General features: G+C 69.3%; 33 protein-coding genes (1 of these 33 cut by a window edge). 14 read left to right on the top strand and 19 right to left on the bottom strand.

The window, feature by feature from the left end; genetic code table 11:
* From GQ56_RS0121315 to GQ56_RS0121330, 4 genes are all read left to right on the top strand, one after another.
* Positions 1–770 carry the 3' portion of a DUF1365 domain-containing protein gene (locus tag GQ56_RS0121315; RefSeq protein WP_031400558.1) on the top strand. Its footprint begins 73 nt before the window's first position, so 770 of the gene's 843 nt are visible here — the last part of the coding sequence; its start codon lies beyond the left edge, outside the window; the stop codon is at positions 768–770.
* Positions 767–1,993: an SAM-dependent methyltransferase gene (locus tag GQ56_RS0121320; protein WP_031400559.1), complete on the top strand. Its 1,227-nt coding sequence runs from the start codon at positions 767–769 to the stop codon at positions 1,991–1,993. The genes GQ56_RS0121315 and GQ56_RS0121320 overlap by 4 nt, the downstream gene beginning before the upstream one ends.
* Before the next feature lie 295 nt (positions 1,994–2,288).
* The gene (locus GQ56_RS0121325) at positions 2,289–3,026 is read left to right on the top strand and encodes a sulfite exporter TauE/SafE family protein (protein ID WP_031400560.1); all 738 of its coding nucleotides are present in this window, start codon (positions 2,289–2,291) and stop codon (positions 3,024–3,026) included.
* Positions 3,027–3,312: 286 nt separating this feature from the next.
* Positions 3,313–4,692 carry an amino acid permease gene (locus GQ56_RS0121330; protein ID WP_031400561.1) on the top strand — a complete coding sequence of 460 codons (1,380 nt, stop codon included), beginning with the start codon at positions 3,313–3,315 and terminating at the stop codon, positions 4,690–4,692.
* A gap of 48 nt (positions 4,693–4,740) precedes the next feature.
* On the opposite strand, the gene GQ56_RS0121335 is transcribed toward GQ56_RS0121330, so the two are convergent.
* The 5 genes from GQ56_RS0121335 to GQ56_RS0121360 all read right to left on the bottom strand — a co-directional run bounded on the left by GQ56_RS0121335 (position 4,741) and on the right by GQ56_RS0121360 (position 10,421).
* Positions 4,741–5,319: an NnrU family protein gene (locus GQ56_RS0121335; protein ID WP_031400562.1), complete on the bottom strand. Its 579-nt coding sequence runs from the start codon at positions 5,317–5,319 to the stop codon at positions 4,741–4,743.
* A 337-nt stretch (positions 5,320–5,656) separates the two neighbouring features.
* Entirely contained in the window at positions 5,657–6,544 is an 888-nt protein-coding gene (locus tag GQ56_RS46570; RefSeq protein ID WP_235212726.1) for a TfoX/Sxy family protein, read from the bottom strand.
* 95 nt (positions 6,545–6,639) lie between these two features.
* Positions 6,640–7,749, bottom strand: coding sequence for a malate/lactate/ureidoglycolate dehydrogenase (locus GQ56_RS0121350; protein ID WP_031400563.1), 1,110 nt, complete (start codon positions 7,747–7,749; stop codon positions 6,640–6,642).
* Positions 7,750–7,814: 65 nt separating this feature from the next.
* Complete coding sequence (locus GQ56_RS0121355; RefSeq protein ID WP_031400564.1) at positions 7,815–9,269, bottom strand: M20 family metallopeptidase; 1,455 nt, start codon at positions 9,267–9,269, stop codon at positions 7,815–7,817.
* A gap of 81 nt (positions 9,270–9,350) precedes the next feature.
* The gene (locus GQ56_RS0121360; RefSeq protein ID WP_031400565.1) at positions 9,351–10,421 is read right to left on the bottom strand and encodes an NAD(P)H-dependent flavin oxidoreductase; all 1,071 of its coding nucleotides are present in this window, start codon (positions 10,419–10,421) and stop codon (positions 9,351–9,353) included.
* A gap of 438 nt (positions 10,422–10,859) precedes the next feature.
* Between GQ56_RS0121360 and adiC the strand changes: the two genes are divergently transcribed.
* Complete coding sequence (adiC, locus tag GQ56_RS39455; protein ID WP_034199250.1) at positions 10,860–12,389, top strand: arginine/agmatine antiporter; 1,530 nt, start codon at positions 10,860–10,862, stop codon at positions 12,387–12,389.
* Positions 12,390–12,392: 3 nt separating this feature from the next.
* On the top strand, positions 12,393–14,732 hold the full coding sequence (locus tag GQ56_RS0121370) for an Orn/Lys/Arg family decarboxylase (protein ID WP_031400567.1): 2,340 nt from the start codon (positions 12,393–12,395) through the stop codon (positions 14,730–14,732).
* Positions 14,733–14,937: 205 nt separating this feature from the next.
* On the opposite strand, the gene GQ56_RS0121375 is transcribed toward GQ56_RS0121370, so the two are convergent.
* The gene (locus GQ56_RS0121375; protein WP_081894938.1) at positions 14,938–17,361 is read right to left on the bottom strand and encodes a DKNYY domain-containing protein; all 2,424 of its coding nucleotides are present in this window, start codon (positions 17,359–17,361) and stop codon (positions 14,938–14,940) included.
* Between the two features lie 89 nt (positions 17,362–17,450).
* Positions 17,451–18,425 (bottom strand): transcriptional regulator FtrA, encoded by a 975-nt coding sequence (gene ftrA, locus GQ56_RS0121380; RefSeq protein ID WP_031400569.1) that lies wholly within the window; start codon positions 18,423–18,425, stop codon positions 17,451–17,453.
* Positions 18,426–18,537: 112 nt separating this feature from the next.
* Here ftrA and GQ56_RS0121385 point away from each other — a divergent pair, with 112 nt between their 5' ends.
* Together GQ56_RS0121385 and GQ56_RS0121390 are read left to right on the top strand one after the other, a co-directional pair.
* Positions 18,538–18,957 carry a rhodanese-like domain-containing protein gene (locus GQ56_RS0121385; RefSeq protein WP_031400570.1) on the top strand — a complete coding sequence of 140 codons (420 nt, stop codon included), beginning with the start codon at positions 18,538–18,540 and terminating at the stop codon, positions 18,955–18,957.
* A gap of 101 nt (positions 18,958–19,058) precedes the next feature.
* Positions 19,059–19,385, top strand: a complete 327-nt coding sequence (locus tag GQ56_RS0121390) for a superinfection immunity protein (protein WP_031400571.1) — start codon at positions 19,059–19,061, stop codon at positions 19,383–19,385.
* Positions 19,386–19,412: 27 nt separating this feature from the next.
* Here the strand turns inward: GQ56_RS0121390 and GQ56_RS0121395 are convergent, their stop codons facing one another.
* The 4 genes from GQ56_RS0121395 to GQ56_RS0121410 all read right to left on the bottom strand — a co-directional run bounded on the left by GQ56_RS0121395 (position 19,413) and on the right by GQ56_RS0121410 (position 23,545).
* The gene (locus tag GQ56_RS0121395) at positions 19,413–20,573 is read right to left on the bottom strand and encodes a cytochrome P450 (RefSeq protein WP_031400572.1); all 1,161 of its coding nucleotides are present in this window, start codon (positions 20,571–20,573) and stop codon (positions 19,413–19,415) included.
* A gap of 110 nt (positions 20,574–20,683) precedes the next feature.
* Complete coding sequence (locus GQ56_RS0121400; protein WP_031400573.1) at positions 20,684–20,950, bottom strand: YodC family protein; 267 nt, start codon at positions 20,948–20,950, stop codon at positions 20,684–20,686.
* A 328-nt stretch (positions 20,951–21,278) separates the two neighbouring features.
* Positions 21,279–22,139 (bottom strand): isocitrate lyase/PEP mutase family protein, encoded by an 861-nt coding sequence (locus GQ56_RS0121405; protein ID WP_031400574.1) that lies wholly within the window; start codon positions 22,137–22,139, stop codon positions 21,279–21,281.
* A 164-nt stretch (positions 22,140–22,303) separates the two neighbouring features.
* A complete protein-coding gene (locus GQ56_RS0121410) occupies positions 22,304–23,545 on the bottom strand; it encodes an MFS transporter (protein ID WP_043301537.1) in 1,242 nt (413 codons plus the stop codon).
* Between the two features lie 131 nt (positions 23,546–23,676).
* On the opposite strand from GQ56_RS0121410, the gene GQ56_RS0121415 reads away from it, so the two are divergent.
* Positions 23,677–24,348 (top strand): TetR/AcrR family transcriptional regulator, encoded by a 672-nt coding sequence (locus tag GQ56_RS0121415; protein WP_052007286.1) that lies wholly within the window; start codon positions 23,677–23,679, stop codon positions 24,346–24,348.
* 67 nt (positions 24,349–24,415) lie between these two features.
* Here the strand turns inward: GQ56_RS0121415 and GQ56_RS0121420 are convergent, their stop codons facing one another.
* From GQ56_RS0121420 to GQ56_RS0121430, 3 genes are all read right to left on the bottom strand, one after another.
* Complete coding sequence (locus GQ56_RS0121420) at positions 24,416–26,074, bottom strand: ankyrin repeat domain-containing protein (RefSeq protein ID WP_031400577.1); 1,659 nt, start codon at positions 26,072–26,074, stop codon at positions 24,416–24,418.
* Between the two features lie 180 nt (positions 26,075–26,254).
* Positions 26,255–26,680, bottom strand: coding sequence for a GNAT family N-acetyltransferase (locus GQ56_RS0121425; RefSeq protein ID WP_031400578.1), 426 nt, complete (start codon positions 26,678–26,680; stop codon positions 26,255–26,257).
* Positions 26,681–26,735: 55 nt separating this feature from the next.
* Complete coding sequence (locus GQ56_RS0121430) at positions 26,736–27,596, bottom strand: MurR/RpiR family transcriptional regulator (protein WP_031400579.1); 861 nt, start codon at positions 27,594–27,596, stop codon at positions 26,736–26,738.
* 1,545 nt (positions 27,597–29,141) lie between these two features.
* Here GQ56_RS0121430 and GQ56_RS0121435 point away from each other — a divergent pair.
* The 4 genes from GQ56_RS0121435 (at position 29,142) to GQ56_RS0121450 (ending at position 31,279) form a co-directional block, all read left to right on the top strand.
* Positions 29,142–29,426: a hypothetical protein gene (locus GQ56_RS0121435; protein ID WP_152601811.1), complete on the top strand. Its 285-nt coding sequence runs from the start codon at positions 29,142–29,144 to the stop codon at positions 29,424–29,426.
* Positions 29,427–29,683: 257 nt separating this feature from the next.
* Complete coding sequence (locus tag GQ56_RS0121440) at positions 29,684–30,130, top strand: MarR family winged helix-turn-helix transcriptional regulator (protein ID WP_031400581.1); 447 nt, start codon at positions 29,684–29,686, stop codon at positions 30,128–30,130.
* 40 nt (positions 30,131–30,170) lie between these two features.
* The gene (locus GQ56_RS0121445) at positions 30,171–30,539 is read left to right on the top strand and encodes an antibiotic biosynthesis monooxygenase family protein (protein ID WP_031400582.1); all 369 of its coding nucleotides are present in this window, start codon (positions 30,171–30,173) and stop codon (positions 30,537–30,539) included.
* Between the two features lie 539 nt (positions 30,540–31,078).
* Complete coding sequence (locus tag GQ56_RS0121450) at positions 31,079–31,279, top strand: DUF805 domain-containing protein (RefSeq protein WP_031400583.1); 201 nt, start codon at positions 31,079–31,081, stop codon at positions 31,277–31,279.
* Between the two features lie 485 nt (positions 31,280–31,764).
* Here GQ56_RS0121450 and blaPEN-bcc read toward each other — a convergent pair whose 3' ends face one another.
* Entirely contained in the window at positions 31,765–32,715 is a 951-nt protein-coding gene (blaPEN-bcc, locus tag GQ56_RS0121455) for a PEN family class A beta-lactamase, Bcc-type (protein ID WP_031400584.1), read from the bottom strand.
* Positions 32,716–32,843: 128 nt separating this feature from the next.
* Between blaPEN-bcc and penR the strand changes: the two genes are divergently transcribed.
* Complete coding sequence (gene penR, locus GQ56_RS0121460; protein ID WP_031400585.1) at positions 32,844–33,734, top strand: beta-lactamase transcriptional regulator PenR; 891 nt, start codon at positions 32,844–32,846, stop codon at positions 33,732–33,734.
* 496 nt (positions 33,735–34,230) lie between these two features.
* On the opposite strand, the gene GQ56_RS0121465 is transcribed toward penR, so the two are convergent.
* The 4 genes from GQ56_RS0121465 to GQ56_RS0121480 all read right to left on the bottom strand — a co-directional run.
* Entirely contained in the window at positions 34,231–34,482 is a 252-nt protein-coding gene (locus GQ56_RS0121465; protein WP_011354368.1) for a hypothetical protein, read from the bottom strand.
* A 96-nt stretch (positions 34,483–34,578) separates the two neighbouring features.
* Positions 34,579–36,798 (bottom strand): amylo-alpha-1,6-glucosidase, encoded by a 2,220-nt coding sequence (locus GQ56_RS0121470; RefSeq protein WP_031400586.1) that lies wholly within the window; start codon positions 36,796–36,798, stop codon positions 34,579–34,581.
* Between the two features lie 709 nt (positions 36,799–37,507).
* The gene (locus GQ56_RS39460) at positions 37,508–38,569 is read right to left on the bottom strand and encodes a GIY-YIG nuclease family protein (protein WP_034199258.1); all 1,062 of its coding nucleotides are present in this window, start codon (positions 38,567–38,569) and stop codon (positions 37,508–37,510) included.
* 150 nt (positions 38,570–38,719) lie between these two features.
* Positions 38,720–43,359, bottom strand: a 4,640-nt coding sequence (locus GQ56_RS0121480; RefSeq protein WP_031400587.1) for an autotransporter-associated beta strand repeat-containing protein, incomplete at its 5' end; no start/stop codon positions are given.

Below are 43,359 nucleotides of genomic sequence, written 5' to 3' on the forward strand. Positions count from 1 at the left end.
GGCCCGTGCGCCATGCGTTCACGTATCCGCTCTTCCAGGTCTGCTGCGACGTCGAGCGGCTCCGCGAGATCGACGGCAACGGGCTCGGGATCGACCGCTGGCGGCCGCTCGCGCTCGCGGTGCGCGACTACGGCCCGCGCGACGGCCAGCCGCTCGCGCCGTGGATGCGCGCCCGCCTGGCCGACGCCGGCATTCCGGCCGACGGCCCGATCTGGCTGCAGACGATCCCGCGCATCTTCGGCCACGCGTTCAATCCGGTGAGCTTCTGGTACTGCTACGACCGCGCGGGCCGGCTGCGCGCGCTGTATGCGGACGTGCGCAACACGTTCGGCGCGCGCCACGGCTACCTGCTGAGCGCGCCGCGCCATGCGCCGATCGGCGGCGACACCGTCCTCGTGTGCCGCAAGACGTTCCACGTCTCGCCGTTTTGCGACGTCGTCGGCGATTACGCGTTTCGCGTGCGGCAGCGCGGCGATCGTCTGACCGTCGCCATCGACTACCGCGATCGCGACGGCCTGCTGCTGCGCACGGCGCTCGACATGCGCGCCGAACCGCTGACCGCCGCGCGCGCGTGGCGCGCGCTCGCGCGGCAACCGCTCAACGCGCTCGGCGTCGTCGTGCGCATCCATTGGCAGGCGCTGCGGCTCTGGCTCAAGCGCGTGCCGTTTCACGGCCGGACGCCGCCGACCCTGCCGCCCCGCGCCGATGCGGGTTTGCCCCCCGCGCCGCCACGCCGTCCGGCGATCTCCGATCACGAGGCCCACCCATGACCCTGCTGCGCGGCTGCTCCTGCGCATCGCAACCGCCGATGCCGCTCTCGTCCCGGCTGTTCGTCGCGCTGCTGCGGCGGCTCCGGGACGGCCACCTGACGCTGGTCACGCCCGAGGGCCGGCAAACCGTGTTCGGCGACCCGCGCAGCCAGCCGGCCGCGACGCTGCAGATCCTCGACTGGCGAGCGTGCCGCGCGATCCTGCGCGCCGGCGACATCGGCTTCGCCGAAGCGTATCGCGCACGCTGGGTCGACACGCCCGACCTCGTCGCGCTGCTGCGCCTCGCGATCCGCAACGAGCCGGCGATCGCGCAGACCGTGACGGGCGGCCGCCTCGCCCGCCTCTGGTACGCGCTGCGCCACCGGATGCGCACGAATACGCGCACCGGCAGCCGCCGCAACATCCACGCGCACTACGACCTCGGCAACCGCTTCTACGGGCTGTGGCTCGACGATACCTGGACGTATTCGAGCGCCTGCTTCGACGGCGACGCGCAGCGCCCGCTCGCCGACGCGCAGGCCGCGAAATATCGGCGCATCGTCGATTCGCTCGGCCTGCGCGCCGGCATGCGCGTGCTCGAGATCGGCTGCGGCTGGGGCGGCTTCGCGATCCATGCGGCGCGCCTGGGCATCCGCGTGCATGCGCTGACGATCTCGCACGCACAGTACGCGGCGGCGGTCGAGCGCATCGCGCGCGAGGGACTGTCGGGCCTCGCGACCGTCGAGCTGCGCGACTACCGCGACATCGACGGGCAATACGATGCGATCGTGTCGATCGAAATGTTCGAGGCCGTGGGCGAAGCGTTCTGGCCGGTGTATTTCGACCTGCTCGGACGGCGCCTGAAGGCGGGTGCGCGGGCGCTGATCCAGTCGATCACGATCGACGACGCGCGGTTCGAGGCCTACCGTGCGTCGAGCGACTTCATCCGCGAGTTCATCTTTCCGGGCGGCATGCTGCCGAGCCCGGAGCGCTTCGTCGACGCCGCGCGCCGCGCCGGCCTCGCGGCCGAACCCGTGTTCGCGTTCGGGCTCGACTACGCGCGCACCCTGCACGCGTGGCGGGCCGCGTTCGAGGCCAGCGTCGACGCCGTGCGCGCGCAAGGGTTCGACGATACGTTCATTCGCACCTGGCGCCTGTACCTCACCTATTGCGAAGCCGCGTTCGCCGAGCGGCGCACGGACGTGATGCACTTCGTCGTGTCGTCGGAAGGGCGGCCCGCATGAAACGAAGGCCGGCGATCCTCGCCGCCGCGGCGGCGGCGTTCGGCGCGGTGCGCGTCGCGAGCCCGGCCGCGTAGCGGCGGCTCGGGTGCGGCCAGGCCGGGCCGCCGTCGTCAGCCCCCAGCCGTCCGTCCGTGCCGCTGCCCGGATGGCGTGCGTAGCGCAGCCCGGCGAAGCACGCACGAGCCGGCGTCGCACCGCCGGCTTCGGGCCCGCGCGATCTGCATTATCATCGGGCATCCCCCGCGCCTGCCCGCCTCCGGCGAACCGGCCCCGCCACCTTTCCCGTCTCGCACCGATGCTCGCTCTCGTCATCCTCGCCGGCCTCTGGGCCGGCCTGCAGAACGCCCTTGCCGGCGGCGGCTCGTTCGTCACGCTGCCCGCGCTGATCGTGTCGGGCCTGTCGCCGCTGTCGGCGAACATCACGTCGACGGTCGCGCTGTTTCCCGCGCAGGTCGCGACGGGCTGGACGAGCCGCAACATGGTGCGCGGCGTGGGCAAGCTGTCGTTTCGCGCGATGTTCGCGATCAGCGTCGTCGGCGGCGCGCTCGGCGGGCTGCTGCTGCTGAAGACCCCTTCGTCGATCTTCTCGCGCCTCGTGCCGTGGCTCGTGCTGTTCGCGACGATCGTGTTCGCGTGGGGCAGCTTCTTGCGCAAGCCGCGCGAGGGCGCGACGCATCTCGGCGCCGTCCCCGCCGCGCTCTCGCAGTTCATGATCGCGATCTACGGCGGCTATTTCGGCGGCGGCCTCGGCTTCCTGATGATGGCGGTGCTGACGATGGCCGGCCTGACGCCGCGTCACGCGATGTCGACCAAGAACGCGCTCGCCGGCGTGATGAACGCGTCGGCCGTCGTGCTGTTCCTGACATCGCCGCAACTGCGCTGGGGTTCCGCGCTCGCGCTCGGCGGCGGCGCGATCGTCGGCGGGCTGTTCGGCTCGTGGGCGCTGCATCGCGTCAACGAACGCATCCTGCGGATCGGGATCGTCTGCATCGGCGCGGTGCTGACCGTCGGGTTGTTCGTCAAGCCCATCTGACGCACGCACGCGCCTGCCGCCGCGGCGGCAATTGATGAGCAAACCGCAAGACGTCTTTCGCATATGTCGTTTGCCGTCGCGGCGGCATCCGCCCACAATCCGGGTTGCCGTCGGCGCCCTCTCGCGGGCGCCGATCGGCACCTCGCGGCCGCCATTGCGTCTGTCCGCCGGCGGCCCGGCACATCGCGTCACACACGCTCCCCCGACATCGGCGCCCGTGCGGCGGCGGCTCGCTGCCGCCACGCGGCCCGATGCGTTCCCGGCCAACAATAACTAGAGGTAGGAGATGCAGGACAACTCGTTGAGGCAAAGCCTCAAGCAACGGCACATCACGATGATCGCGCTTGGCGGCGTGATCGGCGCGGGCCTGTTCGTCGGCTCCGGCGCCATCATCGCGACCGCCGGCCCCGCGGCCATCCTGTCGTACCTGATCGGCGGCGTGATCGTCACGCTGGTCATGTTCATGCTCGGCGAAATGGCGTCGCGCAACCCCGACAGCGGATCGTTCTCCACCTACGCCAGCAACTATCTCGGCGAATGGGCCGGCTTCGCGGTCGGCTGGCTGTACTGGTTCAAGTCGATGATGACGATCACCGTCGAGGCGATCCTGCTCGGCGCGATCCTCCACGATTTCCTGCCGTGGCTGCCCGTCTGGGGCGGCGCGCTGTTCATGCTCGTCACGCTGATCGCGAGCAACGCCTACTCGGTGCGCTCGTTCGGCGAGGCCGAATACTGGCTGTCGTTCGCGAAGGTCGCGACGATCATCGTGTTCATGGCGCTCGGCGCATCGATCCTGCTCGGCTTCCAGCCGCGCATTCCCGCGCCCGGGCTCGTGAACCTGACGGAGCACGGCGGCTTCATGCCGAACGGCATTTCGCCCGTGCTCGCCGGCGTGATGGTCGTGATCTTCTCGCTCGGCGGCAGCGAAATCGCGGCCGTCGCGGCGGGCGAATCCGAGAACCCGGGCAAGAACGTGATCCGCGCGATCAAGAGCGTGATCGTGCGCGTGATGGTGTTCTACGTCGGCTCGGTGTCGATCCTGATCCTGTGCATGCCGTGGACCGACAAGGCCAACCTGAAATCGCCGTACGTGTCGCTGTTCGGCATGGCGGGCTTCGCGGGCGCGGCCGTCGCGATGAAGCTCGTGCTGTTCGTGTCGTTCATGTCGGTGATGAACTCGTTCCTGTTCTCGAACTCGCGCATGCTGTTCTCGCTGAGCCAGCGCGGCCACGCGCCCAGGATGTTCGGCCGCACCAACGCGAAGGGCGTGCCGATGAACGCGCTCGTGCTGTGCCTGGCGATCTGCGTATCGATCCTCGGCATTCACTTCCTGAGCGGCGGCGACCTGTTCCTGATGCTCGCGAAGAGCAGCGGCGCGTTCGTGATGATCGTGTGGATCTTCATCATCCTCGCGCACTTCGCGATGCGCCGGCAGACCCGGCACGAGCAGCACGACCCGTCGGCGTTCCGCGCGTGGTTCTATCCGGTGTCGAACTGGGTCGCGCTGCTGGCGCTGGTCGCCGTGCTCGGTTCGCAGGCGTTCAACCCGGATTCGCGCTTCCAGTTCTGGTTCACCGTCACGACGGCGCTCGCGATCGTCGCGTCGTATTTCCTGCGCCGCAAACCGGCGCAACTGGCGGAGACGGCCGGCGCGAAGCTGCGCTGACCCGTTGCCCCGAACCGGCGGGCGGTGCGCCGGCGTGCCGCCCGCCGCTCAGCCGAACGGCCGCACGCCGATCAGCCAGCCGTGCAGGAACCGCGCGAAGACCGCCCACGCGACGAGCCCGGCCACGATCGCCACCGCGTCGCCCGACAGCCTGCCGGCCGGATAACGGACGCCTTCGCGCCGGTCGCGCGCGCGCCACACGACGAAATCGACGAGCGACCACACGAAGAATGCGCCGAACAGCACGACCGCGTGCAGCGTGGCGTTGGCGAGCAGGTGCGCGATCGCCCAGACCATCACGCCGGCCACCATCGGATGGCCGACCAGCATCCTGATGCGGTTGCCGGGCACGTAGGACGCGGCGATCAGCACGAATGCGATCGCGGTCAGCATGCCGGTGAGGTGGCGCACGCCGACGGGCGACACCCACAGCAGCGTCGCGCCCTCGCGCGCGACGCCGTACCCCCAGACGATCAGCACGAAGCCGGCGATCGACGCGACCGAATACGCACCCTTCCAGCCTTTCTCGCCGATCCGCCCGATCGTCGCCGACCGCCAGCCGTCCGCGACGATCCGGATCGAGTGCACACCGAGGAAGATCGCTAAACCGAGAATCAGGACGAACATCGGCTGTCTCCGTCTGGAATGATGAGTGGGGGATGCCCCCCGCGCGGCGTGCGATGCGCCGTTCGCGGGGCCGGCGGCGGGGCCGGCGCGGGTCGGCCACGCACGGGCGCAACCCGCGCCGATCATAATCGCCGGGGCCGCCGTTGTGAAGCAGGCGGGCGTACGGGGCGGCCCGGGCTTGACGCTTTTCGGGTATCGGGGGGTGCGCGGGTGTGACGGGTGGGCCGGTGCGAGGCATCGTGAGGCATGCGAAGCGCGCCGGACGCCGTCGGACGGAGGCGAACGGCGTCAAAGGAAAGCTGAACGCGCGAGGCTGTCGCTTCGCACGGAATCCCGATTAAGTCTGCTTGCGCTTCGCCGGCGGGCTGGATGCAGGTTTCGAAGGCGGCTGCGGCGCGGCCTTCGCGGCGCTTTTTGTCGCCGGCTTCGGCACCGCCTTTGCGGCTTGCTTCGCAACCGGCTTTGCGCTCGACGCCATTTTCGCCGATGGCTTAGGCGCAGCCTTCGCAGCCCGCTTCGTCATCGGTTTTGCTTCCGGCGCCCGCGCAGGTTTCGATGGTGGCTTCGACACGGCCTTCGCGGCTTGCTTCGTTGCCGATTTCACGTCCGGCGCCCCTTCGGGTTCCGACAGCGGCTTCGCCACCGCCTTTGTCGCCCGTTTCGTCACCGGTTTCACTTCCGGCGCCAGTGCCAGTTTCGACAGTGGCTTCGGCACGACCTTAGCGGCTCGCTTCGTCGCCGGTTTCACGTCCGGCACTCGCGCAGATTCCGACAGCGGCTTCGGCGCAGCCTTCGCAGCCCGCTTCGTCGCCGGTTTCGCATCCAGCGCCCGTGCAGGTTCCGACAGCGGCTTCGCCACCGCCTTCGTCGCCAGTTTTGCTTCCGGCACCAGCGCAGGTTTCGACGGTGGCTTCGACACGGCCTTCGCAGCCCGCTTCGTCACCGGCTTCACGTCCGGCGCCGTTTTCCGCGCCTTGCGCTTCGGCGGCCCGGCCAGCAGCGCCGCACGATACGCGCTGCGGCACCAGTCGAACAGCGCGCCCGCATCCTCGAGCACGTCAGCCGGCGTTTCGTAATACCCCTCCAGCGCGACGGTGCGCGTGGGCCGCACATACGAGAACGACCCCATGCCCGCCGCGACGAACGCCGGGCGGTTCACGTCGTCGACGCGCAGATACAGCGACCCGCGCGACATGAAGCCGAACATCACGCCGTCGAGCCGCATCGCCGCGCCGCTGAAGAACCGCACGACCTCGACCGTGCCGAGCGGCGCCAGCCGCCACGCGATCTCCTCGCCGTTCGCCTTCTCCGACTGCCAGCTCACGGGCGCTCCGTGCAGCGCTGCGTCCACGCATCGAGCGCGGCCTCGTCGAAGCCGACGGCCGCCGCGCTCTCGCGAATCTGCCGCCACGTCGCGCGGTCGACCGGTATGCCGCCGGCGCCGCGCGCGGCGCGGCTGGCCTCCTCCGGCTCGCCGGGCACCTGCACGGGCGCATCGCCCGCCTGCGGCGACGCCTTCGCCCACGCGACGAACGCGTCGGCTTCGCGCCCGGCGTCGGCCGCGTCGAACGCGTTCGGATCGATCAGCACCGACAGCATCCCGTTGACGATCGCGCTCGTCTTCTGCAGCGTATCCGCATGCGTCGTATGCCCGCCGACGAGCGCGCCGCCGAAGATCTCGCACATCGCCGCCAGCGCATACCCCTTGTGCAGCCCGAACGGCAACAGCGCGCCGAACGGCTGCACATGCATCACGGCCGGATCGTCGGTCGGCTGGCCGCGATGGTCGATCAGCGAGCCGGCCGGCACGCGCCTGCCCTGGTTGTACGCGACGCGCGTCTTGCCGTACGCGATCGCGCTCGTCGCGAAATCGAGCAGCAGCGGCGGCTTGCCCGCGCGCGGATACGCGGCGCAGAACGGGTTCGTGCCGAAGCGCGGGTCAGTGCCGTGCAGCGGCGCGACCAGCAGGTCGCCCGGCACGTTGACGAAATGGAACGACACGAGCCCCGCGTGCGCGCACTGCTCGGCCCAGTGCCCGATCCGGCCGAGATGATGAACGTCGCGCAGCCCGATCGCGCAGATGCCCATGCGCCGCGCGCGCTCGATCCCCTCGACCATCGCCTCGAACGCGATCACCTGGCCGAAGCCGCACCCGCCGTCGATCGTCAGCACCGCGCCGCCGTCGCGGACGATCGACGCGTGTCCGTTCAGTCGCAACTGCCCTTCCCGCCACGACGCGACGTAATTCGGGATCATCCCGATCCCGTGCGAATCGTGACCCGCGAGATTGGCGCCGACCAGGTGATCGGCAACGAGCCGCGCCTCGCGCCCGCTGCTGCCGGCCCGTTCCCAGAGGGCCGCGACGAACGCATGCAGCGGTTCGGCGCGCATGCGCAGCGGTTCGGTATCGGGTGTCGGCAGTGCGGTCATCGGCTGGGCTCCGTCAGGTCAGGTCGGGTCGGGGCGAATCGAAGCGGGTCGGGCGGCGGCCTCGCTCAGCGCGCGGTCGCGATCACGTCCGCAACCGCGGCCGTCAGCTTCTTCGCGTACGGCACGTGCAGGAACTCGTTCGGGCCGTGCGCGTTCGACTTCGGCCCGAGCACCCCGCACACCATGAACTGCGCGGACGGGAAGCCTTCCTGCAGCACGTTCATCAGCGGGATCGTGCCGCCGAGGCCCATGTACGCGCAGTCGGCGCCGAAGTGGCGACGCGATGCGGCGTCGAGCGACGACGCGAGCCACGGCGCGAGATCCGGCGCGCTCCAGCCCGTCGCGGCGCCCGCGTCCGGCTTGAACGTGACCTTCGCGTTGTACGGCGGATCGAGTTCGAGCAGTGCCTTCAGCTGCTGCACGGCCTGCGCGGCGTCGACGAGCGGCGGCAGGCGCAGCGACAGCTTGAACGCGGTGCGCGGACGCAGCACGTTGCCCGCATCGGCGAGCGCCGGCATGCCGGCCGCGCCGGTAACCGACAGCGACGGACGCCACGTCGAATTCAGCAGCGCCTCGCGCGGATCGGTCGTGGTGGGCAGCACCGGCTTGCCGTCCGCGCCGCAGGCCCACGGCAGCCCCTTCCACACGGCGTCGCCGAGGATCGAGGCGGCCGCGTCGGCTTCGCGCACACGGCTGTCGGGAATCTCGCAGTGGAACACGCCCGGCAGCAGGTTGCCGTTCTTCGCATCTTCGAGACGCTCGAACAACTGGCGCATCACGCGGAAGCTCGACGGCGCGATGCCGCCGAACACGCCAGAGTGAACGCCTTCTTCCAGCACCTCGACCTGCAGGTCGCCGGACACGAGCCCGCGCAGCGACGTGGTGAGCCACATCTGGTCGTAGTTGCCGGCGCCCGAGTCGAGGCACACGACCAGCGACACCTGGCCGAGCCGGTCGCGTAGCGCGTCGACGTACGGCAGCAGGTCGTAGCTGCCCGATTCCTCGCAGGTCTCGATCAGGCCGACGCAGCGCGGCCGCTCGACGCCCTGCTCGTCGAGCGCGCCGAGCGCCGCGAGGCTCGCGTAGATCGCATAGCCGTCGTCCGCGCCGCCGCGGCCGTACAGCTTGCCGTTCTCGAACTTCGGCGTCCACGGGCCGAGATCCGCGCGCCAGCCGTCGAATTCGGGCTGCTTGTCGAGGTGGCCGTACAGCAGGATCGTGTCGGTGCTGCCCGAACGCGTGGCGGGCGATTCGAAGAAGATCACCGGCGTGCGGCCGGGCAGGCGCACGATTTCGAGCTTCAGGCCCTTGACGGGCTGGCGCTCGGCCCACTGCGCGGCATCGGTGACCACGCGCTCGAGATAGCCGCGCTTCTCCCACTCGGGGTCGAACGCGGGGCTCTTCGCGGGGATCGCGATGTAGTCGGTCAGTGCATGGAGGATTTCATCGTTCCACTTGCGCTCGATGAAGGTAACGAGCTTGTCATGGTCGAGGACGGGGGTGGTGTCGACGGAAGTCATGGTGGGGGCGCCTGGATCGGGCTGACGAAAACCCAGATGATACGCCGATGCTCCCGCACCGGCGCCCCCTTCCCCGGCCGTTCAGCGCGCCTGCGGGAACGCGTCGCGCAGCCCTGCCGCACAGGCCAGCGCGTCGCGCCACAGGCGTTGCGTCAGCTCGCCCGCATCCTCTTCGCGCGCGAGCGCCGCGGCCTCGCCCGACCACAGCAGCGAGAAATCGTCGCGCCCCTGTCGCTCGAATGCACCGCGCAGCGGATCGACCGCGGCCGTCGCGAGCGGGAACGCCGGCGCGAGCGCGCTCATCGGCCCCTGCTCGCGCATGAAGCGCGTCAGCAGCCCGCGCGCGGGGCGGCCCGTGTACAGGTTGGTCAGGCGCGTGCCGTCGTCGCGCGCGGCGTGCACCGCCGCACGATGCAGCGCCGAGCGGCCGGCCTGCGGCGTCAGCAGGTAGCCCGTGCCGATCTGCACCGCGCGCGCGCCGAGCGCGAACGCGGCGGCGATGCCGCGCCCGTCGGCGATCGCGCCGGCCGCGATCACCGGCGCGCGCACCGCGTCGACGATCTGCGGCAGCAACGCGAACAGGCCCGGTTGTGCGTGAATGTCGTCGGTCAGGAACATCCCGCGATGGCCGCCGGCCTCCGCGCCCTGCGCAATGATCGCGTCGACGCCGCGCGCGTCGAGCCAGCGCGCCTCCTCGACCGTCGTCGCGGACGACACGACCTGCGCGCCCGTGCGGCGCACGCGCTCGAGCAGCGCGTCTTCCGGCAGCCCGAAATGGAAGCTCACGACAGCGGGCCGCAACTCCTCGACCACCGCGCACATCGCATCGTCGAACGGCGCGCGGCCGGGGCCGCCCTTCACGCCGGCCGGATCGATCCCGGCCTCCGCGTAATAGCCGGCGAGCGCCGCGCGCCAGCGCGCGTCGACCTCGGCATCGGGCGCCGGCGGCGTATGGCAGAAGAAGTTCACGTTGAACGGCGCGGGCGTACGCGCCCGGATCGCCGCGATCTCGTCGCGCAGCTGCTGCGGGCCGAGCGCCGCGCATGCAAGCGAGCCGAGCCCGCCGGCTTCGCACACCGCGATCGCGAGCGGGCTCAGCGAACCGACCATCGGGGCCTGGATCAGCGGCAAACGGGAGGGCAGCATCGTCATCTGAATCGTCCTTTGGGAAGCAGCGGTGGTTGCACGATCGCACGCGCCGGCGGCGCGCAATTAATGCGCCCGATAATAACCGACAAACCCGAACCCGGAACGACTTCTCATCCGGATCGAAAACCGGATTAACCAATTCGATAATAAGCGGATTATCCGGCGAAAACCCGACAGGGCGACTTCACTGCCGCACCGGCGTCGGCATACCCCTGCCAGCCTTGCCGCGCCGGCCATTCAGCCTGCATTCAAACGCCAATCCTCCGGTTTCAATGACATTCATCAATATTCAAGTTATTAAATACCCGCGTTTACCCTTATTCGAAATCGTCGAAGCGATAACATGAACGCGCTGAATAAAACGACGAGCCGTACCGGCATCGTCGAGCGGCGCCCGGCCGCGCCACCTCGATCGCAACACGTCTTCTCAAGGAGCGTCGCATGTCCGATGCCAGCCCATCCTCCTCCCGCCCGGCCGCCGCGCCGGCAGCGGTTTCCGCGCCGAAAATCGGCGTCATCCCCGCCACGCTGATGGTCGCGGGCAACATGATGGGCTCAGGCGTCTTCATGCTGCCCGCGAACCTCGCCGCCACCGGCGGCATCGCGATCTTCGGCTGGCTGATCACCGTCGTCGGCGCTGTGTCGCTCGCGCTCGTGTTCGCGAAGCTCGCCGCGATCGACCCGGCCGCCGGCGGCCCGTACGCGTATGCGCGCAAGTCGTTCGGCCCGTACATGGGCTACCAGACCAACCTGATCTACTGGCTGGCGAACGTGCTCGGCAACGTCGGGCTCGCGGTCGCCGGCCTCGGCTACCTGACGCACTTCTTCCCGGTGCTGAAGGATCCGCTCGTGTTCGCGCTCGCGCAGATCTTCGTGATCTGGCTGTTCACGTACGCGAACATCCTCGGGCCGAACGTCGTGGGCCGCGTGCAGTCGGTCACGACGATCTTCGCGCTGGTGCCGATCCTCGGGATGGCCGTGTTCGGCTGGTTCTGGTTCAGCAAGGACGTGTATTTCGCCGGCTGGAACGTGTCGGGCACCAACAGCTTCAGCGCGATCGGCGCGACGCTGAACTTCACGCTGTGGGCGTTCATCGGCGTCGAGAGTGCGTCGGTATCGGCCGGCGTCGTCGAGAACCCGTCGCGCAACGTGCCGATCGCGACCGTCGGCGGGGTCGTGCTCGCGGCCGTCTGCTACGTGCTCAGCTCGACCGTGATCATGGGGATGATCCCGAACAAGGCGCTGCTCGCTTCGAGCGCGCCGTTCGCGGATGCCGCGCGCCTCGCGCTCGGCGATACGGCCGCGAACGCGGTCGCGCTGTGCGCGGCGCTCGGCTGCCTCGGCTCGCTCGCGGGCTGGACCCTGCTGGTCGGCCAGACCGCGAAGGCGGCCGCCGACGACGGCCTGTTCGCCGGCGTGTTCGCGCGCGTCAACTCGAAGAACGTGCCGTCGGCCGGCCTCGCGATCGTCGCGCTGATCATGTCGGTGCAGGTGCTCGCGACGATGTCGCCGAGCGCGAGCGAGCAGTTCGGCAAGATCGCGTCGATCGCCGTGATCATGACGCTGCTGCCGTACATCTACTCGTGCATCGCGATCAAGGTGCTCGGCTACGGCAAGATGCCGTCGCACCAGTTCACGTTCTACACGATCGTCGGACTGATCGGCGCCGTCTACGCGCTGTGGGCGATGGTCGGCTCCGACGGCCAGCAGACCCGCTGGTCGCTGATCTTCGTGGTCGCGACCATCGTCTTCTACGAGCTGTCGATCAACCGCCAGCGCGAGATCGAGGAAACCCACATCCATCCGGGCGGCCGCTCGCCGCGCTGGGTGCGCTACCTCGCGCTCGCCGTCACCATCGCCGCGCTTGCCGCGACCTTCTGGATCTCCGTGGGCCGCCATCAGGCCGACGGCCTTCACGCACGCTCGCCGGCCAGCGCGGGCGTCCAAGCAACCCAGCAAACGGGGGAATGACACATGACCGCTTCCTTGACCCAACCGGCGTTCCGCCGCCTCGGCATGAAGGCGCTGCTCGTGCAGCACGACATCGATGAACGCACCGCCACCGGGCGCGCCGCGACGGCGCTCGCCGAGGAGCTGCGCACGCGGCTCGTCGACGTCGTGATCGCGACGTCGGCCGACGACGCATGCGCGGTCGTCGCCGCCGATCCGGCGATCCAGTGCCTGCTGCTCAACTGGGAACTCGACAACGACGCCAGCCACGCGCCCGCGCAGGCCGTGCTCGACGCGATGCGCGCGCGCAACGCGACGGTGCCCGTGTTCCTGCTCGCGAGCCGTGCGAGCGCGTCGGCGATCCCCGTCGACGCGATGCGCAAGGCCGACGACTTCATCTGGATGCTGGAGGACACCACCGCGTTCATCGGCGGCCGGATCGTCGCCGCGATCGAGCGCTACCGCGAAACCGTGCTGCCGCCGATGTTCCGCGCGCTCGCGCAGTTCTCGCGCGTGTACGAATACTCGTGGCATACGCCCGGCCACACCGGCGGCACCGCGTTCCTGAAATCGCCGGTCGGCCGCGCGTACTTCGAATTCTTCGGCGAGGCGCTGTTCCGCTCCGACCTGTCGATCTCGGTCGGCGAGCTCGGCTCGCTGCTCGACCACTCGGGCCCGATCGGCGAGAGCGAACGCTACGCGGCGCGCGTGTTCGGCGCGCATCGCACGTATCACGTGACGAACGGCTCGTCGATGTCGAACCGCGTGATCCTGATGGCGAGCGTCACGCGCAACCAGGTCGCGCTGTGCGACCGCAACTGCCACAAGTCGGCCGAGCACGCGATGACGATGTCCGGCGCGATTCCGACCTACCTGGTTCCGTCGCGCAACCATTACGGGATCATCGGGCCGATCATGCCCGAACGGCTGACGGCCGCCGCCGTGCGCCTCGCGATCGACGCGAACCCGCTCGTGCGCGGCCGCGACGGCATCGACCCGACACCGGTGCACGCGCTGATCACCAATTCGACCTACGACGGCCTCTGCTACAACGTCGCGCGCGTCGAGGCGCTGCTCGGGCAGAGCGTCGACCGGCTGCATTTCGACGAGGCGTGGTACGGCTATGCGCGCTTCAACCCGATCTACCGCGACCGTCACGCGATGCACGGCGACCCGGCGCAGCACGACGCGAGCAAGCCGACCGTGTTCGCGACGCAGTCCACGCACAAGCTGCTCGCCGCACTGTCGCAGGCGTCGTTCATCCACGTCCGCGACGGCCGCAACCCGATCGAGCACGCGCGCTTCAACGAGGCGTACATGATGCATGCGTCGACGTCGCCGAACTACGCGATCATCGCGTCCAACGACGTGAGCGCCGCGATGATGGACGGCCCCGGCGGCGAGGCGCTGACGACCGACGCGATCCGCGAGGCCGTCGCGTTCCGCCAGATGCTCGCGCGCCTGCATACCGAATGCGCGGAGAACAACGACTGGTTCTTCAACGGCTGGCAGCCGGACAGCGTCGTCGACCGCAAGACGGGCCGCCGCGTGCGCTTCCATGAGGCCGACGAGACGCTGCTCGCCACCGATCCGTCGTGCTGGGTGCTGCATCCGGGCGACACGTGGCACGGCTTCGGCGATATCGAGGACGACTATTGCATGCTCGACCCGATCAAGGTGTCGATCGTCACGCCGGGCGTGGCGCACCACGGCGGGCTGATGCCGGTCGGCATCCCGGCGTCGGTCGTCACCGCGTATCTCGACCGGCACGGGATCGTCGTCGAGAAGACGACCGACTTCACGATCCTGTTCCTGTTCTCGCTCGGCGTGACGAAGGGCAAGTGGGGCACGCTCGTCAACACGCTGCTCGACTTCAAGCGCGACTACGACGCGAACGCGCCGCTCGAACAGGCGCTGCCCGAACTCGTCGCGCGCTATCCGGAGCGCTACGGCAAGCTCGGCCTGCGCGACCTGTGCGACCTGATGTTCAGCGCGATGAGCGACCTGAGGACGACCGAGATGATGTCGCGCGGCTTCTCGACGCTGCCGAAGCCCGATTACAGCCCGGCCGAGGCGTTCGAGCATCTCGTGCACAACGACATCGAGATGCTGGAGCTCGCGGAAATGGAAGGCCGCACGGTCGCGACGGGCGTCGTGCCGTATCCGCCGGGCATTCCGCTGCTGATGCCCGGCGAGAACGCGGGGCCGGCCGACGGCCCGCTGCTCGGCTACCTGAAGGCGCTCGAGCAATACGACCTGCGTTTCCCCGGCTTCACGCACGACACGCACGGCGTCGAGGTCGAGGACGGCGTGTACCGCATCGCGTGCATCCGGCAACCCGCGCACGACACCCGCACGCGCTGAGCGTGCACTAGCCGCGGCGCGGCCGGTCGGTCGGCCGGTTGCCGCGGCGGCCGGCCGCCGTGCGCGGCAAGCCGCGTCACGCCCGCCACGCTGGGCATGCCCGCGCGCTCGCCGCATCACGGCGCGATCGCGACGCCGGCACCGCGACTTTCGGCAATGTCGGGCCTGCGTTCCACGCACGACGACACGCCGCGCCGCAACCGCGTCAGCCCGCGTCCGGTTCAGGCAGGCGCGCCTCGGCCTCGATGCGCAACAGCAGCCGGTCGTCGAGCACATCCCAGATATCGACCTCGCCGCGTCCGCCCACGGGCACACCGGCGAACACCGGACGCCCGTCGATCCAGCCGGCCAGGCTCTTGAACCACGTGCGCTCGCACCAACCGCCGCGATGCAACGCGAGCCGCTCGCCGCTGCCGGCATCGAACTCGCGCAATACGCATCCGGCACCGCGCGTCAGCACGCGCGTGCCGTCGTCCGAAAACGCACACGGATGGCCGTTGTCCGCTCCCCGCGATTCGCGATCGACCTCGCCGTCGGTGCGCACCGTCAACGCCGCATTCCGCGCGAACGCATGGCGACGCCCGTCGGCGCTCACCGCGAACGGTGCGTCCTTGTAACGCTGGTCCGCCACGTCGTAGTCGAGCACCTCAAGCGGGCCGCCGGTGGCGAGCGGCACGAGACAGAGCCGGTTGCGGACACGCACCCAGGCTTTGCGCGCGTCAGGCGACAAATACACCCGTTCCGGGCTGTCATACCGGCTTTCGGCTTGCCAGCCCACGTTCACGGCACCGCTCGCGACGTCGATCCGGTAGAGCACCGGGTTGTCCCAGTACACGACGACGAGCGTCGACAGTGCAGCGTCGACCGACGCACTTGCCAGCATGTTGCGCAGCCGGTCTGCGGCAGTCGCAGCGTCGCCCTGCACGAACGGTCGCGGCAGCTCGAACGACGCGGCAACCCGTCGCCGCGCAAGATCCCAGATGTCGCAGAAGCCCTCGCCGGCCACGACGAGGCACAAGCCGCCCGCCTCGTCGCGGGCCCATTCGAGTACGCGCGCATGGCGGGGCGCAGCCGGCCCGTCATGCGGTAACGGCCGGAAGGCATGGGCCGATACCGAGTCTGGCGCCGGCCCGGCAGCAACCCGCGCGCGTGCTTCAGGCGCGTGATGATCCGGCGGCACGTACTCGGGCATCGGCGACCGGTCCCGTTCGCGCCACGCAGCCAGCCACGCCTGATAGACATAGGGGCGGGCGCCGTCCGTGCCCGTCTCGGGCTGCTCGAGACGAAAACCGGCAGGATCGACACCCGGCAGCGGCACGAGTTCGCTGCCGTTGCAATAGACATAGACCCGTGCGCGGTCCCGCGCGAAATACTCGGACAGGAACGTGAGCGTCGCGCCATCGACACCGCGCCGATACGGCTGGTTGCCATGCAGCAACCGCCCCTGCCCGTCGCGCAGAAAGCCGTACCCGATGCAATCGGCGGTCGCGGCATCGAACCTGGCCTTCACTTCCTTGCCGAAATAAAACAACCGGTCGCCGTCGCGCAGATAGTGTTCTCCGACGACTTCGATCCGCGCGGGATCGATGCCGCGTTTGCGCACCAGCATGCACAGCACGCCGTTTCGGTCTTTCGCATAGGTGTCGTTCAGGACTTCGAATGTCTTTCCGTCGACCCTGGCGGATTCCGCATGCCCGTACCACTGCTTCCGGTAACAATGGTCTCCGGCCTGATACCACGGCCCGGCCAGATGCCGCCACCGGGCCGGATCGCCCGGAAGCGGGCCGCCCTTGAGAGAGCCCTGGTGGAACTCCGCGTACGAATACAGTCGCGACCGGTCGGCGATGAACGAATCGCCGAGCCACCGGACCGTCGCGGCATCCGGTTCCAGCAGCGGCAGCTCGTGCAGATACACCTGGCCGCCGGCCACCCGGTATCCGCCACCGAGTTCCCGCGCCGGCGCGCCGGCCTCGTCCTGCCCGGCCAGCGTGTGCCACCAGTAGCCTTGCAGCTCGGGGCGCGCGGCAAAAAACGGCGACCAGTCGCGCTCCCACTTCTCGCGCCGGCCGGGATCGTCCGCTCCACCGTAACTGTACGGCCGCATGCGGTCGGTCGCCACGTCCTGCCCGACTTCTTCCGCGCTGACGAAGCTCGCCGCATCGGCGCCCTCCACCTCGCGCCCGCCGTACCAGACCCGCTGCGCGTCGACCAGATACGCACCGACCCACCGCAGCGTCGCGGGATCCGCACCGCGCATGCGCTTGCCGTAGTGATACAGGTAGCGGTCGTCATGCCCCCACGCGTCGGTCAGCAGCCGGAAGCTCGCGGGCGATGCGCCGGCAAGCCTGCGGTTCTGGAAATAGACATGGTTGGCGTCCACGGCATGCGACTCGTCCAGCAGCCGGAACGATGCGCCGTCGACGTCGAGCACGGTGAACCGCATCCACGTGTACGTGCACGCATACGCGCGCACGCCGTCGGTCGCCAGATACAGGGACAACGGCCGGAAACCGTCGATCACGATGCCTTCGATGACGTTGCCTGCCCGGTCCTGCAACGGATCGCCCTGGAAATACACGCGCTTGTCATCGCGCATGAAGCCGAAGCCGAGGTTCTCTCTGGGTGTCATGTTTATGGTTGTTCCGCTTTCGTCCGGAATGCCCCGGGCGACGATGCGCCGCCGGGTACGAAAGCCACCGCCGCGCACACGCGCGGCGCTCAGGCGTCCTGCGATCTTACGCCGCGATCCATCTCGCGCCGATACGCGGCCGGGCTCGTCGCCGCGACGCGCCGGAAATGCCGGCGCAACGATTCCTCCGAGCCGAACCCCGCGCGCGCCGCGACCTGCGCGAGCGGCAGCGCGGGCTGCGCCTCGAGCATGTCCTTCGCGACGTTCACGCGTTCCCGGATCAGCCACGCGAGCGGCGACATGCCCGTCGCATCCGCGAACTGACGCTGCAGCGTGCGCGGGCTCATCGCGGCCTGCGCGGCGAGCGACGCGAGCGTGTGCGGCTCGGCCGCGTGGGCGCGCATCCAGTCGATCAGCTTCGCGAGCCGGTCGGTGCCGCCCGGCGCGACCGGGCGCGGCACGAACTGCGCCTGGCCGCCGTCGCGATGCGGCGGCAGCACGAGGCGCTGCGCGACACGGTTCGCGATCGCGCCGCCGTGATCGCGGCGCACGAGATGCAGCAGCATGTCGAGCCCCGCCGCCGACCCGGCCGACGTGACGATCTGCCCTTCATCGACGTAAAGCGCATCGGGATTCACGCGCAGCGCCGGGTAGCGCGCCTGCAGCTTCTCCGCATAGCGCCAGTGGGTCGTGACCGTGAGGCCGTCGAGCACGCCGGCCGCCGCCAGCACGAATACGCCCGAGCAGATCGAGCAAAGCCGCGCGCCGCGGCGATGGGCGGCCCGCAGTTTCTTCAGCAACGGCTCCGGCGGCGGCTCGTCGGGATCGCGCCAGCCGGGAATCACGATGGTGTCCGCGCGATCGAGCGTGGCGAGCCGGTACGGCGCGGCGACCGTGATGCCGCCCGCCGCGCGCACGGGCCCCGGCTCGCCCGCGCAGACCGCGAAGCGATACCAGTCGACCCCGAGTTCGGGGCGCTCGAGCGCGAACAGTTCGACCACGCAGCCGAATTCGAAGGTGCAGAGGCGATCGTAGGCGAGCGCGACGACGAGATGATTGTGCATGGCGCGATGTTACCGGAACTTGTCGATCACGCCACTGCCGCGAACCGCGCCGAACCGCGATACTGCCCCTCATTCCACCGCGCATCGCGCCATCCTTCAGGAGAACCTGCCCATGTCCTGCGTCACCGATTTCCCCGCCGCCGACAGCCCCGCCGCCCTCGCGCATTTCGAGGCGTCGCTCCGATTCGAGACCGATTGCTGGGACGTGCACGACGCACTCGCGACCGGGGCGCCCGATTTCGTGCTGCTCGACGTGCGCGGCCCCGACCAGTTCGCCGCCGGCCACGTGCCCGGCGCGCGCAACCTGCCGCGCCGCAAGCTCATCGAGAGCAAGCTTGCCGTCTATCCGGCCGACACGCTGTTCGTCGTCTACTGCGCCGGCCCGCACTGCAACGGCGCCGCGCGGGCGGCGATCCAGCTCGCGCGGCTCGGCCGGCCGGTCAAGCTGATGATCGGCGGCGTGACGGGCTGGCTCGACGAAGGTTTCGCGTTGAGCAACGAAGTGCAGCCGGCGGAAGCCGCGGCCGGCTGATCGTCACCGAAAACGCAACAATCAATTGCCGAGGCTCGGCCTGCACGCAAACGGAAAAAGCGCGACAATCGGCTCCATTGCAGTTCGGATGGAGCAGCAACATGCAGAGCGGAGTCCTGATTCAAGTGGCCGGTTCGGTGGCCGCGACCGCGGTCTATTTTCTGCCGGCGGTCATCGCCGACCGGCGCGGCCGGCACGACAAGCTGATGATCGCGATGTTCAACGCGCTGTTCGCGTGGACCGGCATCGGCTGGCTGATGACGCTGTACTGGGCATGCCAGCCGAACCCGCGCCCCGATGTCGCGCAGACGATCCTCGCCAAGCGCCGCGGCACCAGCATGCGGACCTTCTCGACGGGTCTCGTCGAGCGCGTGCAGCGCCGCATGGTCGCCCAGGAACAATGGGCGGAGAAACAAGGCTGCCGTTAAACCCGGCCCCGCGTTGCCAGGCCCGGATCATCGGGCCGCGTCGAACGTCGGCATCCTGACGTTGGTCGATGCGCGGTAGTGCCACGCCAGCCCTTCGCGCGGCGGCGCGCCGCCCGCACGCCACCACGCCGCGAACGCCCCCGCCGTCACCGCCCGCGCGATCCGCTCGCCCGGGCAGGCATGCGGCCCCGTGCCGAAGCCGAAATTCGGCCCGGCCGCGCGACCGGGCATCAGCCGGTGCGGATCGCGATGCACCGCCGGGTCGCGGTTCGCCGCGGCGAGCACGACCAGGATCGCATCGCCGGCGTCGAGGGTCACGCCCTCGATCGTCGTGCGCGCCGCGACGAAGCGGCGCGTGTTCTGCACCGGCGCATCGAAACGCCCCACTTCGGCAACGAACGCATCGAGCGCGGCATCGTCCGGCGCGCCGCGCGCTTCCCCGCACCACGCCACCAGCACGTTGCCGAGCCATGCGGCCGTCGCTTCGCAGGTCTGCGACAACAGCCCGACCAGGTTCGCCACCTGGTCGCCGCTCGCCTGCCAGCCCAACGCGCGGGCCGCCTGCTGCACGGCCGCGACGAGCGTGCCGTCGCGCGCATGCGTCCGCGCGACGTGCTCCGTCATCCGGTCGAGCAGATACCGCGCGGCGTCGCTCGCGCGGGCCAGCGCCGCCGCGTCCGACAACGGCGACAGCGCGGCGACGAACTCGACGACCCGCGCCGCGATGTCGTCGAGCTGCGTCGCATCGAAGCCGAGCAAATCGGCGACCGCGCAGACCGGCATCGTCATGCACCACGTATTGAGCGCACCGGCATCGCCCGGCGTCGGCAACCGCCGTGCGGCAAGCTGCGCGGCGCGCTCGCGCAGCGCCGCCGCGTCGATCGGCGCGAGCGCCATGCGCAACGCCTGCTTCGGCACGTCGTGTCGCAACGCGCCGTCGTTCATGCGCACCAGTGCGCCGAACAGCGCGCCGGCCGTCGTACCGCGCAGCGCGGGCGGCACGGGCGCGTCGAGCGGGCGCACGCGGCAGGCCGGATGGCCGAGCACGGCCGTCACGGTCGCCGCCCGGCTCGCGACCCACGTACCGAGCGTGGCGTCGAACGCGAGTGGCGGCCCGTCGACGAGCGCCGCATAGTAGGGATAGGGATCGCGGTGCGTGACCGCGGCAATGGGATCGATCGGGTTCATGCGGCCAGTATCGGCGCCGCGCGCCGCCGCATGTTTCGGGCCGGCATGAAATGTCGCTGCGCTTGCGGCGCGCAAGGCCGCTGCGCCGCTACCTCGCCGCAAGCGGCGGGTCAGGCCGCCGAGCGGTAGCGATGCGACTGCATGCGCATCCGGACGCGCCCGGCCGAAATCGCGCGCGGCTCGGGCACCACGGTGTCGTGATGAAACATTTCCTGGCGGAATTCGCCACTTTCGTCGAACCACTGGCAGATCAGCCAGTCGCCGTCGTCGAACACGACCGGCCCGGCATAGGTGACGGTCATGCGCGGACCGCCCGTCTTCAGCGTCACGACGTCGCCTACGCGAAACCCGACACGGTGATTTTCTCGGATCGTCATCGCACTCTCAGCATTTTTATATATCGATATTCCAGGCGGCCCACCGACCGTTCATTCGAACGTGCCGCAGATTATCAATCAAAAAACCGGCCCGCAACTCCTGCGTACAAAACATTCTGGCCGTAAAAATGAAACAATGTGTGTCATCGACACGCGCGGCGGGCCCCCGGCCGCCGGATTCGGGGCGGATTGCCTGCCGGCCCCGGGCGGAATGCGGAGAATAGACGATGTATTTTGCATCGTCACCGATGTTTAATTCGGACGTGATATCGGTTGATTATTGTCAATTAAAGTTTCACGTGGGAACGATCCCACGGTTTATTTACGCTCATTCCCCGAACAAATTCGCCGAATTATCGAATCCGGCCAGCCACCGGTTGATATCCCGCCCCGGCACGGCTGCCTGCGTGAACGTGAACGTGCCGTCCTGCACCATCTCCTTCGCGGCGCGCAGGAACGCGCCGAGCGCGGTCCGCGCCAGCGCGCCGCCGACGCTGACGCGCTTCACGCCGAGCGCCGCCAGCGCATCGAGGCTCAGCAACCCGCCCTGCAGCCCCATCACGACATTGACGGGCGCACCGACCGCCTGCGTCACCGCCGCGATCTCGTCGGGATCGGTGATGCCCGGCGCATACAGCACGTCGGCGCCGGCGTCGCGATAGGCGACGAGCCGGTCGATCGTGTCGGCGAGGTCGTGGCGGCCGTGCAGGTAGTTTTCGCAGCGCGCGGTCAGCGTGAACGGAAACGGCAGCGCGCGCGCCGCGTCGACAGCCGCCGCGATGCGCTCGACCGCCGCTTCGCGCGCGTAGATCGGCGCGGCGGTGCGGCCCGTCGCATCCTCGATCGAGCCGCCGACCGCCCCGGCCTCGGCTGCCAGCCGGATCGTTTCGGCCACCGTGTCGGGCGCGTCGCCGAAGCCGTTCTCGAGATCGGCGCTGACAGGCAGGCCGCCGGCCGACACGACCTCGACGATGTGATCGAGTATCGCGTCGCGGTCGATCGCGTAGTCGGGCTGCCCTTTCGAGAAGGCGTAGCCGGCGCTCGTGGTCGCGAGCGCCTCGAAGCCGGCCATCGCCAGCAGGCGCGCGGTGCCGGCGTCCCACGGATTCGGGATGATGAATGCGCCCGGGCGGGCATGCATGGCGCGGAACGCATGGGCGTGGCTGGACTGCAATTCTGAATAGGTCATGTCGAACTCCCGGAATGGATCAATGAATCAACGCATGAGCTTACGCGCGTGACTGGCGACGACGTTTCAGTCGCGGCCCAAATATCGCCGCCCAACACCGCGCGCGGGCGGCGATGCGGCGGCGGCGCTCCCGCGCCGGATGCGGCCGTGCTCCGCGGCCCGCGTCAGCCCGGGTCCGGATGAAGGCGATCGACCTTCATGATGCCGGGAAACACCGCCATCCAGAGCGCCGCCGCGACGATCGTGCCGATGCCGCCGAGCGCGACCGCGGGCACGCTGCCCAGCAGCGCGGCGGTCAGCCCCGTCTCGAACGCGCCCAGCTCGCTCGACGTGCCGATGAACAACGCGGCGACCGCCGACACCCGCCCGCGCATCGCGTCCGGCGTGGCCAGCTGGATCAGCGACGCGCGGATGTTGACGCTGACCATGTCGCTCGCGCCGGCCGCCGCGAGTGCCGCCAGCGACACGACGAACGACCGCGACAGCGCGAAGATCGCGGTAGCCGCGCCGAAGGCCATCACGGCGGCGAACAGCTTCGGCCCCGCGCCGCGCTCCGGCGGATGACGCGCCAGCACGAGCCCGACCACGCACGCGCCGGCGGCGGGCGCGCTGCGCAGCATGCCGAGGCCGAACGGCCCGACTTTCAGGATGTCCTGCGCATACACCGGCAGCAGCGCCGTCGCGCCGCCGACGAGCACCGCCAGCAGATCCAGCGACATCGCGCCCAGTATGACCGGCTGGCCGCGCACGAACCGGAGCCCTTCCAGCACGCGCTGCACGCCGTCGCCCCACGCGCCCCACGCGCCCTCGGGCGCGGGCAGCGGCCGCCCGCGCAGCGTCATCGCGCCGAGCATCGCGACCAGAAACGCGACCGCGCTGGCGAGATAGGCGGTGGCCGCCCCCGCCGCAAAGGCCAGGCCGCCCAGCGCGGGCCCGAGGATCGCCGCGCTCTGCCAGGCGGTGGAGCCCAGCGCGACAGCGCGCGGCAGTTGCGCCGGCTGCACGAGCAACGGCAGCAGCGCCTGCTCGGCGGGGCCGGCCAGCGCGCGGGCCACCCCGAGCATCAGCAGCACGCCGTAGCGCGCCGCCAGCCCCGTCGACGGAAACCGCGTCATCGCGAGGAATGCAAGCGCGCACGCGCATTGCAGCGCGAGGCTCGCGACGACGAGCGGACGCGGCGACAGGCGATCGCACAGCTCGCCGGCCGGCAGCGTGAGCAACACGATCGGGATGAACTGCACGATGCCGACGATGCCGAGCGACAACGGCGACTTCGAGACGTCATACACCGTCCAGCCGATCGCGACGGACAACGCGAGCGCCGCGGCTTCGGTCAGGAAACGCAGGCCGAGATAAACCGGCAGGTCGCGCCGCCGCGAGGCGTCGCCGGGTTCGCAGTGCTCCATCGCGTGTTTCTCCGGAATGTTTCGGCCACGGCCCGCCACCGGCTGGACGGCCGGCCAAGATGCGAGCATATTGCTCATATTCTCATCGGAGCCGAACCATGGCTACTCGCATTCCCCGAGCATCCGGCGCGATGCGCAAAGCCCCGCAGCAGGCGCGTTCCCGCGCGACGACCGACGCCTTGCTCGACGCGGCGGCTCACATTCTGGGCGAGCGCGGCTGGTCGGGGCTGACGACGAACCGGGTGGCCGAAGCCGCGGGCGTCAGCATCGGCTCGCTGTACCAGTACTTCCCGGACAAGCTCGCGCTGATCGACGCGGTGCGCCAGCGCCACTTCGACGACGTGCTGGCGGTGCTGGACGCCGCATCGAATCCCGACCGGACGCGCATGCAGCGCGTCGCCGACCTCGTGGACGGGATGATCGCGGTGCACAGCCGCTATCCGGCCGCGCACCGGGTGTTGATGGAAGAAAGCCCGCGCGGGGGCGATTCGCAGCCGGCGCGCGACCATTTCGACGTGGCATGCCGGCAGCGCTACGACACGCTGTTTCGCGTGAATGTGCCGGACGCATCCGGGAGTACGAAGCGCATCGGCGGACAGGTGCTCGCCGGCGCGCTGTCCGGCGCGGTTCACGAAGCGGCGCGGCAAAACCAGCTTGCGTCGCCGGTCCTGAGAGCCGAGCTGCTTGCGCTGGTCGACGGCTACCTGTCACAGGCGCGGCCGGCGACGCCGGCGCGGCGACCGCGCGCCGGCAAGACCGGCAACGCCGGCAACGCCGGCAACGCCGACAACGCGGACGGCTGACGACGCGTCGCGCCCGGCACGCCATGCCCGGGCCGCGACGCGCGGGCCGTCGCCGCGGCTAGCCGGCTCAGGGCCGTTCGCCCCCGGCTGTCGACAGCGCCTCGCTGACTGCATCGGAGAACCGCATCGACCGGCCGTCGATCCGCAGCCGCTCCGGGTCCGCCGGATCGCGCACCGCGTCCGGCAGGCCGTGCGCCATCAGCGCTCGCGCACAGGCGACCCAGTCGGGCTGGCCGGCCGTATCCGGTTCGTTGACCGACGCCCATGACAGCGTGCCGAGCACGTCGCTGCCGAAGCCCTGCGTTTCGCGCCAGCTCGCGCCGTGCGCCAGCAGGAACGCCGTCAACGCCGCGTCGCCGCGCATCACCGCGTGATTCAGCGCGCTGGCATCCCAGTCGCCGCCGCGTACCGCGACCGGCCAGCCCAGTTCGACCATGGAGCGCACCGAGTCGGCGGAACCCCACGCGGCGGCGTCCGGCAGCAGCCGCAGCCGATCCGCGGGCAGCGAAGCCGGCAATCCGGGATGCGCGGCCTGGATGCGCCGCGCCTCGATCGCGTCGCCTCGCGCGCAGGCCGCCACGAACGTGTCCTCCGGCCCGAGCGGCTCGTCCGCGCCGGCCGCGCGCAACAATTCGGCAACCTCGGACAGCCCGGCCTGCATCGCCAGGCGGTATGCGCTGACGCCGGCGGCCGTGCGCGCACGCGGGTCGGCGCCGGCCGCGAGCAGCGTGGCGATATGGCGCGCCGAGCGGCGCACCGCGATCGCCCGCAGCAGCGGCGCGCCCCACGTTTCGGTCGGGCCCGGCCCGGCCGGCTCGTCGGGATCGCCGCCATGCGCGAGCAACAGTTCGAGCGCGTCCGCCTCCTGCATGTCGAGCGCGCGCCGCAGCGCGTTGGTTCCGCCGACGCGCGCGCCGTGCTCGAGCAGCAAGCGTGTGCAGGCCGGATTTTCCAGCGAGTGATACAGCGATTCGCCGTCGTTCGGGTCCGCGCCGGCGGCCAGCAGCATGCCGGTGAGGACCGGATCGCGGTTGACGCCGGCGGCGCCGTAGAGCGCCGACAGCGGGCCCGACTCGTCGGGCGCCGCGAGCGACGCGGGCGGGAAGCGGTTGCCGATCCGCTGGTTCGGATCGGCGCCGGCCTCGAGCAGATGCCGCGCGCAGGCGCGCAGCCGCTCGGCAAACCCGGGAAGCTGCCCGAGGCGCGAATGCGTGACGGCGACGAGCGCCGGCAGCTTCAGCGCGCCGCCGGCGCGGGAGACCCATGCCGGATCGGCGGCCGTGACGCGCGACACGGCGTCGAGATCCCCCGCCGCGCACGCCACGTAGGGATCGGCCGCGACGAGTTCGGGGTGCGCCTGCAGCAGTTGCACGGCGACGCGCGGCCGCGCCGGGTCGAAGCGGCCGGTGACGTCGCCGCCGTACGCGAGGCCGAGCCAGCGGCGGATCAATTCGGTGCGTTCGTGTTGCGCGGCGGCGTTCGCCTCGACGAAGGCGCCGAGATCGGCCCACGACGCGAAACCGTACTCGCGCGCCACGCAGGACTGCGCGTCGTGCAGGCGCAGGTCGAGCGCGATCACGTCGTGCGGCGTGCGGTTTGCGGCGGCGGGAAGAAACCGGATGAAGCGCGCGATCGCTTCGGCGTCGCGCTGCCGGTACAGGCGCAATAAATCCTTGGCCTGCTTTTTCAGATGATCGGGATGAGCCCCGGAAGGCAGCTGTTTCATGCGAATCCTCGTGCGTTGATGGCCGAAGGTCCGCAATACCGCCAGCACAAAGGATGGGGAAAACCGGGTTTGCTGCGACAGGTGGGTTCAACCCTTTCCGCGGACCCGGAAGCGACCTGCATCGCTGACCGACATCCTAGGCGACAACCGGCGCCACCGTCAACCGCGCCCTGCCGCCGCTCATCCCGCCAGCTTCTTCGTCAGGAAAATGCGCGCGTGCCCGACCGGATAGTCCGCCAGCTCGCCGAAGCGCACGTAGCCGCGCTTCTCGTAGAACGGCCGTGCCTGGAAATCGAACGTGTCGAGCCACGCGCCGTGACAGCCGCGCGCGACGGCTTCCCGCTCGGCCAGATCCATGATGCGCGTGCCGGCGCCCTGGCCGCGCGCGGCCTCCGGCACCACCAGCAGGTCGACATGCAGCCAGCCGTATGCCGTGCTGCCCCACAGGCCGCCGACCACCGCGCCGGTATCGTCGGTCGCGAGCACGGCCAGCGGGCGGAAATCGTTCGAGCCGGCCCGGCTTTCGTTGAACCGGACGAGCGGCGCGACAATCTGCTTGCGGACGTTCGCGTCGCCCGCGTCGGTCACCTCGTATGTGAACGTCATCGGTAGAGTCTCGTTGAATCGTGAATGAAGGCGGATCGAGGCGCGACGCGCCCCGTCACACGACGTAGGCGCCCTTCGCGTGCAGCTCCGCTTCCGTGCGCTCGAGCGCGGCGATCGCATCGTTGCCCTCGAGTGCCAGCAACTGCGCGACCAGCGCCTCGGCCATCGCATGCGCGGCCACCAGCGACGGGAAGAACGACGGGCTGTCGTGCGTGAAGATCAGTTGCGCATCCGCGTGCAGCGCGATCGGCGCCACCGCGCTGTCGGTGATCGCGACGATCCGGCTGCCCTGCGCCTTCGCGGCCTGCGCGACGCGCGTCGCTTCCGCCGAATACGGCGCGAAGCTGACGACCACGGTCACGCTCTGCTTCGCGATCGTCCGCAGCTCCATTTCGAGCGAGCCGGCAACGCCGTTGAGCAGCGACACGGTCGGACGGAACAGCCGGTAGGCGTACACGAACCCGAAGGCGACCGGATAGCACGAGCGGAACCCCGCGACGTGCACGTGCGACGCCTTGCGGATCAGCTTCGCCGCCTCCGCGAGCGCGTGCCCGTTCTGCGCGGCGGTGGCCGACAGGTTGTGCTGCTGCGCGGCGAGCAGGTCGTGCGCGAGCGTCGCCCGGGCGTCGGGCCGCACGAGCGAGCGCGCCCGCTGCGTGAGCGGCTCGGGGCGCGTGCGCACGCGCGCGACGCACAGGTCGCGCAGCTCGTTCCAGCCGGGGAAACCGAATTGCTGTGCGAGGCGCACGAGCGATGCGGGCTGCACCTGCGCGCGCTGCGCGACCTTGCGCATCGACGATGTGGCGACTTCGTCGGGATGATCGAGCAGGAAGGCCGCGCCCGCCTGGAATTGCGGGCTCAGCGCGGAAAATTGCGTCCGGATCCGGGACGCGAGTTCGTCGAAATTGGCGGCCATCTTGATGAGAACGGGAACCGGTCGCCCATGGTATCACCGGCCCCGCGCGCACCGGTCGGCGCTGCGCCGCGACACGATCGGCATCCCTGTTCACGCTGCCCGGCCATTTGCGCGCGAACTCGGCGGTCGGCTTTGCGTCGTTCCGGTGGTCGGTGGGCGGTCGATTCCGGCGCGGATCATGTCGGCCGCATCGGTGATGCACGTCATCCTCGCCGCCGACGTGCTCGACGATGCGCGCCCGCAAGTGCATGCGCCGGTCGTCCTTGCCGTTCGCGAGCGACGCCCTCACGATCGACGCGGCCAGTGCCGACGGCTTCGTGTCTTGCGCCCGGATATCAGATTGATTCGATATGCAGAGCAGATTGGAGCGATTCGATCACGGCGACGGTGAGCAAGTAACTCCGATGCAACTCGACTCACCCGATCGGCAGACGTGGTCCGTCCGACGACCGGGCAGCGGGCACCGAACCCGAGCCAACGGAAGGCATCCGTTACTCACCCACGTCAACACGTAACGCCTGACGAAGAACATAGCCTTCCGGGGCTTCAACGGCGGCGATCCGCAGATCGGACCTGATTGCCCTTGCACAATGAAAAGTCAAAAAAAGATCAAACTTCTTGATGCCCGTGAAAATGAGGCATGGTCAGTTTTCCTCTTCATCCGCGCGCGCATCGAGCCGCCTCCAACGGCGTAGATTGACAACAAATATCAAGCGGCCATTTTTCGTCAACGACGGATGGCAATGGATCGTTGATCAGTCGGACACGAGTTCGTGTCCGACTGATCAACCTGCCGGAGACCTTTGCCATGAAACTGCTGAAAATGACCGTCGTTGCAGCTATCGCCTTTGCGTTTGCGGGTGCCGCGAGCGCGGCCGATATCCATCATCACCATCGTCACCACCACCATACGACGGATCGCCACTAAGCACGTCGGGAGGGCTGGTCGATGGCGGGCGGCCAGCCAACTGTCACCGCGGGCCCAAAAGACGGACGAAAAAGCACCCTGCCTCAGCCATTGAAGCAGCGGCGCCGCTCGCCTCGGCCGTGTCTCATGCGCATGCCCCGTCGGGCACGCCAGCCGGCACGACCAATCTCCGCAAGGGCGGCACGCATTCGGGCGTATCGAAAAGCCGCGCCTGTTCAGGCCACAAGGGTGTCGAGACGCGGTACGGGAGCGCGTCGGCAGCGGTCAGGGAATCAATGCCGGCGCGCCAGTCGTCGCAGCAGCCACCCAGGCGAAATCGGCAAGTGCGTTGTCGGTGGCTTCAGCCACCGCGGCAGCAAGGGTCGCTGGCGACCGCGCCCAGGTATGGGTGAACACCGGACGAAGGCCCGCCACTGCCCGGGTGACAAGTACTACGGCAAGACGAAGCCGGGGGCCCGTATGCCCGAAGCGGATGCAACGGCGAAGGGTTTCCATCGCGTTCTAGGCAAGTCCTGCCAATAACGATCGAGGCCGGGACACGCACGGGTATTGATCGGCACAGAGCGACAACCATGTTCAGATTTCATCCACGGCGGTACTCCCAGGTCAGGCAATTCTTGAGCGGGATCTCCTTGCGAGGGCCCGGTGCCGCGACTGCCCTCATCAGTTTCGTTGGTGGGGCCGTACTGTCCCTGCCACTGGCAATCCTGCTGGACCAAACTCGTTACTATCCCTTTAGCGACGATGCACTCATCCTGCCCGTGGTGCTCACGCTCGGGCTCGCGCTGATTCTTGGCAAGCGCGGGCAGAGAAAGATCATGATCGACATGCTGGCAGCGCTGGCGGGCCTTTGCGTACTGGCTGGAGTCGTGGCCGGTCTGAATTCCGTGTTTGGCGGATAAGGATTCCTGTCGGTACTCCCCCTGAGTCAACTGTCTTGTCATGCCTTGCGACCTCGCTGCACCCGTGCGGATCGGTCGGTATGCGCTCGACGAGCATCGAACGCCCTCTTCCGGTCCGGCATTGTGCCGCGATATCGGCGAAACGGAAAACGCGGCGACGGCGACGGGTGCGATCGCACCGCCCTCCCAACCAATTTGACAACTAGTTGTCAAATTGGCAGAATGGTCAGCGATTCAACTTGTTGACTTTCCCGCCGATGACGAAGTCCGAGAAATTGACCACGGTCGCACTGTCCGTATTCCGGTTGAACGGGCAGCTGATCGAATGGGGCAATGCCTTTTCCGGGCCGCACGGCCTGACCAGCGCGCGCTGGCAGGTGCTGGGCGCCATCTCGATGGCGCCGGAAGCGCCGACCATCCCGCAGATCGCGGATGCGATGGGCATCACGCGGCAGGCGGTGCTGAAGCAGACCAACGTGCTGACCGACGAAGGGCTGATCCGGTCGCTGCCCAACCCCGCGCACAAGCGCTCCCCGCTGTACGCGCTGACGCCGCGCGGCGACGCGGCCTATCGGGCCGTGGTCGGGCATTGGCAACAGCATGTCCGCGATATCGCCGGCGACTTCACTTCGGCCGACCTGGATGCCGCCATTCGCGTTCTGTCGGCAATGTCCCGCGCTCACGGCGCCGATACGCCGGCGTGAGCGCCCGATTGCCCCGTCACCCACCACAGGAGGTGTTCCCATGCCCCGATTCACGCCGATGGATCCGGCCTTTCCGATCCAGCAACAGCTCGCCCTCGACGCGGAGCCCGTCGTCCTCGTCAACCTGTTCACCCTGGCCCCCGCGGACGAAGCGGACTTCCTCGCCGTGTGGAAGGACGATGCCGAATTCATGAAACGGCAACCAGGATTCATCTCGACGCAACTGCATCGCGCGCTCGGCGACAGCCCGACTTACCTGAACTACGCGATCTGGGAATCGACGGCCGCGTTTCGCGCGGCCTTCACGCACCCGGAATTCGTCGCCAAGCTGTCGGCCTATCCGTCGTCCGCCGTCGCGAGCCCGCACCTGTTCCGGAAAGTCGGCGTAGCCGGGGTTTGCACCGCGTGAGGGCATGTGCGAATCGGGCATCGTGAGGCAATCGCCGAAGTCCGGCACGCCGGTCGCACCCCCGACTTCTCCACAGAAAATGTTGGCAAGCTTGTGGATATCCTGCGCACCGCGACGCTAAGCCCTTGATCCGATGGACTTTGGCACGCGTGATGCAGACAGGGACGGGGCCAGCGCCGCGCCGCGCACTGCTTCGCCGCACTTCGCCTCACGACGCCACGGTGCCGGCCGTCACGCACTTACCCACAGATTGTGTTGGCAAGCTTGTGGATATCCTGAGCATGCCTGCGCTAACCCGTTGATCGGACTACGGTACCTGCGCCGCGCCACCGTTTCGGCACCGCCCGGCGCGTGCGTGCGCGATGACGGACGAACCGGCGCGACCGCCGCCGTATCGCCCGCGCCTTGACGGCCGCACTCGTCGCGCTTCAAGATCATGCGAGCCGCACGCGGCCGCGCCTTCCGGGCCTCGCGCGTCGCCCCGACGGGCCGGCCGTTGCGCCGGCTCCGCACCACCAAACATCACTCCGAGGAAAGCCATGGAACACTTCACCGCGTGGCAGGTGCTCGTCTCGCTCGTGCTCGTCGTTGTCGTCATCTATCCGTACATCCGCATCGTCCGGCGCACCGGGCATTCGGGCTGGTGGATCCTGACGATGTTCGTCCCGGTCCTGAACTTCGTCATGTTGTGGGTGTTCGCCTTCGCGCGCTGGCCCAGGGTCGACGATCGGCAGCCCTGAGCATCGCCATCGCGGCCGCGCGGGCTTGTCCACAGATTGTGTTGGCAAGCATGTGGATAGCCTGCGCATAGCACGACCAAGCACTTGATCCGAAAGACTTTGTCCGCATCGCCTCGAATGCGTCACGCGGCCGGCACGGCGCCGCTCGTGCATCGCGTCGCCGCGAGGCGGGCCGCCTTCCGAGCGGGCGAACCGGCTTGTCCACAGATTCTGTTGGCAAGCATGTGGACAGCCTGCGCATACCGCGGCCAAGCGCTTGATCCGAAAGACTTTGTCCACGCCGCCTCAAACGCGGCACGGCGGCCCGCGCCGCACCGGGCGGGGCCGCACGCGGGCTTGTCCACACATTGTGTTGGCAAGGATGTGGATATCCTGGGCATGTGTGACCTAAGTCGTTGATCGCGCAACGTTTCGACGCGTGGATCACGACTGCGGCACGACCTGCCCGTGCACGACCCCGGGCACGCCGCGCGGTGGCGCGTCGCTCAACCGAACGCCTGGATCACGATGCGCGCGGCCGACGCGATCACGTCCTCCTTCGGCCGCGCATCGGCGCCCGCCTGCGTGTAGTACACGACCAGCACCGCCGGCGCGCGCGACGGCGACCACACGACGCCGACGTCGTTCGTCGTCCCGTAGTCGCCGGTGCCCGTCTTGTCGGCGACCGTCCATCCGGCCGGCACGCCCGCGCGGAACCGCTTGCCGCCGACCTGGTTGCCGCGCATCCACGCGACGAGCTGCGCGCGCTGCGCGGCCGGCAACGCATCGCCGAGCATCAGCGCGCGGACGCTCGCGACCATCGCGGCCGGCGTCGTCGTGTCACGCAGGTCGCCCGGCAGCGCGGTATTCAGTTCGGTTTCCCATCGATCGAGGCGGAACACGTCGTCGCCGATCGAACGCGCGTAGGCGGTCACGGCGGACGGGCCGCCGAGCAGCTTCATCAGCAGGTTCGCGGCCGAGTTGTCGCTGTGCTGGAGCGCGGCTTCGCACAGCGCGGCAACCGTCATGCCCGTGCCGACATGCTGCTCCGTCACCGGCGAATAGTTGACGAGGTCGGCCTTGCCGTAGGTCACGCGCTGCTGCAGCAACGCCGGACGCTCGACGCTCTGCGCAAGCACCGCCCCGCTCAGCAGCGTCTTGAACGTACTGCAGAACGGGAAGCGTTCGTCGGCGCGATACGCCGCCTGCCGGCCGCTCGCGACATCGATCGCGCACACGCCGAGACGGCCGCCCGCGTCGCGTTCGAGGTCGGCAAGCAACTGCGCGGCAGCCGCGGGGGCCACGGCGGCGGCCGCCGCCGCCGCGGCTGCCGTGCGCGCCTCGTCCTGCGTGCCCGGTACGGCGGACTGCCGCGACGCGCACGCGGCGACGGTCAGGACGAACGGCGCCGTCACGGCGGCCAGCAACAGGGTTCGACGTTGCGATGAATGAGTCATGTCGGTTGTCTCGTGGTGGAATGGAGGCGCAGCGGTGTCGAATACACCCGGCCGACGAGACAGCACTATCGGGACTTTACGGTTGCCTGACAAGCAACGATAATTGAGCGCTGACAAAAGAAATTCTTATGACCAAGCTCCGCCCTCATCTTCCGCTCAATGCGTTGCGCGCGTTCGAATCGTCGGCGCGCCACCTGAACTTCACGCGCGCCGGCCTCGAACTGAGCGTGACCCAGGCGGCGGTCAGCCAGCAGGTGCGCTCGCTCGAGGAGCGCCTCGGCTGCACGCTGTTTACGCGGCTGCCGCGCGGCCTCGGGCTCACCGACGAGGGACGCGCGCTGCTGCCGGTGCTGAGCGATGCGTTCAGCCGCATCGAAACGGTGCTCAAGCAGTTCGAAGGCGGGCGTTTCCGTGAAGTGCTGACGCTCGGCGTCGTCGGCACGTTTGCCATAGGCTGGCTAATGCCGCGCTTGAAGCAGTTCGGCGATACCCACCCGTTCGTCGAGCTGCGGCTGCGGACCAACAACAACGTCGTCGACCTTGCCGCCGAAGGCCTCGACTTCGCCATCCGTTTCGGCGAAGGCAACTGGCCGGGCACCCGCAACGAGCGCCTGTTCGATGCGCCGCTCTCCGCGCTGTGCGCGCCGGAAATCGCGCGGCGCCTCGCGCAACCGGCCGATCTCGCCGGGGAAACGCTGCTGCGCTCGTACCGCACCGACGAATGGCTCGGCTGGTTCGACGCCGCGCAGCTCGCCCCCTGGGCGGTCAACGGGCCCGTGTTCGATTCGTCGCGGCTGATGGCCGAGGCCGCGATGCAGGGCACGGGCGTCGCGCTTGCACCGGCCTGCATGTTCGCGCGCGAACTGCAGCTCGGCCTGCTCGCGCGGCCGTTCGACATCGACGTGCACACCGGCGGCTACTGGCTCACCTCGCTGAAGTCGAAACCGCTCACGCCGGCGATGACGCTGTTTCGCGACTGGATCGCGGCCCAGGCGGCCGACTCGGCGCCGGCCGAATGACACCCCCGCCTTGTCCACAGAAAGTGTTGGCAAGGATGTGGATATCCTGGGTACCCGGGGCCTAAGCCATTGATCGCGCACGAATTAACGCGCCGACTCAGACATCGGGCAGCCCCTTCTCACGGGCTTCGCGCGGCCGCCGGCGGCGGCCCGATCCTCAACTGACGCGACGCAATCGATTGAAAGTTGTCCACAGATTTTGTTGGCAAGCCTGTGGATATCCTTCCGGTTCGATGCATAACACGCTGATATAAAAGGGGATTCGATCCGCGGACCTTGCGCGGTCAATGGCGTGGCAGCGCATGCACTTTCGCACGGCCCCCGCCGCACCCGCGGCCGGGGGCCGTCCGGTTCTCCACAGATTGTGTTGGCAAGCTTGTGGATATCCTGCGCATCGCCCGCCTAACCCGTTGATCGCACACGGTTTTGCGCTTCGTCCTCAGGATCGGGCAGCGCCGGTGCGGCCCGTGCGGCAGGCACCGGCGCCCGCCGGGCTTCAATGCCGGTCGAGCCCGCCGCGCAACTCGCTCGCCTTGTCGCGCAGCGCCTCGTAACCCGAGCGTGCGTGCTCGGGCAGGTCGGGATCGCCGATCAGTGCGCCGAGCGTCTCGATCAGGCTGAACAGGATGCCCTTCGCCGCGCCGACCGCAATGCTCTGCGATTCGATCGACTTGTGCAGGTGGTCGACCGCCGCTTCGAGATTCTCGAGCTTGTGCTCGCTGTCGTCGGGCCGGTTGTCGGTCGTCATCGTCTACCTCCGCCATCGTTCAAGGGTCATGTCACGATTCTATGCCGCTGCGCGCGAACGTGGCGCGACATCGCGCAACGTTCGCGCGGCCTCGCGCTACAGCACCGCGACCACCTTCACGCGCCCCGGCTGCTCCGCCGCCGCGACGACCTGGCCGTCGACGCGGCGGAAGGTGAGCGACACGGTCTCGTCGCCCACGCGCAACGCGTCGATCCGCAGCCAGTCGACGCCTTCCGGCAGCGCCGGACGCTCGACGCGCACTTCGTGACGAGTCGCGTCGATGCTCACGCCGAGGCACGCCTGCAGCATCATGAACGGCGCGCCGGCCGCCCACGCCTGCGGCAGACAGGCCACCGGATACGCGGTCGGCGGTTCGCCGCGCCGGCGCGGGAACCCGCAGAACAGCTCCGGCAAACGCATCTCGAAGCTCACCGCCGCCTCGAACAGCGCGCGCAGCAGGTTCACCGCGGCCGTCTTGTCGCCGTAGCGCGCGAGCCCGCGCGCGATGAGCGCATTGTCGTGCGGCCACACCGAGCCGTTGTGATACGCCATCGGGTTGAAGCGCGGCTGCCCCGCCGCAAGCGTGCGGATGCCCCAGCCCGTCTGGAACAGCGTCGAACCGAGCACGCCGGCGACCGCCGCGCCGCGCTCGGCGTCGGGCAACCCGAACGCGAGCAGGTGGCCCGCGTTCGACGCGAACACGCGGCACAGGTCGCCGTGGCCGTCGAGCGCGATGCCGTAGAAATCGCCTTCCGGCATCCAGAACAGCGCGTCGACCTGCTCGCGCAGCGTCTTCGCGCGCAATGCGTAGCGCGTGGCGTCGGCCGCGTGGCCGCGCCGCTGCGAGCACGCCGACATCGCATCGAGCGCCGCGCACGCATACGCCTGCACCTCGACGAGCGCGATCGGCCCGTCCGGGAAGCGGCCGTCCGCGTGGAACACCGAATCGTGGCTGTCCTTCCAGCCCTGGTTCGCGAGGCCGCGCTCCGACGTGCGCTGGTAATCGAGCAGTCCGTAAGGATTGCGGTCGCACTTGTCGATCACCCACTGCGCGGCGCGTTCGAGCGCGGGCCACAGCTCGTCGATCAGCGCATCGTCGCCGGTGCGTTCGACGTAGGCGCCCGCGAGCACGATGAACAGCGGCGTCGTGTCGACCCCGCCGTAGTACAGCGCGAACGGCACCTCGCCCGTCGCGGCCATCTCGCTGCGGCGGAACTCGTGCATGATCTTGCCGGGCTCGGCGTCGCGGAACGCGGACGTCTCGCGCGCCTGGTGCTCGGCCAGGAACCTCAGCACGCCGCGCGCAAGCGACGGCTGCAGCCACAGCATCTGCAGCGACGTGATCACCGCGTCGCGGCCGAACGGCGTCGAGAACCACGGAATGCCCGCGTACGGGTACGGCCCCGTGTCGAGCTGCGTGGTGAGCAGCCCGAGATCCGCGAGCGAGCGGTCGAGCCACGCGTCGAACAGCGGATTGCCGGTGTTCACGCGCGCCATCGATTCGCGCCGCGCGCGCATCTCGCGGTGCACGCCGACGAGCGCGGTGCGCAACGCGACGCGGCCGCATCCCGGATTGTCGGCGTGCGCGGGGCCGAGCGTCGCGTCGACGGTCAGGTAGATCGACACGCAGGCCTGCGCGGCGATCGTCAGCGTGTAGTCGGCGCGATCGACCGACAGCGCGTCGGGCGCCGGCGAGAAATACACGGTCACGTTGCGCTCGACGCTGTCGAGGCCGTCGTAGCGCAACCGCACCGCGCCCGCGTCGACGCGCGGCGCCGCCACGGCGCCGCGCTTGGGGCGCTGCGTGCCGCGCACTTCGAACATGTCCTTGAAATCGGCCGCGAACGACAGCGACAGCGGCACCTCGGCTTCGCTCGCGCCGTAGTTCGTCAGCGTCAGCGCTTCGTAAAGCACGTCGCCCGCGAGCACGCGCATCCGCTCGATATGGATCACGCCCTCGGGCGTCTCGTGGCCGCCGAGCGGCGGCAGCGGGCGGTTCGTCAGGTGCGCGGTGAACGACGCGTTGTCGGCGCTCGTCGCGCCCGACAGCAGCGACGGCGCGCGGCCGCCGAATGTCAGGCGCCACTTCGACAGCACGCGCATGTCGTCGACGAACAGGCCGTCGTCGTGACCGCCGATGTCGCCGAGCGCGTCGCTGACCACGAACGCGTCGCCGGATTTCAATACGTACTGGTTGTTGCGCGCGAGGGCCTGCGGATCGGCTTCGGGCGCGATGAAAGCGGGGCCCGGCGCGGCGGTCGGGGCAGGTTCGACCGGCGGCGCCTGCGTCGTGGCGGCTTCGGCGTGATTCGGCATCGATGCTCCTGGGTCGGACGCGACGCGCGGCGCGCATCGCGTGGTTCGCACAGGATAGGCCAGAACCGCGGACGCGTGCAGCGTCGCTTCGATGACGGATCGATGTCGCTGCGATGTCGCCTCGATGTCCGGCTTCGGTTCGACGCCGTGCTCGATTCGCGGCGCGCAAAGTCCGTGCCGACATCGAACACGGCGCCGGCCGCCCGCCGTGACCGTGCTCACGCTCGCATCCAGGGCACGGCGGTGACACCGACCCGTTTTGCCGCGCTCGCGCCAAAAGCTTCATCCGTCCGCCGCCGCTCACGCAAGCGGTGCCTATCTTCACGTGCGCCGAACGCCCCCCGACCACACGCGCACGGATGCTTCGTCATGTGCCGACCTGATCGCATGGGTGCTTGCCGAAACCGTCGTTCGCCGATCCTCCACATACACAATATTGATAGGATTACATATTTATTCAATGAGAACTTCAATCACCCGGACACCTCGCCTTTCAGGCGGAAACGGCAGTCGCACACGAGTCGTTCATCGCAGGTCTCATACCGGACCGTCGCGCATGCGACAGGCACCGCGCGCGGGTTCCCTGCGCTTTTCGGAACGGAAATTGCCATAACGAGCGAGCCAGTACATGCGCTCGTCAAGGCGTGGCCGTACTCGTTGCAATCAAGAGCAAAGGCCAATGACCTCGCCGACACGGCTCACGTCTCTCTCACGCCCTTAGTAGATTTCTTGTTTCAGGGAGCAAGACGGACACGAAATCATCGTACCCGCGATCGTACTCTTCGTCGTTGGCGAGGTATTCCAGGAATCGGTCAACAGCGATGTCCTGTTTGTCCGTTGTCGGCGGCCGGTATGCCTTCCAGGCCAAGAGGAAGAGCCGCCGCAACGGATGTTTGCCTCCTCGCCCACGATTCAACGCGGCCGCCAGTACGTCATAGGACGAAGGTAACCCGCTGGACACCGGGCGCCGGAGCTTGAACGATAGAAGCACGGGCAATATCCCCTTGGGATTCCAGAAATCCCAAGCCAGCCCGGGAGCAAACTCTTCTCGCCAGAAGCGGTATCGCGTCAAGCGATATGCCGCGGCAAACACATCGTCGCGCAAGTTTTCCGGCGCGCCTGCATCGTAATATTGCACGGCGATATTCACGAATGCGTCGAGTGCGTCGCTCCACGAGGCATCCGAGCCCCATGCGGTTTTCCGGGCTTGAGCTTGCTTGATGCGATCCCATCCGCCTTTTGCTCGTAGATCCGCCTCGGTTCCAGCCTGATCGATTTTGCAGAAGTGCCCGCCCCGCACCCGCTCGATGCCGTGTTCCGACATCAACGCGATGGTAGCCTCGTCCTCCATCGCTTCGGCCCTGTGCGTGTCCTGAGTGCCGGTGTTGATGGCATAAACGCGTCGCAACGGCCTGTATCGCTTGGTCCACTCCGCTCCGACACCGGACTTGTGCTGTTCCCACCGGCGGTCCAGGTCATCACTCAGGCCGACATAGAATCGCCCCTCCTCGAGTTCGAGGACATAGAGATGGATATCCCTCGGCGTGGCGGCGCCACACCAGTTGACCGGCCCGGCGCCGGATTTTTCTTTCTTGCTGCCTGAGCCGGCGAGATCCCTGAATGCCTGCGCAGCCTCCTCGGAAATCTCGGCGCCGATGGCCGCTTTCTTCCATCCAGCGACGGGCTTCACCCCGAGCAACTCCATCTGCCGGCGTGTATACCCGCCTCCCGCGCTCGCTCCGGCTGCCAGCAATTCCTCGGTGATCCGCATAAGGTTTCAATCGCTCGTACTGGAAAACAACCATGGCATCGGGACGCCATCCGCCCGCACAGCGCAGCACAACCCGAAACCGTATTCGTCAACGGCACGATTGCGTTCCGGCAGCCCGGGCGGCGGGATCTACCCGCCGCCGCGGGTCCGTCAGAACTTCCACAGGATGTTGCCGAGCACCGCGTTGTCGCGCACGCCGCTGCCGTACTGGCCGCTGTACGTGAGACCGAGCGTCAGGCGTTTCGTGATGTTCGCGTCGATGCCGGCTTCGAGCACCGCGCTGTCGCGGGCGATCGGCACGCCCGACACCTGGAACGACGTGCCGCCGTTCGCGAACGTGAACGCCGACGACGGTCGCACGTTGCCGAACGCATGCCGCCAGCCGACCGTCCCGCGCGCGGTGAACGTGCCGCTGCCGATCGAGCCGAGCTGCGACGCCGCGCGCAGGCCGAGGGTCGAGAAGCCCACGTGGGTCGTCTCGCCGCCGGTTTGCAGCGCCGCCGCGCCCCCCGTCTCCGTATAGCCGTCGGTGTGCATGTTCACGTACGCGAGGCCCGCGAACGGCTCGATCGCGACGGGCCCGACCGGCAGCGCATAGCCGACTTCGCCGAACACCTGCGCCGAATTCGCGTTGTAGCCGGCCGAATCGTGATCGGTGAAACCCGCGAAGCCCGGATAGCGGTCGCTGTTGATCCGGTACCACGTGTACGACGCGCCGCCGCGCACGCCGAGCGCCCCGTACTGCGCGCCGCCGTACAGCGACAGGTAGTAGCTGTTCACCGCCGCCGACGAGCTCTGGTCGTTGTCGAGCGAGCTGTGCGTGACGCCGGTGGCCAGACCCGCGCGCCACTTGTCGTTGAGCGCCATGTCGGCGCCGGCGATGAAGCCCGTCATGCTGCGGTTGATCGTCGATGCGTTGCCGTCGCCGGTCAGCCGGCTGCGGCCGCCGAACGCCTGCCCCCAGACGACCGGCTGGTACGGCGTGCCGCCGTAGCAGCCCTCGCGCGAGCCGATCCGCTGCTCCGGAGACGTCGCGCCCGCGCTGTTGTCGCCGCACAGCGCCGCCCCGCCCGACGACAGCGCGGCGAGCGGGCCCGATCCGGGCGCAAGACCCTGACGAACGCGATCGGTCACGGCGTCGCGCACGTAGCGGCTGTCGAGCAGCAGCATGCTCTTCAGGCTCGCCTGCAGTTCGCCGTCCAGCAGCCCGTACGCGCGGCGCGCGGTGCCCGCATCGGTCGTCAGCACCGCGTCGTAGAGCGGATTGCCGGCGCCGAGCCCGCCGAGCGCGGTCGCGACCGAGCGCTGGTTGGGCGTCGTCGCGACGTCGGGCAGCGACGTGCCGTTCTCGACCAGCCGCAGGTACACGTGATCCGGATCGTAGCTGAGCGTCGGCATCAGGAACGCATAGTTCGAATTCACCTGGCTGAACGCGCCCTGCACGCCCGACGCCGCGCTCACGATCGTGTAGGTCGTGCTCGGCTGATAGCCGCCCTGGTTCGCGAGCACCTGCACGGTGCCGCCGTTCAGCGTTGCCTTGCCGCTCGCCGCGAGGCTGCCGCTTTGCTGCGGCGTCGCCGCGACCTGGAACGTCGAGCCCGGCTGGAACGTGACGTTGCCGCCCACGTTCAGCGCCGCGCCCGGTTGCGCTGCGGCCGCCATCGCGCCGCCCTGCACCACGAGGCCGCCGATCGTGCCGGTGCCGGTCAGCGTCGCGCCGCTCTGTACGGTCACGATCGACTGGCCGAGCGAACCGTTGACCGCGAGCGTGCCCGCGCTGACGGTGGTCGGGCCGCTCAGCGTGCTCGTGCCCGTCAGCGTGAGTTGCCCGCTGCCGGCCTGCGTCAGCGAACCGGCCCCCGAGATCGCGCCGCCGAACGACGTATTGTCCGAACGGTTGAAGATCAGCGCGCCGGCATCCGCCACGTTGCCCGCGAGGCTGCCCGAGGTGCCGCCGTTGCCGATCTGCAGCGCGCCGGCGTTGATGGTCGTGCCGCCGGCGTAGGTGTTCGCGCCGGACAGGATCAGCGTGCCGCCGCCGCTCTTCGTCAGCGAGCCGTTACCCGCCAGCGTGCCGCCGTACGCGCCGCCGCCCGCGACCGTGAGACCGCCGGTGCCGGTGTCGAGCGTGCCGCCGCTCGCGCCGTTGAGCCCACCGAGCGTAAGCTGGGTGCCGCCGAGCGCGACGTTGCCGCCGTTCAGCGTCAGGCCGCCCGTGCCGAGCGCGCCGCTGTTGCCGATCACGAGCGAGCCGCTGTTCAGCACCGTGCCGCCCTGGAACGTGTTGGCGCTGTTCAGCGTCAGCGTGCTCTGGCCGTTCTTGACGAGGCCGCCCACGCCCGACACCACGCCCGACAGCGTCAGGTTCGCGCTGCCGCCGATCGTCGTGCTGGCGTTCACCGTCACCGGGTTCGCGAGCGTCACCGCGGTCGTCGTGTCGAGCGTGCTCGCCCCGCTGACCGTCAGCCCGCCGGTGCCGAGCGCGCCGTTGCTGCCGAGCACGAGCGTGCCGCCCGTGACCGTGGTGCCGCCGCCGTAGGTGTTGTTGCCCGACAGCGTCTGCGTGCCGGTGCCGCTCTTCACGAGGCCGGCCCCGCCGCCGATCGTGCCGGCGAACACCGTGTTCCCCGAGCCCGCGAGCGTCAGCGGGTTCGCGCCGAGCGACACGGTGCTGCCCGCGACGCCGGCCAGCCCGCCGATGGTCTGCGGGCCAACGCCGCTGCCGATGGTGAAGCCCGTGCCCACCGCGTTGAGATCGACGGTGGTCGCGCTCGACAAGCTGCCGCCCGCGCCGATCACCAGGCCGCCCGCATTGATCGTCGTCGCGCCGGTGTAGGTGTTCGCGCCAGTCAGCGTGGTCACGCCGTTGCCCTGCTTCGTGATCCCGCCCGTGCCGCTCAGCGCGCCGGCAAAGGTCGAGTACGAGCTGTCGCCGAACGTGAGCGTGTTGCCGCCGAGCGCGACGTTCGTGCCGGCGGCGCCCAGCAGCGCGCCGATCGTCTGGTTGCCGTTCGATGCGCTGATGTCGAGCGTCGCACCCGTACCGGTCAGGTTCACCGCGCCCGTCGCCGCCAGGCTGCCGCCCCCGCCGATCACCAGCTTGCCCGCGTTGATCGTGGTGCCCCCCGTGTAGCTGTTCGCGCCCGTCAGCGTCTGCGTGCCCGCGCCGCTCTTCGTCAGCGAGCCCGTGCCCGTCAGCGCGCCGCCGAAGGTCGCGCTGCCGCCGCCGTTGCCGAGCGAGAAGTTGCCCCCACTGAGCACCACCGTCGTGTTGCTCACACCGGACAGCGCGCCGATCGACTGGTTCAGGAGCGCACCGCTGAAATCGAGCTTCGCACCCGCGCCCGCCAGATTGACCCCACCCGTCGATGCGAGGCTGCCCATCCCGCCGATCGCGAGCGTGCCGGCATTGATCGTCGTGCCGCCCGTGTAGGTGTTCGCGCCCGTCAGCGTCTCCGTACCGCCGCCCTGCTTCGTCACGCCGCCCGAGCCCGTGATCGCGCCACCGAAAGTCTGGTTCGTGTTGTCGCCGAACGACAGGCTGTTCCCGCCGAGCGCGAGGGTCGACCCGCCCACGCCGCTCAGCGCGCCGAGCGTCTGCGGCGCAGTCGCCGCGCTGAGATCGAGCGTCGCACTCGTACCCGTCAGGCTCACCGCGCCGCCCGTCGCGAGACTCCCGCCCGCGCCCAGCGCCAGCGTACCGCCCGCCACCGTCGTGCCGCCCGTGTAGGTGTTCGCGCCCGTCAGCGTCTCCGTGCCCGTGCCGGCCTTCGTGATGCCGCCCGCACCCGTGATCGCGCCGCTGAACGTGTGATTGCCGGCATCGCCCAGCGTCAGGCCGCTCGTACCGAGCTTGACCGTCGTGCCGCCCGCGCCCGCGAGACCGCCGATCGCCTGCGGCGTGGTCGCACCGCTCAAGTCGAGCTTCGCGCCCGTGTTCGCCAGGGTTACCGTCCCCGTCGATGCCAGACTGCCGTTCGCGCCGATTGCGAGCGTGCCGGCATTGATCGTCGTGCCGCCCGTGTAGGTGTTCGTGCCCGTCAGCGTTTCCGTGCCGCCGCCCTGCTTCGTCACGCCGCCCGAGCCCGTGATCGCGCCACCGAAAGTCTGGTTCGTGTTGTCGCCGAACGTCAGGCTGTTCCCGCCGAGCGCGAGGGTCGACCCGCCCACGCCGCTCAGCGCGCCGATCGTCTGCGGCGCACCCGCCGCGCTGAGATCGAGCGTCGCACTCGTGCCCGTCAGGCTCACCGCGCCGCCCGTCGCGAGACTGCCGCCCGCGCCCAGCGCCAACGTACCGCCCGCCACCGTCGTGCCGCCCGTGTAGGTATTCGCGCCCGTCAGCGTTTCAGTTCCCGTGCCGGCCTTCGTGAAACCGCCCGTACCCGTAATCGCCCCGGCGAACGTACCGTTGGCGCTGCCGCCCGCCGTCAGCGTGTTGCCGCCCAGTTTCACGGTCGAGCCAGCCGCGCCGGTCAGCGTGCCGATCACCTGCGGCGTGGTCGCGCCGCTCACGTCGAGCGTCGTGCCCGTGTTCGCCAGGTTCACCGCGCCCGTCGCCACCAGGCTCCCGTTCGCGCCGATCGCCAGCGTGCCGGCATTGATCGTCGTGCCGCCCGTGTACGTGTTCGCGCCCGTCAGCGTCTCCGTGCCGCTACCCTGCTTCGTCACGCCCGCCGAGCCCGTGATCGCGCCACCGAAAGTCTGGTTCGTGTTGTCGCCGAACGTCAGGCTGTTCCCGCCGAGCGCGAGGGTCGACCCACCCACGCCGCTCAGCGCGCCGATCGTCGGCG

The organism is Burkholderia paludis (assembly GCF_000732615.1).
Taxonomy (GTDB): domain Bacteria; phylum Pseudomonadota; class Gammaproteobacteria; order Burkholderiales; family Burkholderiaceae; genus Burkholderia; species Burkholderia paludis.

Excerpts from the sequence above, each read along its gene's own strand:
- GQ56_RS0121320 (WP_031400559.1), top strand. The coding sequence starts at position 767 with ATGACCCTGCTGCGCGGCTGCTCCTGCGCATCGCAACCGCCGATGCCG.
- GQ56_RS0121325 (WP_031400560.1), top strand. The coding sequence starts at position 2,289 with ATGCTCGCTCTCGTCATCCTCGCCGGCCTCTGGGCCGGCCTGCAGAAC.
- GQ56_RS0121330 (WP_031400561.1), top strand. The coding sequence starts at position 3,313 with ATGCAGGACAACTCGTTGAGGCAAAGCCTCAAGCAACGGCACATCACG.
- GQ56_RS0121335 (WP_031400562.1), bottom strand. The coding sequence starts at position 5,319 with ATGTTCGTCCTGATTCTCGGTTTAGCGATCTTCCTCGGTGTGCACTCG.
- GQ56_RS46570 (WP_235212726.1), bottom strand. The coding sequence starts at position 6,544 with ATGCGGCTCGACGGCGTGATGTTCGGCTTCATGTCGCGCGGGTCGCTG.
- GQ56_RS0121350 (WP_031400563.1), bottom strand. The coding sequence starts at position 7,749 with ATGACCGCACTGCCGACACCCGATACCGAACCGCTGCGCATGCGCGCC.
- GQ56_RS0121355 (WP_031400564.1), bottom strand. The coding sequence starts at position 9,269 with ATGACTTCCGTCGACACCACCCCCGTCCTCGACCATGACAAGCTCGTT.
- GQ56_RS0121360 (WP_031400565.1), bottom strand. The coding sequence starts at position 10,421 with ATGACGATGCTGCCCTCCCGTTTGCCGCTGATCCAGGCCCCGATGGTC.
- adiC (WP_034199250.1), top strand. The coding sequence starts at position 10,860 with ATGTCCGATGCCAGCCCATCCTCCTCCCGCCCGGCCGCCGCGCCGGCA.
- GQ56_RS0121370 (WP_031400567.1), top strand. The coding sequence starts at position 12,393 with ATGACCGCTTCCTTGACCCAACCGGCGTTCCGCCGCCTCGGCATGAAG.
- GQ56_RS0121375 (WP_081894938.1), bottom strand. The coding sequence starts at position 17,361 with ATGACACCCAGAGAGAACCTCGGCTTCGGCTTCATGCGCGATGACAAG.
- ftrA (WP_031400569.1), bottom strand. The coding sequence starts at position 18,425 with ATGCACAATCATCTCGTCGTCGCGCTCGCCTACGATCGCCTCTGCACC.
- GQ56_RS0121385 (WP_031400570.1), top strand. The coding sequence starts at position 18,538 with ATGTCCTGCGTCACCGATTTCCCCGCCGCCGACAGCCCCGCCGCCCTC.
- GQ56_RS0121390 (WP_031400571.1), top strand. The coding sequence starts at position 19,059 with ATGCAGAGCGGAGTCCTGATTCAAGTGGCCGGTTCGGTGGCCGCGACC.
- GQ56_RS0121395 (WP_031400572.1), bottom strand. The coding sequence starts at position 20,573 with ATGAACCCGATCGATCCCATTGCCGCGGTCACGCACCGCGATCCCTAT.
- GQ56_RS0121400 (WP_031400573.1), bottom strand. The coding sequence starts at position 20,950 with ATGACGATCCGAGAAAATCACCGTGTCGGGTTTCGCGTAGGCGACGTC.
- GQ56_RS0121405 (WP_031400574.1), bottom strand. The coding sequence starts at position 22,139 with ATGACCTATTCAGAATTGCAGTCCAGCCACGCCCATGCGTTCCGCGCC.
- GQ56_RS0121410 (WP_043301537.1), bottom strand. The coding sequence starts at position 23,545 with ATGGAGCACTGCGAACCCGGCGACGCCTCGCGGCGGCGCGACCTGCCG.
- GQ56_RS0121415 (WP_052007286.1), top strand. The coding sequence starts at position 23,677 with ATGCGCAAAGCCCCGCAGCAGGCGCGTTCCCGCGCGACGACCGACGCC.
- GQ56_RS0121420 (WP_031400577.1), bottom strand. The coding sequence starts at position 26,074 with ATGAAACAGCTGCCTTCCGGGGCTCATCCCGATCATCTGAAAAAGCAG.
- GQ56_RS0121425 (WP_031400578.1), bottom strand. The coding sequence starts at position 26,680 with ATGACGTTCACATACGAGGTGACCGACGCGGGCGACGCGAACGTCCGC.
- GQ56_RS0121430 (WP_031400579.1), bottom strand. The coding sequence starts at position 27,596 with ATGGCCGCCAATTTCGACGAACTCGCGTCCCGGATCCGGACGCAATTT.
- GQ56_RS0121440 (WP_031400581.1), top strand. The coding sequence starts at position 29,684 with ATGACGAAGTCCGAGAAATTGACCACGGTCGCACTGTCCGTATTCCGG.
- GQ56_RS0121445 (WP_031400582.1), top strand. The coding sequence starts at position 30,171 with ATGCCCCGATTCACGCCGATGGATCCGGCCTTTCCGATCCAGCAACAG.
- GQ56_RS0121450 (WP_031400583.1), top strand. The coding sequence starts at position 31,079 with ATGGAACACTTCACCGCGTGGCAGGTGCTCGTCTCGCTCGTGCTCGTC.
- blaPEN-bcc (WP_031400584.1), bottom strand. The coding sequence starts at position 32,715 with ATGACTCATTCATCGCAACGTCGAACCCTGTTGCTGGCCGCCGTGACG.
- penR (WP_031400585.1), top strand. The coding sequence starts at position 32,844 with ATGACCAAGCTCCGCCCTCATCTTCCGCTCAATGCGTTGCGCGCGTTC.
- GQ56_RS0121465 (WP_011354368.1), bottom strand. The coding sequence starts at position 34,482 with ATGACGACCGACAACCGGCCCGACGACAGCGAGCACAAGCTCGAGAAT.
- GQ56_RS0121470 (WP_031400586.1), bottom strand. The coding sequence starts at position 36,798 with ATGCCGAATCACGCCGAAGCCGCCACGACGCAGGCGCCGCCGGTCGAA.
- GQ56_RS39460 (WP_034199258.1), bottom strand. The coding sequence starts at position 38,569 with ATGCGGATCACCGAGGAATTGCTGGCAGCCGGAGCGAGCGCGGGAGGC.